The sequence below is a fragment of the Methyloferula stellata AR4 genome (assembly GCF_000385335.1).
In the GTDB taxonomy this organism is placed as follows: domain Bacteria; phylum Pseudomonadota; class Alphaproteobacteria; order Rhizobiales; family Beijerinckiaceae; genus Methyloferula; species Methyloferula stellata.
In genome coordinates this window covers 628024-684036 of record NZ_ARWA01000001.1, presented here as the reverse complement: position 1 = coordinate 684036, position 56013 = coordinate 628024, and the positions used below count along the sequence as shown (strand labels likewise).

57 protein-coding genes (2 of these 57 cut by a window edge) are annotated in these 56013 nt (G+C 59.8%); 27 read left to right on the top strand and 30 right to left on the bottom strand.

Annotated features, from left to right (window positions below; translation table 11 throughout):
* Both A3OQ_RS21230 and A3OQ_RS0103395 read left to right on the top strand, forming a co-directional pair.
* Nucleotides 1–472, top strand: the end of a protein-coding gene (locus A3OQ_RS21230; RefSeq protein WP_020173952.1) for a serine hydrolase. Its footprint begins 1061 nt before the window's first position; the window shows 472 of its 1533 coding nt (coding positions 1062–1533); its start codon lies beyond the left edge, outside the window; its stop codon occupies nucleotides 470–472.
* Nucleotides 473–573: 101 nt separating this feature from the next.
* The gene (locus tag A3OQ_RS0103395) at nucleotides 574–1746 is read left to right on the top strand and encodes a CobW family GTP-binding protein (RefSeq protein WP_020173951.1); all 1173 of its coding nucleotides are present in this window, start codon (nucleotides 574–576) and stop codon (nucleotides 1744–1746) included.
* 174 nt (nucleotides 1747–1920) lie between these two features.
* Here the strand turns inward: A3OQ_RS0103395 and A3OQ_RS0103390 are convergent, their stop codons facing one another.
* From A3OQ_RS0103390 to A3OQ_RS0103375, 4 genes are read right to left on the bottom strand one after another with little or no spacing between them, the layout of a single operon-like run.
* Complete coding sequence (locus tag A3OQ_RS0103390) at nucleotides 1921–2241, bottom strand: polyhydroxyalkanoic acid system family protein (RefSeq protein WP_020173950.1); 321 nt, start codon at nucleotides 2239–2241, stop codon at nucleotides 1921–1923.
* Nucleotides 2242–2293: 52 nt separating this feature from the next.
* Nucleotides 2294–2731: a DUF3574 domain-containing protein gene (locus A3OQ_RS0103385; protein WP_020173949.1), complete on the bottom strand. Its 438-nt coding sequence runs from the start codon at nucleotides 2729–2731 to the stop codon at nucleotides 2294–2296.
* A 26-nt stretch (nucleotides 2732–2757) separates the two neighbouring features.
* Nucleotides 2758–3096, bottom strand: a complete 339-nt coding sequence (locus tag A3OQ_RS0103380) for an addiction module antidote protein (protein ID WP_020173948.1) — start codon at nucleotides 3094–3096, stop codon at nucleotides 2758–2760.
* Nucleotides 3097–3099: 3 nt separating this feature from the next.
* Complete coding sequence (locus A3OQ_RS0103375; protein ID WP_341872091.1) at nucleotides 3100–3387, bottom strand: type II toxin-antitoxin system RelE/ParE family toxin; 288 nt, start codon at nucleotides 3385–3387, stop codon at nucleotides 3100–3102.
* 146 nt (nucleotides 3388–3533) lie between these two features.
* Here A3OQ_RS0103375 and A3OQ_RS0103370 point away from each other — a divergent pair, with 146 nt between their 5' ends.
* Nucleotides 3534–5600, top strand: coding sequence for a M3 family metallopeptidase (locus A3OQ_RS0103370; protein WP_040580518.1), 2067 nt, complete (start codon nucleotides 3534–3536; stop codon nucleotides 5598–5600).
* 25 nt (nucleotides 5601–5625) lie between these two features.
* Nucleotides 5626–5943, top strand: a complete 318-nt coding sequence (locus tag A3OQ_RS0103365) for a TfoX/Sxy family protein (protein ID WP_020173945.1) — start codon at nucleotides 5626–5628, stop codon at nucleotides 5941–5943.
* On the opposite strand, the gene A3OQ_RS23345 is transcribed toward A3OQ_RS0103365, so the two are convergent.
* Both A3OQ_RS23345 and hrpB read right to left on the bottom strand, forming a co-directional pair.
* Nucleotides 5916–6362: a flavodoxin family protein gene (locus A3OQ_RS23345; protein ID WP_020173944.1), complete on the bottom strand. Its 447-nt coding sequence runs from the start codon at nucleotides 6360–6362 to the stop codon at nucleotides 5916–5918. The genes A3OQ_RS0103365 and A3OQ_RS23345 overlap by 28 nt on opposite strands.
* Nucleotides 6363–6439: 77 nt before the next feature.
* A complete protein-coding gene (gene hrpB / locus A3OQ_RS0103355) occupies nucleotides 6440–8920 on the bottom strand; it encodes an ATP-dependent helicase HrpB (protein WP_020173943.1) in 2481 nt (826 codons plus the stop codon).
* Nucleotides 8921–9165: 245 nt separating this feature from the next.
* Here hrpB and A3OQ_RS0103350 point away from each other — a divergent pair, with 245 nt between their 5' ends.
* The gene (locus A3OQ_RS0103350; protein ID WP_152428575.1) at nucleotides 9166–11100 is read left to right on the top strand and encodes a potassium transporter Kup; all 1935 of its coding nucleotides are present in this window, start codon (nucleotides 9166–9168) and stop codon (nucleotides 11098–11100) included.
* A gap of 192 nt (nucleotides 11101–11292) precedes the next feature.
* Nucleotides 11293–14016 carry a DNA mismatch repair protein MutS gene (mutS, locus tag A3OQ_RS0103345; protein ID WP_020173941.1) on the top strand — a complete coding sequence of 908 codons (2724 nt, stop codon included), beginning with the start codon at nucleotides 11293–11295 and terminating at the stop codon, nucleotides 14014–14016.
* Between the two features lie 111 nt (nucleotides 14017–14127).
* On the opposite strand, the gene A3OQ_RS0103340 is transcribed toward mutS, so the two are convergent.
* The 5 genes from A3OQ_RS0103340 to A3OQ_RS0103320 form a co-directional block, all read right to left on the bottom strand.
* Nucleotides 14128–14409 carry a hypothetical protein gene (locus tag A3OQ_RS0103340; RefSeq protein ID WP_020173940.1) on the bottom strand — a complete coding sequence of 94 codons (282 nt, stop codon included), beginning with the start codon at nucleotides 14407–14409 and terminating at the stop codon, nucleotides 14128–14130.
* A 110-nt stretch (nucleotides 14410–14519) separates the two neighbouring features.
* Nucleotides 14520–14936: a DUF805 domain-containing protein gene (locus tag A3OQ_RS0103335; protein WP_020173939.1), complete on the bottom strand. Its 417-nt coding sequence runs from the start codon at nucleotides 14934–14936 to the stop codon at nucleotides 14520–14522.
* Between the two features lie 189 nt (nucleotides 14937–15125).
* Complete coding sequence (locus A3OQ_RS0103330) at nucleotides 15126–16187, bottom strand: SDR family oxidoreductase (protein ID WP_020173938.1); 1062 nt, start codon at nucleotides 16185–16187, stop codon at nucleotides 15126–15128.
* Nucleotides 16188–16218: 31 nt separating this feature from the next.
* Complete coding sequence (locus A3OQ_RS21220; protein ID WP_020173937.1) at nucleotides 16219–16626, bottom strand: hypothetical protein; 408 nt, start codon at nucleotides 16624–16626, stop codon at nucleotides 16219–16221.
* A gap of 7 nt (nucleotides 16627–16633) precedes the next feature.
* Nucleotides 16634–17296, bottom strand: coding sequence for a YggS family pyridoxal phosphate-dependent enzyme (locus A3OQ_RS0103320; RefSeq protein WP_020173936.1), 663 nt, complete (start codon nucleotides 17294–17296; stop codon nucleotides 16634–16636).
* A 186-nt stretch (nucleotides 17297–17482) separates the two neighbouring features.
* Between A3OQ_RS0103320 and leuS the strand changes: the two genes are divergently transcribed.
* From leuS to holA, 3 genes are all read left to right on the top strand, one after another.
* On the top strand, nucleotides 17483–20116 hold the full coding sequence (gene leuS / locus A3OQ_RS0103315; RefSeq protein WP_020173935.1) for a leucine--tRNA ligase: 2634 nt from the start codon (nucleotides 17483–17485) through the stop codon (nucleotides 20114–20116).
* Between the two features lie 76 nt (nucleotides 20117–20192).
* Nucleotides 20193–20747 (top strand): LPS assembly lipoprotein LptE, encoded by a 555-nt coding sequence (gene lptE / locus A3OQ_RS0103310; RefSeq protein WP_152428307.1) that lies wholly within the window; start codon nucleotides 20193–20195, stop codon nucleotides 20745–20747.
* A complete protein-coding gene (holA, locus tag A3OQ_RS0103305) occupies nucleotides 20747–21769 on the top strand; it encodes a DNA polymerase III subunit delta (RefSeq protein ID WP_020173933.1) in 1023 nt (340 codons plus the stop codon). The genes lptE and holA overlap by 1 nt, the downstream gene beginning before the upstream one ends.
* A 473-nt stretch (nucleotides 21770–22242) precedes the next feature.
* Here holA and A3OQ_RS0103295 read toward each other — a convergent pair whose 3' ends face one another.
* The 3 genes from A3OQ_RS0103295 to A3OQ_RS0103285 all read right to left on the bottom strand — a co-directional run bounded on the left by A3OQ_RS0103295 (nucleotide 22243) and on the right by A3OQ_RS0103285 (nucleotide 24564).
* Nucleotides 22243–22851 (bottom strand): hypothetical protein, encoded by a 609-nt coding sequence (locus A3OQ_RS0103295; protein ID WP_152428306.1) that lies wholly within the window; start codon nucleotides 22849–22851, stop codon nucleotides 22243–22245.
* A gap of 284 nt (nucleotides 22852–23135) precedes the next feature.
* Nucleotides 23136–23918, bottom strand: coding sequence for a HesA/MoeB/ThiF family protein (locus tag A3OQ_RS0103290; protein ID WP_020173930.1), 783 nt, complete (start codon nucleotides 23916–23918; stop codon nucleotides 23136–23138).
* A gap of 205 nt (nucleotides 23919–24123) precedes the next feature.
* Nucleotides 24124–24564 (bottom strand): SMI1/KNR4 family protein, encoded by a 441-nt coding sequence (locus A3OQ_RS0103285; RefSeq protein ID WP_161607294.1) that lies wholly within the window; start codon nucleotides 24562–24564, stop codon nucleotides 24124–24126.
* Between the two features lie 223 nt (nucleotides 24565–24787).
* On the opposite strand from A3OQ_RS0103285, the gene A3OQ_RS23340 reads away from it, so the two are divergent.
* From A3OQ_RS23340 to A3OQ_RS0103270, 3 genes are all read left to right on the top strand, one after another.
* Nucleotides 24788–25471: a phosphatase PAP2 family protein gene (locus tag A3OQ_RS23340; RefSeq protein ID WP_161607293.1), complete on the top strand. Its 684-nt coding sequence runs from the start codon at nucleotides 24788–24790 to the stop codon at nucleotides 25469–25471.
* Nucleotides 25472–25503: 32 nt separating this feature from the next.
* The gene (locus tag A3OQ_RS0103275; RefSeq protein ID WP_020173927.1) at nucleotides 25504–26742 is read left to right on the top strand and encodes an argininosuccinate synthase; all 1239 of its coding nucleotides are present in this window, start codon (nucleotides 25504–25506) and stop codon (nucleotides 26740–26742) included.
* A 441-nt stretch (nucleotides 26743–27183) separates the two neighbouring features.
* Nucleotides 27184–27555, top strand: coding sequence for an SWIB/MDM2 domain-containing protein (locus A3OQ_RS0103270; RefSeq protein WP_020173926.1), 372 nt, complete (start codon nucleotides 27184–27186; stop codon nucleotides 27553–27555).
* Nucleotides 27556–28119: 564 nt separating this feature from the next.
* Here the strand turns inward: A3OQ_RS0103270 and A3OQ_RS24270 are convergent.
* Entirely contained in the window at nucleotides 28120–28482 is a 363-nt protein-coding gene (locus A3OQ_RS24270) for a hypothetical protein (protein ID WP_020173924.1), read from the bottom strand.
* Nucleotides 28483–29072: 590 nt separating this feature from the next.
* On the opposite strand from A3OQ_RS24270, the gene A3OQ_RS0103255 reads away from it, so the two are divergent.
* Nucleotides 29073–29498 carry a Panacea domain-containing protein gene (locus A3OQ_RS0103255; protein WP_244427084.1) on the top strand — a complete coding sequence of 142 codons (426 nt, stop codon included), beginning with the start codon at nucleotides 29073–29075 and terminating at the stop codon, nucleotides 29496–29498.
* On the top strand, nucleotides 29498–30274 hold the full coding sequence (locus A3OQ_RS0103250) for a hypothetical protein (protein ID WP_020173922.1): 777 nt from the start codon (nucleotides 29498–29500) through the stop codon (nucleotides 30272–30274). Before A3OQ_RS0103255 ends, A3OQ_RS0103250 begins: the two co-directional genes overlap by 1 nt.
* Nucleotide 30275: 1 nt before the next feature.
* Here the strand turns inward: A3OQ_RS0103250 and lepA are convergent, their stop codons facing one another.
* The 5 genes from lepA to A3OQ_RS0103220 form a co-directional block, all read right to left on the bottom strand.
* Nucleotides 30276–32081: a translation elongation factor 4 gene (gene lepA, locus A3OQ_RS0103245; RefSeq protein ID WP_020173921.1), complete on the bottom strand. Its 1806-nt coding sequence runs from the start codon at nucleotides 32079–32081 to the stop codon at nucleotides 30276–30278.
* Between the two features lie 165 nt (nucleotides 32082–32246).
* Nucleotides 32247–32471 carry a hypothetical protein gene (locus A3OQ_RS0103240; protein ID WP_020173920.1) on the bottom strand — a complete coding sequence of 75 codons (225 nt, stop codon included), beginning with the start codon at nucleotides 32469–32471 and terminating at the stop codon, nucleotides 32247–32249.
* Between the two features lie 160 nt (nucleotides 32472–32631).
* Nucleotides 32632–33036: an 8-oxo-dGTP diphosphatase MutT gene (gene mutT, locus A3OQ_RS0103230; RefSeq protein ID WP_020173918.1), complete on the bottom strand. Its 405-nt coding sequence runs from the start codon at nucleotides 33034–33036 to the stop codon at nucleotides 32632–32634.
* Nucleotides 33033–34265, bottom strand: a complete 1233-nt coding sequence (argJ, locus tag A3OQ_RS0103225) for a bifunctional glutamate N-acetyltransferase/amino-acid acetyltransferase ArgJ (RefSeq protein ID WP_020173917.1) — start codon at nucleotides 34263–34265, stop codon at nucleotides 33033–33035. Before argJ ends, mutT begins: the two co-directional genes overlap by 4 nt.
* A 163-nt stretch (nucleotides 34266–34428) precedes the next feature.
* A complete protein-coding gene (locus tag A3OQ_RS0103220; protein WP_020173916.1) occupies nucleotides 34429–35355 on the bottom strand; it encodes a peptidylprolyl isomerase in 927 nt (308 codons plus the stop codon).
* A 657-nt stretch (nucleotides 35356–36012) separates the two neighbouring features.
* Here A3OQ_RS0103220 and secA point away from each other — a divergent pair.
* From secA to A3OQ_RS0103195, 5 genes are all read left to right on the top strand, one after another.
* Nucleotides 36013–38829 carry a preprotein translocase subunit SecA gene (gene secA, locus A3OQ_RS0103215; protein ID WP_026595449.1) on the top strand — a complete coding sequence of 939 codons (2817 nt, stop codon included), beginning with the start codon at nucleotides 36013–36015 and terminating at the stop codon, nucleotides 38827–38829.
* Between the two features lie 257 nt (nucleotides 38830–39086).
* Entirely contained in the window at nucleotides 39087–39359 is a 273-nt protein-coding gene (locus tag A3OQ_RS0103210; RefSeq protein ID WP_020173914.1) for a hypothetical protein, read from the top strand.
* Between the two features lie 266 nt (nucleotides 39360–39625).
* The gene (locus A3OQ_RS24610) at nucleotides 39626–39793 is read left to right on the top strand and encodes a hypothetical protein (protein ID WP_020173913.1); all 168 of its coding nucleotides are present in this window, start codon (nucleotides 39626–39628) and stop codon (nucleotides 39791–39793) included.
* A 174-nt stretch (nucleotides 39794–39967) separates the two neighbouring features.
* On the top strand, nucleotides 39968–40303 hold the full coding sequence (locus tag A3OQ_RS0103200) for a hypothetical protein (RefSeq protein WP_020173912.1): 336 nt from the start codon (nucleotides 39968–39970) through the stop codon (nucleotides 40301–40303).
* Between the two features lie 32 nt (nucleotides 40304–40335).
* Nucleotides 40336–42582, top strand: coding sequence for a primosomal protein N' (locus A3OQ_RS0103195; protein WP_020173911.1), 2247 nt, complete (start codon nucleotides 40336–40338; stop codon nucleotides 42580–42582).
* A 14-nt stretch (nucleotides 42583–42596) separates the two neighbouring features.
* Here A3OQ_RS0103195 and A3OQ_RS0103190 read toward each other — a convergent pair whose 3' ends face one another.
* The 4 genes from A3OQ_RS0103190 to dapF are packed head-to-tail and all read right to left on the bottom strand — an operon-like array spanning nucleotide 42597 to nucleotide 45375.
* Complete coding sequence (locus A3OQ_RS0103190) at nucleotides 42597–42959, bottom strand: HepT-like ribonuclease domain-containing protein (protein WP_020173910.1); 363 nt, start codon at nucleotides 42957–42959, stop codon at nucleotides 42597–42599.
* Entirely contained in the window at nucleotides 42956–43246 is a 291-nt protein-coding gene (locus A3OQ_RS0103185; RefSeq protein ID WP_020173909.1) for a nucleotidyltransferase family protein, read from the bottom strand. The genes A3OQ_RS0103190 and A3OQ_RS0103185 overlap by 4 nt, the downstream gene beginning before the upstream one ends.
* A gap of 3 nt (nucleotides 43247–43249) precedes the next feature.
* Nucleotides 43250–44512: a tRNA (N(6)-L-threonylcarbamoyladenosine(37)-C(2))-methylthiotransferase MtaB gene (mtaB, locus tag A3OQ_RS0103180; protein ID WP_020173908.1), complete on the bottom strand. Its 1263-nt coding sequence runs from the start codon at nucleotides 44510–44512 to the stop codon at nucleotides 43250–43252.
* Entirely contained in the window at nucleotides 44509–45375 is an 867-nt protein-coding gene (gene dapF / locus A3OQ_RS0103175; RefSeq protein ID WP_026595447.1) for a diaminopimelate epimerase, read from the bottom strand. Before dapF ends, mtaB begins: the two co-directional genes overlap by 4 nt.
* Nucleotides 45376–45582: 207 nt before the next feature.
* On the opposite strand from dapF, the gene A3OQ_RS0103170 reads away from it, so the two are divergent.
* The 4 genes from A3OQ_RS0103170 (at nucleotide 45583) to A3OQ_RS0103155 (ending at nucleotide 47657) form a co-directional block, all read left to right on the top strand.
* Entirely contained in the window at nucleotides 45583–46326 is a 744-nt protein-coding gene (locus A3OQ_RS0103170; RefSeq protein ID WP_020173906.1) for a GyrI-like domain-containing protein, read from the top strand.
* A 57-nt stretch (nucleotides 46327–46383) separates the two neighbouring features.
* Nucleotides 46384–46818: a tol-pal system-associated acyl-CoA thioesterase gene (ybgC, locus tag A3OQ_RS0103165; RefSeq protein ID WP_020173905.1), complete on the top strand. Its 435-nt coding sequence runs from the start codon at nucleotides 46384–46386 to the stop codon at nucleotides 46816–46818.
* A gap of 51 nt (nucleotides 46819–46869) precedes the next feature.
* A complete protein-coding gene (locus tag A3OQ_RS0103160) occupies nucleotides 46870–47157 on the top strand; it encodes a type II toxin-antitoxin system TacA family antitoxin (RefSeq protein ID WP_020173904.1) in 288 nt (95 codons plus the stop codon).
* 116 nt (nucleotides 47158–47273) lie between these two features.
* Nucleotides 47274–47657: a GNAT family N-acetyltransferase gene (locus A3OQ_RS0103155; RefSeq protein ID WP_244427083.1), complete on the top strand. Its 384-nt coding sequence runs from the start codon at nucleotides 47274–47276 to the stop codon at nucleotides 47655–47657.
* Nucleotides 47658–47676: 19 nt separating this feature from the next.
* On the opposite strand, the gene A3OQ_RS24790 is transcribed toward A3OQ_RS0103155, so the two are convergent.
* Entirely contained in the window at nucleotides 47677–47850 is a 174-nt protein-coding gene (locus A3OQ_RS24790) for a hypothetical protein (protein WP_020173902.1), read from the bottom strand.
* A gap of 270 nt (nucleotides 47851–48120) precedes the next feature.
* On the opposite strand from A3OQ_RS24790, the gene tolQ reads away from it, so the two are divergent.
* The 4 genes from tolQ to tolB all read left to right on the top strand — a co-directional run bounded on the left by tolQ (nucleotide 48121) and on the right by tolB (nucleotide 51894).
* A complete protein-coding gene (tolQ, locus tag A3OQ_RS0103145) occupies nucleotides 48121–48849 on the top strand; it encodes a protein TolQ (protein WP_020173901.1) in 729 nt (242 codons plus the stop codon).
* Nucleotides 48850–48873: 24 nt separating this feature from the next.
* Nucleotides 48874–49323: an ExbD/TolR family protein gene (locus A3OQ_RS0103140; protein WP_020173900.1), complete on the top strand. Its 450-nt coding sequence runs from the start codon at nucleotides 48874–48876 to the stop codon at nucleotides 49321–49323.
* Nucleotides 49324–49329: 6 nt separating this feature from the next.
* On the top strand, nucleotides 49330–50364 hold the full coding sequence (locus tag A3OQ_RS0103135) for a hypothetical protein (RefSeq protein ID WP_020173899.1): 1035 nt from the start codon (nucleotides 49330–49332) through the stop codon (nucleotides 50362–50364).
* Between the two features lie 213 nt (nucleotides 50365–50577).
* Nucleotides 50578–51894 (top strand): Tol-Pal system beta propeller repeat protein TolB, encoded by a 1317-nt coding sequence (gene tolB, locus A3OQ_RS0103125; RefSeq protein WP_026595444.1) that lies wholly within the window; start codon nucleotides 50578–50580, stop codon nucleotides 51892–51894.
* Nucleotides 51895–52002: 108 nt separating this feature from the next.
* On the opposite strand, the gene A3OQ_RS0103120 is transcribed toward tolB, so the two are convergent.
* From A3OQ_RS0103120 to A3OQ_RS0103100, 5 genes are all read right to left on the bottom strand, one after another.
* Nucleotides 52003–52689 (bottom strand): glutathione binding-like protein, encoded by a 687-nt coding sequence (locus A3OQ_RS0103120; RefSeq protein ID WP_020173897.1) that lies wholly within the window; start codon nucleotides 52687–52689, stop codon nucleotides 52003–52005.
* Nucleotides 52690–52813: 124 nt separating this feature from the next.
* On the bottom strand, nucleotides 52814–53383 hold the full coding sequence (locus A3OQ_RS0103115) for an HNH endonuclease (RefSeq protein WP_200860020.1): 570 nt from the start codon (nucleotides 53381–53383) through the stop codon (nucleotides 52814–52816).
* Between the two features lie 160 nt (nucleotides 53384–53543).
* Nucleotides 53544–54428 (bottom strand): 3-hydroxybutyryl-CoA dehydrogenase, encoded by an 885-nt coding sequence (locus tag A3OQ_RS0103110; protein ID WP_020173895.1) that lies wholly within the window; start codon nucleotides 54426–54428, stop codon nucleotides 53544–53546.
* Between the two features lie 257 nt (nucleotides 54429–54685).
* On the bottom strand, nucleotides 54686–55645 hold the full coding sequence (locus tag A3OQ_RS0103105) for an electron transfer flavoprotein subunit alpha/FixB family protein (protein WP_020173894.1): 960 nt from the start codon (nucleotides 55643–55645) through the stop codon (nucleotides 54686–54688).
* Nucleotides 55646–56013, bottom strand: partial view of an electron transfer flavoprotein subunit beta/FixA family protein gene (locus A3OQ_RS0103100; RefSeq protein ID WP_020173893.1) — the final stretch only. Its footprint extends 382 nt past the window's final position; only the last 368 of its 750 coding nucleotides appear in the window; the start codon falls outside the window, past its right edge — the gene reads right to left on this strand; it ends in the stop codon at nucleotides 55646–55648. It lies immediately after the preceding gene.

Here is a 56013-nt window from a genome sequence, read left to right as displayed (position 1 = left end):
GGTCTTTTCGCCGGTCCCGGTCTATATTGGCCCGATGGCGGGCTATATCGGACCCGTTGCGCAAGCGCGGCCGCCGCATTCGGCCGTCGGAACAGAGCCGACGCCTGAGCAGGCCAGCGCCTATGCGGCAACATTGCCCGCCGCTACCGCCAAAACGCCGCTCGCCCCCGACCCGACGGCTCTGCCGATCAAGGGGCGCCATGCGCCAAAGGCTGTCGCCGAAAAGCCCGTGAATAAGAAGATCGCTGCGAAAATGCTCGAAGGTGCTGGCGGCGAGGCGGACGATACCCATCCCAAAAAGGGCAAGGCTAAAAAGGCTTCGGTGAAACAGCACTCGGTCAAAGAGGCGCATGCGGATAAGCCGAAGCCCGCCAAAGCCAAAGAGACCGCGAAAACCCTCCACGCCAAGGATCATGCCGTAGCCCAAGCGAAGGTGAAAACCAATAAGGGCCAAGCCGCCGCCAAGCAATGAACAGGCGCACGTTTTGTTGCGCGGTTTTGCAGGTGAAATGGATCGCAATGCGGGCTTCTCGTGCATAGATGCCGGTCTGAACCCGCTCTGGAACCGCCATCATGTCCGAATTAGCCAGACGGCCGCCGCCGCCTTTTCCCCTGACCGTCATCACGGGCTTTCTCGGCGCCGGCAAGACGACACTCTTGAACCGCCTTCTGAAGGATCCGGTGCTTGCGGACACGCTCGTCATCATCAATGAATTCGGCGAGATCGGCCTCGATCACCTCCTGATCGAGAAGATCGATTCCGACATGATTCTTTTGTCGTCGGGCTGCCTCTGCTGCACGATCCGCGGCGACCTCATCGAGACGCTTGAAGATCTTTTGCGCCGCCGCGACAATGATCGCATCGCGCCGTTCAAACGTGTGATCATCGAGACGACGGGATTGGCCGATCCGGCGCCGATCCTGCAAACGATCATGTTTCATCCCTATCTCATGCTGCGTTTCCGGCTTGAGGGCGTCATCACGTTGATCGATGCGGTGAATGGGGCAGCCACACTCGATGCGCATGAGGAAGCGGTGAAACAGGCAGCGGTCGCCGACCGGCTGGTGCTCGCCAAATCGGATCTCGTTTCCGGGGCCGATCGCCCTCGCCTCGATGCGCTGCAGGCGCGCCTCGCCGAACTCAATCCGGGAGCGCTTCTGCTCGATGCGGCATCAGGTCAAGCGACAGCCTCGCGCCTTCTCGATGCAGGGCTCTACGATATTGACGGGAAGATACCCAATGTCCGCCATTGGCTGAACGCGGAGGCGTTCGAAGACGGTCACGACCATCACGGGCATGATCATCAAGGGCGCGAGCATGGCCACCACGATCACGCCCATGCGCACCAGGACGTCAACCGTCACGATGCGCGCATCGCGGCCTTCTGCCTGCGTTTCGCGCCGCTCGTCGAACCCGCAGGGCTCGATCTGTTTTTGGAACTCATGCGCAATGCCTATGGCGCCAATCTTTTGCGCGTCAAAGGCATTGTCGCTTTGGCCGATGATCCCGCGCGGCCACTGATCGTGCATGGCGTGCAGCATGTGTTTCATGCGCCGCAAAGGCTCGATGCCTGGCCGGACGACGATCATGCGACCCGCATGGTCTTCATTCTGAAAGACATCCAGCCGGGCTTCGTCGAAGGTCTGTGGAATGCGGCGATGGGCATTCCCGCACCGGATCGCGCCGATCGCCAGGCGCTGACGGAGAATCCGCTCGCGGCCAAGCAGGGCGGTCTCCTCTCTTGAACCCTGATTTTCGCCGCGAGAGGTGACACGGGGCGCATAAAGCTATATAATAATTTATATTAAGTCTGGAGCGCTCATCCTATGCGCGAAAGTCTTTCGGAAGCTTGGCCGCCGGATCGCGACCCGACTTTTACGTGCAGAGCCTGCGGCGGCTGATATGGAAAAGGTGAAGCTTTATTTCGTGTGGGTCAGACGCAAAGCGTCCGAGGCATGCGACGTCATAAAGCTTTGGACCCTGGTGGAGAGCGCCGCCAAAACCCATGGCAGCTCGACCTCGATGCGCAATGTGTCGGGCAGAACGTCGATAGTCGCGCTCGCTGCCTGACCGAGTGCCGAGACATCGACCTTGGCCTGATCGCCGGCCCAATTCACCTGCGATTGGCCGACCTTGTCGACATATTCCTTGCGCAGACGTTCGAGCTGATCCTGGACGCGGCGCTTGGCTTCCTCGGTGCCGAGATCATGCGGCAAACTGATCGAAATGGTTTTGGGCATAGGTCTCTCCGCGATCTATGTAGGTCTGCCAGCGCCGTCTTGCCACGCCATTTTAAAAGGAAACGCAGGAGATTTCATCCGCGCGCAGCACCGAGTCCTGGTGAAAGCGGCGCTTATAGGCGGCGCGGATCGCCTCGATCTTGGTCTCGGTCGTCGCGTCTTTTTCATACCATATGAGCAAAAGCCGCGAGGATTCCTTGCTGATTGTGCCGCGTTTATTGCGCCATTGCCCGTAGCCGTCGAAAACGGTGAGGCCGTCGGGAAAGCGCGGCGTCACTTCGCGCTCCATAAAGGCGTCCCAGGCGTGGGACGCGACGCGGCCCGGCTTGCCCGCCAGTCCGAACACCAATTCGAGCCGCTCCATGCGTTTGGCCGGCAGAACGCAGCCTTGTGTTGCGGGCGCAGGCGTATCCTCCGCATGAGCCAAAGGCGGTGCGCAAAAAAGCAAAATTTGAATAAGAGCCGCCTGGATCAGGCCTCGAAATTTCATGGCGCTTCTCCAGGGAGCCTCACCCCTTACGCTGTAGCGACCGGTCGGCCTTTTCGCCGCGATTTCGTAGCCGCTTTCGCCTCCACCGGTTTTGCTTCGAGGCGAACTCCAAATGTTTGAAGAATTTTGAGTACGGTGCCGAAGGACGGATTACCGTCTCCAGACAAGGTTCTATAGAGGCTCTCGCGCGAAAGGCCCGTTTCGCGAGCAAGCTCAGCCATTCCTCTTGCGCGGGCGACATCGCCAATCACGGCGGCAATTAAGGCCGGATCGCCATCGTCAAACGCTGCTTCGAGATAGGCTGCAATAGCTTCAGGCGTATCAAGATGCTCAGCCGCATCCCATACCGCCGTTTTGAGTGTCATGGTTCAAACCTCCAATTCCGACGCGAGCCTCTTTGCTTCCTTGATATCTGTCGCTTGAGTGCTTTTGTTGCCGCCGCAGAGAAGAAGGATGATCGTCGCGCTTCTCTCGATATAATAAACTCGGTAACCAGGGCCATAATCGATGCGCATCTCGTTGATCCCGCTCCCGACCGGTTTCACATCCCCTGGATTGCCGAGTGAGAGGCGCCGAATACGGATATCAATACGGGCTCTGGCGCCCGTGTCCTTCAATCGGCGAAACCATCTCGCATAAGTTTCGGTCTGCCTGATATCGGTCAGGGCTATTTGTAGCTTTTAAGCTACAAATGTCAACTGGAAACGCGCGGCAGGAAGTTTGGACCAAAGAGATTCTTCGGTCATTTGCCGGGCCGATACTATATATGACACGAGAAATCATTCACCCGGATCATCATGTCATGACGCAAGCCAGCCAGGAGCAAAACCCCCTTCTCGCCCCGTGGACGGGGCCTTTCGGCGCGCCGCCCTTCGATCTCGTGAAGGCGGAGCAATTCCGCCCGGCTTTCGATACGGCTTTGGCTGAACAAAGCGCCGAGATCGCCGCCATTGCCGATTCAACGGAGCCGCCGACCTTTGCAAATGTGATCGAGGCTTTGGAGCGCAGCGGCCGCGCGCTCGAGCGCGTATCGCTGGTCTTCTTCAATCTTACCAACACGGATACGGACGACACGCTGGATGCGATCGAGCGCGACATCGCGCCTTTGCTTTCGCGTCACCGCAGCGCGATCTATCAAAATGAAAAGCTCTTCCGCAAGGTCGAGGCGCTTCACACGCAGCGCGACGCGCTTGGCTTATCCGACGAACAGAAACGTGTCATCGAACGCTATTTCGTGACCTTCAAGCGGGCGGGTGCGGGCCTGCCGCAAGACGCGCGGACGCGGCTCGCCGCGATCGGCGAAAGGCTCGCGGCACTCGGCACGCAATTCAGCCAGAATGTTCTCGCCGACGAGAAATCCTTCACGCTCGTGCTCGAAAGCGAGGCCGATCTGATCGGTCTGCCCGAGTCGCTTGTGGCAGCGGCCGCCGCTGCGGCAGTCGAGCGCGATCTGCCGGGCAAATATGTGATCACTCTGTCGCGTTCGAGCGTCGAGCCCTTTTTGCAATTCTCGGCGCGGCGCGATCTGCGCGAAAAGGCGTTTCGTGCGTGGGCCGCGCGCGGCGAAGGCGGCGGCGCCACCGACAATCGCGCCATTGCCGCCGAGACGGTAAAACTGCGCGCCGAACGCGCCCGTCTCATGGGTTTTGAGACCTATGCCGATTTTCAATTGTCGGACACGATGGCAAAGACGCCGCAAGCTGCGCTCGACCTTTTGCACAAGGTCTGGGAGCCCGCACGCCTGCAGGCGCTCGCCGAGGAAGCTGCCTTGCAAAAAATGGTCGCAGACGAAGGCGGCAATTTCGAAATCGCACCATGGGATTGGCGCTATTACGCCGAGCGCCGCCGCAAGGCCGAATTCGATCTCGATGAGAGCGAGCTGAAGCCCTATATGCAGCTCGATAAGATGATCGAGGCCGTGTTCTATACGGCGAACCGGCTGTTTGGCCTCGACTTCATTGAGCGTCACGATATTCCACTCTATAACAAGGACACGCGCGCATGGACCGTCCGGCGCGAGGGCAAGGATATCGCGCTTTTCCTCGGCGATTATTATGCGCGGAGTTCAAAGCGCAGCGGCGCTTGGATGAGCAATTTCCGCGAGCAATATAAGATCGACGGCGGCAGCCTGCCGATCGTCGTCAATTGCTTGAATTTCGCGCCGCCTGCGCCGGGCGAGGCGTGTCTTCTTTCCTTCGACGATGCGCGGACCTTGTTTCACGAATTCGGCCACGGTCTGCACGGCATGTTGTCGGACGTCACCTATCCGATGATCTCGGGCACCAATGTCGCGCGCGATTTCGTGGAATTCCCGTCACAGCTTTACGAACATTGGCTGGACCGCCCGGAGATCCTGCGCAAATTCGCCGTGCATCATAAGACCGGCGAGCCCATGCCCGAACCGCTGCTGGAGCGACTCCTGTCGACGCGGCTCTTCAACCAGGGCTTCGCGACCGTCGAATTCACCGCCTCGGCGCTGGTCGATCTCGATCTGCATCTCGCAGCGGAGTCGAAGGATATCGATATCGCAGCCTTCGAGGCGGAAGAACTGGCAAGGCTCGGCATGCCGAAAGGCATCGTGATGCGCCATCGCATGCCACACTTCCAGCATATCTTCTCGGGCGATGGATATTCGGCCGGCTATTACAGCTATATGTGGTCGGAAATTCTCGATGCCGATGGTTTCGACGCCTTCGAGGAAAAGGGCGACATCTTCGATTCCGAAACCGCGAAGAAGCTGCATGATTTCGTCTATTCGGCGGGTTATAGCCGTGCGCCGGACGAAGCCTACGAAGCCTTCCGCGGCCGTGCGCCGACGCCGGAACCGCTGCTGCGCAAGCGCGGATTGCTGGCGCCGTCGAACTCTTAAAAGCTGATCGCATTACGGACGGGCCATGGACACGATCGAGATCGAGGAGATGTTTTCCGCGCTCGGGCCGGTGACCATCAAGCGTATGTTCGGCGGCAAGGGCGTCTATCACAAGGGGCTCATCGTTGCCGTCGAAGTGCGCGACGAGATGCTTTTGAAAGCCGATGCGATCAGCGCGCCCGAATTCGAAGCGGCCGGTGCGCGGCGCTGGTTCTATGAGGGCAAGAAGGGCAAGCCGATCAACATGCCTTATTGGTCCATCCCGGAAGATGCCTTCGACGATCCCGACATCATGGCGCGTTGGGTGCGGCTGGCTTACGAGGCGGCATTGCGATCTCGCTGATGCGATAGATCGCCAGCGTTGCGCGCACCCGCGAAATAAACCGCCCTCGCCCTTCGAGATGACCATAAGCTGACCGTCATGCCCGGCCTTGTGCCGGGCATCCACGCCGGGATATCGCTGCTTATTGAAGGTATCATCAAAGTTGCTACGTGGATGGCCGGGACAAACCAGACTTTCGACGACGCGTCCGCGAATTTTTTAAACTGCCAGGCGACCGATCCCATATAGGTCGGGCTTCCATAGATGATCGCGCTGGCGCCGCTCAATTCTTCCAAGGTGCCTTCGGGCAGATCGCCGGCGTCGCTGATGCGATAGACTCGCAGTTCAGCGCCCGCTGCTTTCACGCCTTCCGCGACGGCGTCTGCCTGTTTGGCCGTGTGGCCGTAGCCGCTGAAATAAACGATCGCGACAAAACTCATTATCAGTCTCCTTGATCAGGACTTGCTCATAGTGAGCATCTTGTGCGTCTATCGCATGACTTCGATCATCGAGGACTTCAAAAGGAAGTGTTTCGCGGCTTGGCCCGTGTCGTCGCCTGCGCGGCGGCGGGATCGTCGGGCCAAAGATGTTTGGGATAGCGTCCCTTCATTTCAGTTTTCACGGCGGCCCAGGAGCCGCGCCAAAAGCCGGGCAGATCGCGCGTAATCTGAATCGGCCGATGCGCCGGCGATAAAAGCTCGAGCGTCAACGGCACACGCCCGCCGGCCAGCGCCGGATGAGTCGAAAGCCCGTAGAGTTCCTGCACGCGCACGGAGAGCGTGGGTCCTTGTTCGGCTGCATAATCCACCGCGATATGCGACCCAGCGGGCGTTGTGAAATGCGTGGGCGCTTCGGCCTCAAGCCGTTTCTTCATGTCCCAAGGCAGAAGCGCTTCAAGCGTTGCGTGCAGATCGTCAGCTTTGATGTCGGCAAGACTGATCTTGCCGGTGAGATAGGGTGCGAGCCAGGTTTTGGCATTTTGCGCGAGTGCATCATCCGAGACATCCGGCCATGCCTCGCCTTCATGCCGGCGCAGAAATGAAATACGATCACGCCATTGGATCTGTTCTTTTGTCCAAGGCAGGCGCGCGACGCCGCGCCGGGCGATGCCATCTGCCAACAGCAGTGCTGTATCGGCATTGGGCACGACTTGAAGATTTTGCTCGGCGAGCACGATGGCGCCGACGCGCTTTTGCCTTCGTAAGGTGAGAGCCCCTCGCGCCTGATCGAACGAAAGCTCTTCCTTCATTTCGAGCCGCGCTCCCGCCGCCGCCTCAAAATCTTCGAGACTCAAAGGCGCGGCGAGCAGGATGCGCGCGGCGCCGGCTTTACCCGCTATCTCGCCCACGGCGAGAAAAGGCTCGCGCGCGAGCGGATCATGCGGCGCGACGGCGGCGGCGCGGCCATTGGCGAGCAGAAACTCGCCCGGCTTGCCGCGCGCCTTGGCAATGCGCTCAGGGAAGGCCAAAGCGAGCAGCGCTCCGGCGCGAAAAATGTCGCCTGCGATCTGTCGTCCCGCACCCGCTTGCCGGGCGAAATTTTGCGCAAGATGCCGTGCGTCCTCCGCGCGGTGCGAGCGGTCGCGACGAAATTCCGTGAGCCGGATTGTCAGGTCTGCCGCGTCGCCGCCAAGTCCGCGTTCGACGAGAATGGCGGCGATCTCGGAAGCCAGCCAACCTTCGCCACTCTCGGCCGCCTTGATCAGCATATGCGCGAGGCGCGGCGGCAGAGCCAAGCCGCTCATCGCCTTGCCGTGATCGGTAAGAGCGCCGTCGGGCTCGATCGCGCCAAGCGCCTGCAAGAGTGCGCGCGCTTCGATCAAGGCCGGTTGCGGCGGCGGATCGAGCCAGCGCAACTCTTCGGCCGGATTGCGCACGCCCCAGGAGGCGAGATCGAGCACGAGGCCCGACATGTCAGCTGCGAGAATTTCCGGCGTTGCGAAAGCCGCGAATGAGCCGGTCGCGGCTTCTTCCCAGAGCCGGTAGCAAGAGCCTGGCTCGGTGCGTCCGGCGCGCCCGCGCCTTTGATCGGCTGCCGCGCGCGAGACCCGTTGCGTTTCAAGCCGCGTCAGGCCCGTATCCGGCTCATAGCGCGGCACGCGCGCGAGCCCGGCATCGACGACGATGCGCACGCCTTCGATCGTGAGCGACGTCTCCGCGATCGAGGTCGCAAGCACGATTTTGCGTCGGGTTTTGTCGGTTGGCGCGATGGCCTGATCCTGCGCCCTTTTATCAAGCGCCGAATAGAGCGGCGCGATCTCGACATTGGTTCCTGCATATCGTGGCTCAAGCAGCGCGGCGACGCGGCGAATCTCGCTTTGCCCCGGCAGGAAGACCAGAGCCGAGCCCTCCGTTTCTCCCATGGCTCTTATGGTCGCCCTTCCGACAGCGTCTTCGATTCTTTCGCGCGGATCGCGGCCGAGATAGATGGTCTCGACCGGAAAGCTTCGCCCCAGGCTTTCGATGGTGGGACAGGAGCCGAGCAGCGTCGAAACCCGTGCGGCATCCAAGGTCGCCGACATGACAAGAACGCGCAGATCGTCGCGCAGGCCCGATTGCACGTCGATCGCTAGCGCCAGGCCGAGATCGGCGTCGAGCGAGCGTTCGTGAAATTCGTCGAAGAGAACCGCCGCGATCTTGTCGAGGCCCGGGTCGTTCAAAATCATGCGGGCGAAAACGCCCTCGGTGACCACTTCGATGCGGGTTTTGGCCGAAACCCGCGCTTCGAGACGCATGCGGAGCCCGATCGTCTCGCCCACCCTTTCGCCGAGTGTCGATGCCATGCGTTCGGCCGCCGCGCGAGCCGCGAGCCGCCGGGGTTCGAGCAGGATCAGCTTGCGGTCCGCCATCCAGGGAGCGGCGAGAAGGTGCAGCGGCACCCGCGTCGTCTTGCCCGCGCCAGGCGGCGCGACAAGGACGGCGTTCCGGCCTGCTGTGAGGCAGGCGCCGATCTCGTCCAAAACCGCGTCGATCGGAAGCGCGGGGCTAAAAAGAGTCATGGAGTCTGCATGACAGGTGGAATGCCGGTGGACAACGGGATTTCGAACCGAAGCGCATTTCGGGCGCGACCGGACATGGTGCTGCTAAGCTACCGTCATATGCGGCATTAAGGTCAATAGGGATCAATCGCCCCCGATAAAGGAGACCCCTTCTCTAACGTATATAAAAACGCTATATGCCTCCGCGCGGACGCTTCATGAGCCTTGCTCTCAAGTTGCCGCAAGAGTCCCTCGAAGGACAAAAGATGGCGTCGCAGATCGCGCAAGATCAACTCCCGCCGCCGGTCGCGGACGGGCTCACAGCCGTCCACCCAGCCGTTCCCCCGTTAAAGCCGACGTTTACCGCTTTGGCGGTCGGATCGATCGGCGTGGTCTATGGCGATATCGGCACCAGCCCGCTCTACGCGCTGCGAGAATCGCTGATCCATAGCAAAAATGCCGGTATTACCGATGAGGGCATCATCGGGACGGTGTCGCTCTTGCTTTGGGCGCTGTTTTTCACCGTGACGGCGAAATACGTGCTCTTCCTGATGCGCGCCGACAATAAGGGTGAAGGCGGCATCCTATCGCTGATGGCCCTGGCGCAAAGCGCGCTTGGGCGGCGGGCCGCGCCGGTGTTTTTCTTGGGGGTAGCCGGTGCCGCGCTGTTTTCCGGCGATGCGATCATCACGCCGGCGATTTCGGTGCTGTCGGCGATCGAGGGTCTCGATCTCGTGACCCCGGAATTCGAGCCCTATGTCATACCGCTCACCGTCTTGATCCTGGTCTCGGTGTTCTGGGTACAAACCCATGGCACGGCGCGGGTCGCATCTTTCTTCGGCCCGGTGATGGTGGTTTTCTTCGCGGTCATCGGCATTTTGGGGATAACCCATATCGGCGATGCGCCGCGTATTCTCTATGCCTTCAATCCGATTCATGGCCTGCGGTTTTTGTTCAGCCATGGATTTTTGGGTTTCGCGGTATTGGGCTCCGTCTTTCTGGCCGTGACCGGGGCGGAAGCGCTTTACGCCGACATGGGCCATTTTGGCCGGCGTCCGATTCAAATCGCCTGGGTCTTTTTCGTCCTGCCGGCGCTCACCTTGAATTATCTTGGCCAGGGCGCCTTGGTTCTGTCGAATGAGGCCGCCGTTGCCAATCCGTTTTATCTGCTGGCGCCGAGTTGGGCGCTGCTGCCGCTCGTGATCCTTTCAACCTTCGCGACCGTCATCGCCAGCCAAGCCGTGATTACGGGCGCCTATTCCCTGGTGCGTCAGGCGATCCAACTCGGCCTTCTGCCGCGCATGGAAATCCAGCACAAATCCGAAATGCTGGAAGGCCAGATCTTCCTTCCGCGCGTCAACCGGCTTTTGCTGATCGGCGTGTTGAGTCTCGTATTCATCTTCAAGAGTTCCAGTTCGCTCGCCTCGGCCTATGGCATCGCCGTGTCGGGCACCATGCTGGTGACGACGGCGCTTGCCTTCGTCGTCGTGTGGAAGCGCTGGCATTGGCCGCTCTGGGGCGCGGCTCTTATGGTCTCGGGCTTCCTCATCATCGATTGCGCCTTTCTCGCCGCCAACCTTACCAAGGTTCTGGAGGGCGGCTGGATGCCATTGGCGCTCGGTTGCTGTTCGATGATCATCATGTGGACCTGGGTGCGCGGCACGGGCTTGCTCGCCCGCAAGACGCGGCGCGATTCGATCCCGATCAATGAATTGATCCGCATGCTCGAAACATCGAAGCCGACCCGCGTACCGGGTACCGCGATCTTCCTGACGAGTACGCCGGATGCCGCGCCTTCGGCTCTGATGCATAATCTGAAACACAATAAGGTTTTGCACGAGCGCGTGGTGCTGATGTCGGTCGTGACCGAGGCAACGCCGCGCGTGCCGCCGTCAAAGCGCTGCGAAATCGTGCCGCTGTCGTCGGATTTCACCGCGATCACGCTGCATTATGGCTATATGGAGAGCCCGCGCCTGCCGACCGCCTTGGCCTCGCTGCGCAAAATGGGCATGAAGTTCGATATCATGACGACGTCCTTCTTTCTGGGGCGGCGCACGATCAAACCCTCGCCCAATTCGGGCATGCCGGCCTGGCAGGACAAGCTCTTCATCGGCCTGTCGAAACAGGCGACCAATGCGACGGACTTCTTCTCGATTCCCTCAGACCGCGTGGTCGAACTCGGCGCCCAGGTGACGGTGTAGAAACAATAGCCGTCATGCGCGGGCTTGACCCGCGCATCCAAGCATAACGCTTTGCTTTTTGTGGCTGAGCCTGATGCGCGGATCAAGTCCGCGCATGACGCGACGAAGGCAAATGAAACTTCCCATTGGATCGCGCTAGACAGCTTCGCGAACCGGGATGCGGAAGCACCCGCCCTTTGCTAGTCTGCGCTCATGCGAAAAAGCCGTGCCTCCGCGCCTTCCTCCGCGCCTGCTGATCCGCTTGAGCCCGAGGCGGCCAAGCCGTCGCCGATGATGGCGCAATATATCGAGATCAAGGCGGCGCATCCGGGCAGTCTGCTCTTCTATCGCATGGGCGATTTCTACGAGCTTTTCTTCGAGGATGCGGAGATCGCGAGCCGCGCGCTCGGCATCGTTTTGACGAAGCGCGGCAAGCACAAGGGCGAGGATATCCCCATGTGCGGTGTGCCGGTCGAGCGCGCCGACGATTATCTGCAGAGGTTGATTGGCAAGGGCCATCGCGTCGCGGTCTGCGAACAGATCGAAGACCCGGCCGAAGCCAAAAAACGCGGCGGCAAATCCGTCGTCAAGCGCGATGTCGTGCGGCTCGTGACGCCGGGCACGATCACCGAAGAAAGATTGCTCGATCCCGGCCGGCCCAATTGCCTTTTGGCTTTGGCCTGTGCCGAGGATGGCGAAGGCAATGTGATGTTCGGCCTCGCGGCGGTCGATATTTCGACTGGCGCCTTTCGCGTGACGGAAGTCATGGACGCCTCGCTCGGCGCCGAGATCAGCCGCATCGATCCGTCCGAGATCGTCGCGCCTGAGAGAATTTGTGCCATGCCCCGCGCGGCGCGTCTCTTCGCCGATCTACGTGTGCCTTTGACGCCGCTTGGCCGCGATGTCGGTGAGGCGCAAAATGCCGAACGCCGCCTGAAGGATTATTTCAAGCTCGCCACGCTCGATGGGCTTGGCGCATTTTCAGATGTCGAACGCGCCGCGGCGGCGGTTGCGATCTTCTATGTCGAGCGCACCCAGCTCGCGGCGCGGCCCGCGCTCGATCTACCGCAACGCCTTACGCGCGCCACGCATATGGAGATCGACGCGGCGACCAGAGCCAATCTCGAATTGACCCGCACGCTCGCCGGCGCACGCGAGGGCTCGCTGCTGGCTGCAATCGATCTCACATTGACCTCGGCGGGAAGCCGCTTGCTGGCCGAACGGCTGGCGGCGCCTCTGACCGGGACGCAGGCGATCGACGCAAGGCTCGATGCGGTCGCGTTTTTTGTGGGTGCGGATGATTTCCGCGCGGCGGTCCGCTTGAGGCTGAAATCCGTGCCGGATTTGGCCCGCGCACTGTCGCGCATCGCGCTTCAACGCGGCGGCCCGCGCGATCTGGCAGCGCTCCGCGACGGGCTCGAGGCTGCGCAGGTTTTAGCGCGAGAGATTTTGTCGAAGCCCGATTTGCCGGATGAACTGGCGTCAGCCGCAAAGGCATGCGGGGATGTCGATTTGAAAGTCGCTGCGGCTTTGACGGAGGCTTTGGCCGATGAGCTTCCCTTGCAGCGGCGCGACGGCAATTTTATCCGCGCGGGTTATGAGGCGACGCTGGATGAACAACGCGCGCTGCGCGATGAAAGCCGCCGCGTGATCGCAGCGCTGCAAGCGCGTTATTGCGAATTGGCGCAGACGAAGCAGCTCAAGCTCAAACATAATCATTTTCTCGGCTTCTTCATCGAAGTGCCGCGCACGCAAGGCGAGGCCTTGTTGCAGCCGCCCTTCAACGCGACTTTCGTGCATCGTCAGACCATGCCCGACGCCATGCGCTTTTCGACAAGCGAACTGGCCGCGCTTGAAGCCAAGATCGCGTCCGCTGCCGACGAGGCGCTCGCCGTCGAGCTCTCGATCTTCGACCGGCTCGTGGCGCTTGTACTGGCGGAAGAGGTTGCGATCAAACATCTCGCGGCGGCGCTGGCTGCGATCGATGTGTCCACCGCGCTGGCGGAGCTGGCGTCCGCGCGAAATTGGACGCGTCCTCTCATTGAGGCTTCGCAGGCTTTCGTGATCGAAGGTGGGCGTCATCCCGTCGTCGAGGCGGCACTTGCGGCTACGGGCCAAGCCTTCGTCGCCAATGATTGCGATCTCTCGGGGTCCGGCCAGGGCGGCTGCATCGCCGTCATCACCGGCCCGAACATGGCTGGCAAATCGACCTATCTCCGCCAAAACGCGTTGATCGCCGTGCTCGCGCAAATGGGCGCTTTTGTTCCTGCTTCGAAAGCGCAGATAGGCATCGTCGACCGGCTGTTTTCCCGTGTGGGCGCGGCCGACGATCTGGCGCGCGGCCGCTCGACCTTCATGGTCGAGATGGTCGAAACGGCGGCGATCCTCAATCAGGCGACCGCGAACTCGTTGGTGATCCTCGATGAGATCGGGCGCGGCACGGCAACCTTCGACGGTCTGTCGATCGCCTGGGCCGTGATCGAACATCTGCACGAGAAGAACCGCTCGCGGGCGATCTTCGCGACGCATTTTCACGAATTGACGCATCTGGCAAAGCGGCTGCCACGCCTCACCAATCTCACCATGCGCGTCGCCGATTGGAACGGCGAGGTGGTCTTCCTGCATGAAATTTTGCCGGGCGCGGCGGATCGCTCCTACGGCATTCAGGTGGCAAAGCTCGCAGGCTTGCCGGGCGCTGTCGTCGAACGCGCAAGAATTCTGCTGGCCGAACTTGAAGCGGGCGACCGGCATATGCCGGTCGAGCGGCTCGTGGCGGATCTGCCTTTGTTCGCCGTGCGCGAGGAACCGCCTGCGCCAGCGCCAAAGCCTGATCCTCTCAATCTCGCGCTCGATGCGCTCGACCCCGACGCGCTGAGCCCAAGAGAGGCGTTGGAAGCGCTTTATAAGCTTAAGGGGCTGCGCAAACCTTCATCCTGAGGAGGCGGCGAAGCCGCCGTCTCGAAGGATGAGCCAAGAGCGTATCGCCCTCGTCCTTCGAGACGCTTGCTCCGCAAGCTCCTCAGGATGAGGGCTCTATCTCTGGCGGCGTCATTGCACTTTGCGGGGATCGACGAGCTCGCCGGAATAGAGAAACTTGCCTGGCCGGTCGGGATCTTCGTCGAGAAGCTCTTCGTCAAGCGGCAAGGTCAGGCTCGGCCAAAGATCGCCTTCGGGACGGTTGATCCATTCGAGGACGAGAAGAAGTCTATCGTCCATCAGAATGAAATCGCTTTCGACCTTGCGCCGCTCGCCGCCGGTCACAAGCATATGCGTCACGCGATAAATGCCGTGCTCGATATTTTCTTCGTCTTCGTCATCATCTTCGATCATCTATCGCGCTTTCTTCGCATCGCTCGTTCGAACCAAGTTTACCTCATCCTGAGGAGGCCCCGAAAGGGGCGGTCTCGAAAGGTGAGGGGAAGGTGCAAGAATTATCCGATCTAGCTTGCGAGCGGGTCGGGCCCGAATCGATTGGGCCCCTCTGTCCCGCGCAGGCAGCCGAGCTCTATGAATCCCCAGATCGCAATCGCTGTGCTCGCGAGCGACAGAAGGAATTCGACGCCGATATCGGTCGTATCCGCGATGTACCCAAAAAGCAGCGGCAGTCCATAAAAGACGACGAGCCATCGGCCGCTTTTGTCGCGATCGTGCAGCCGCCTTATGCCGATGGGGGTGCTGACGAGCAGCGGCAGAATCCCGGCATTGAGAACGGCCCGCTGAGCGCCGAAGATAAAGGCAATGCCGGCCGCGACGAGGAAGATGAGGATCCAGGCGCAGATGGAGACGAGCACCGCGCGCCAAAACCGGCCGCGGTCCAGGCGGCCGGTGATGCTGAAGAGGATTGGGATGAGGTCCAAGACTGGCCCGATTCACATTGAAGCCATGGAGACTTTATGTGCGGCGCCGAATGGCGGCAACCAACCTCGGCGGAATGTAATATGGCAAGAAAGCCCTCATCCTGAGGAGGCGGCGAAGCCGCCGTCTCGAAGGACGAGGGCGGTCGCGCTCTTGGCCATTCTTCGAGAGGCTTGCATCCTCTACCCTGCTCAGGGAATCAGCCGTTCGCGCCGCAACTGGTCGAACAAGGCGAAGAAGGCCTCATCAGTCGGCTGGTAGAGAGCGAATCCCAATTTCCGGCTCTTCGTCATGTCGGTGACGACTTCGATCGGACGGCCGAGATCGGCGTCCGTATGCCACGCCGAGATGAGCCGGTCTATATCCGGTTCAACCAAATGATGACGTGTCGCGATATCGCGCCAAATGGGCGCATCATCGGCCATTTGCTGCTCGAGCGGACGAACCACGCCGTCGAACTCTTCCGCTTCTATGCCGAACCAATGGGCCAATCGGGGCCACATCCATTTCCAGCGAAAGACATCGCCATTGACGACATTGAAGGCCTCATTGGCGGCGGCCGGTGTCGTCATCGCCCAAAGCAAATGCCGAGCGAGCAAATGCGCATCGGTCATATCGGTGAGGCTGTTCCATTGCGTCGCGCTTCCTGGGAATCGGACGGCCCGGCCGGTCTCTCTGCAAATCGTCGCATAGACGGCGAGCGTCGTGCCCATATTCATCGCATTGCCGACGGCCTTGCCGATGATCGTATGCGGCCGGTGAACGCCCCAAGCGAAACCGTCGCGCGCCGCCGCGGCGAAGACTTCGTCTTCCTGCGCATAGTAGAAATTCTCGATGTCGAGCCGGGCTTGATCTTCCCGGAAAGGCGTTTGCGGCAACGTGCCTTTGCCATAGGCCTCGAACGGCCCGAGATAATGTTTGAGCCCGGTGACGAGGGCGACATGGCGCACCGATTGTGCCGGCCGAAGCGCGTCGAGGATATTGCGCACCATGGCTGAATTGACGCGGATATTCTCCGCCTCCGTCGCCTGCCGCAGCCAACTCGACAGGATGACTTGGGTGGGTTTCAATCCGGCGACTGCGGCCTGAAGCGATGCCGGATCGAGCAGATCGGCGGCGACCGGCGTCACGCCTTGTTGCGCGATGGGTTTGCGGGCAAGGCCTAGCACGCTCCAGCCTTCTTGACTGAAGACCTCAGCCGCGGCGCTGCCGACGATGCCGCTCGCGCCGGCGATCAAGACCGTATCGGTCATAATGATCTCCTATTTTTATTGCGCGGTGATCTTACCAGTCGGGTGACGCTCTCTGCGAACAGATGGCTTGCACAAGTTCGTGAAGGTAGCCCATCTCCACTTCCATGCCGAACCTCGTATCCGCCGGGCAAGACAGGCCTGCGTCGCATTGCTCCTGAGCCTTTTCGATGGCCGCGTTCTCGGCCGGTGTGAGGCTATCGGCCACACGATTCCATGGACCTTCCTCGGTGTGCGAAAGCAAATGCTCATTCCAGCCCTGTTGCGGACAGGCTTGGTGGACAGCTTCAAATAATCTGTTCGCTGATACGAGTGGCGGATAATCCTTGTCGGGCCAGACAGGCGTTTGCAGTTGTGGCGACGCTATTGCGACATCAAGCCCTGCCTTCAAAAGAGCCGCGCATAAAGTAGATATGCCAATGAATAAAACCGTGCAGCGCATGGGTGCTTTACCTCTTCCCGAAAATCGCGGTCCCGACCCGCACGTGAGTAGCACCCAGCTGGATCGCGAGCTCGAAATCCGAGCTCATGCCCATCGACATAATCTTGATCCCATTGCGCGCGGCGATCTTATTCAGCAAAGCGAAATGCGGCGAGGCCTGGTCGTCGACCGGCGGGATGCACATCAAACCTGAGATTTCGAGCCCATAGGTCTCGCGGCAGGTTTTGATGAAAGCGTCGGCGTCTTCCGGCAGGATTCCGGCCTTTTGCGGTTCGGCGCCGGTGTTCACCTGGACATAGAGCTTCGGATGCTTGCCCGTGCGCTTGATTTCCTTTGCCAGAGCTTCGGCGATCTTCTCCCGGTCGACCGTCTCGATCACGTCGAAGAGGGCGACCGCCTCCCGCGCTTTGTTCGATTGCAGGGGGCCGATCAGGTGAAGCTCGAGATCAGGATAGTCCGTCCGGAGCGCGGGCCATTTCTCCTCCGCCTCCTGGACGCGGTTTTCGCCGAAATGCCGCTCCCCCGAAGCGAGCACAGGCCTTATATCCTCCGGGCCGAAGGTTTTGGAGACGCAGACGAGGGTGATTTCGGCCGGATCACGGCCGGTGTCCCGGGCGGCGCGGGCAAGCCGCTCCCGCACCTCTGCCAATTGGGCGGCGCTATTGCTCAAGTCTCAGCTCCTTCAGGCTGCTACGCCCTCGCGCTTCGAGACAGCCGCTTCGCGGCTTCCTCAGCATGAGGGCGGCCGGAATTCCAGGTAATATTGCGCCGCCGCGAAACATTTGACCCCTCGGCCGAATGATGCTGTTTACCCGGTTCAATCTGGCATTTCCCATCTAAGAATCGACACTTAAACATGGAATCGGAGCGCTACAACGCCCGCGAAGCGGAACCCAAATGGCAAAAGTTTTGGGATGAGGCCGGCACCTTTCTGACCGGCACCGATGCAGCGCGGCCAAAATACTACGTCCTTGAAATGTTTCCCTATCCGTCCGGCCGCATCCATATGGGGCACGTGCGCAATTATGCCATGGGCGACGTCATCGCCCGTTATAAGCGCGCCAAGGGTTTCATGGTGCTGCATCCGATGGGCTGGGACGCCTTCGGCATGCCTGCCGAAAACGCGGCGATGCAGAACAAGAGCCATCCGGCCGATTGGACCTATGCGAATATTGCGACCATGCGGACGCAGTTGAAATCGATGGGGCTTTCCATCGATTGGACGCGGGAAATCGCGACCTGCGATCCGTCCTATTACAAGCATCAGCAGAAATTGTTTCTGGATTTTCTGGCCGCGGGGCTTGTCGATCGCAAACAGGCGAAGGTCAATTGGGACCCGGTCGATCATACCGTGCTTGCCAATGAGCAAGTGATCGACGGACGCGGCTGGCGTTCCGGCGCGCTCGTCGAACAGCGCGAGCTGACGCAATGGTTCTTGAAGATCGCGGCGCAAGCGGATGATTTGCTCGCCGGGCTCGATACGCTCGAGCATTGGCCGGAAAAAGTCCGGCTGATGCAGAAGAACTGGATTGGCCGCTCCGAAGGCTTGCTGGTGCGCTTCGAGCTCGTGCCGGGCCCGGCTGTCGATACGCGGGAACTCGAAGTCTACACCACACGGCCGGACACGCTTTTCGGTGCCAAGTTTCTGGCGATCGCGCCGGATCATCCGCTGGCGCAGAAGCTTGCCGAGAGTGATCCGGCGCTGAAGGATTTCATCATCGAGTGCAGCCATCGCGGCACGTCGGTGGCGGCGATCGAGACGGCCGAAAAGAAGGGCTATGACACGGGGCTGAAGGTCCGCCATCCTTTCGATGACAACTGGGGCCTGCCGGTCTATGTCGCGAATTTCGTGCTCATGGATTATGGCACGGGCGCCATTTTCGGCTGTCCCGCGCATGACCAGCGCGACCTCGATTTCGCCAATACTTACGGGCTCGGCAATCAGCCGGTGATCCTGCCGCCCGGCGCCGATCCCGCGAGTTTCGTCATCACGACGCAGGCCTATGACGGCGAAGGCACGCTCTTTCATTCCCGCTTTCTCGATGGGCTTTCGATTCCCGAGGCCAAGGAAGAAGTTGCGAAACGGCTCGAGGCGGCGGTGTTCGATGGCCGCCCCATTGCGAAGCGCCAGATCAACTTCCGCCTGCGCGATTGGGGCATTTCGCGGCAGCGCTATTGGGGCTGCCCGATCCCGATCATCCATTGCGAATCCTGCGGGGTTGTCCCGGTACCTGAAAAGGATCTGCCGGTCGAATTGCCGAAGGATGTCACTTTCGATCAGCCCGGCAATCCGCTCGACCGGCATCCGACTTGGAAACATGTCGCCTGCCCGATCTGCGGCGGTCCGGCCCGGCGCGAAACCGACACGATGGATACTTTCGTCGATTCGTCCTGGTATTTTCTGCGCTTCACCGACCCGAAGGACCAAGCCGAGCCGACGGATGCCGCGGCGGTTTCCCGCTGGATGCCGGTCGATCAATATATAGGCGGCATCGAACACGCGATTTTGCATCTGCTCTATGCGCGTTTCTTCACCCGCGCGATGCGGATGACCAATCATGCCGACGAGTTGAAGGAGCCTTTCACCGGCCTCTTCACGCAGGGCATGGTGGTTCACGAAACCTATAAGGGCCTGGACGGCGCCTGGGTCGCGCCCGCCGATGTGCGGATCGAGCAGACGCCGGAGGGGCGCAAGGCCTTCAGGCTCGACAATAATGGCGCCGAAGTCGAGATCGGCCCGATCGAGAAAATGTCGAAGTCGAAAAAGAACGTCGTCGACCCGGACGAGATCATCGAAAGTTTCGGGGCCGATACCGCGCGCTGGTTCATGCTCAGCGATTCGCCGCCCGAGCGCGATGTGATCTGGACCCAGGAAGGTGCTCAGAACGTTTCGAAATTCCTGCAGCGGCTATGGCGGCTCACCGGCGAACTGGCGGAGCTGGCCTCGGCCCCGGATATACCCAAGCCCACGGTGTTTTCTCCCCCCGCGATGGAGCTTCGCAAGGCGGTTCACGGGGCCTTAATCAAGGTCGGCGAGGATTTGGACCGGTTGCGGTTCAATCGCGCGATCGCTCAGGTCCACGATCTCGCCAATAAGGTCTCGGCCGCCGTCGGCGCGGTTGAAACACCTGAGATTTCAGACGATCTAAGATTTGCCTTCAGGGAGGCGGGCGACATCATGGTCCAGCTTTTTGCGCCGATGATGCCGCATCTCGCCGAGGAATGCTGGGCGCGGCTCGGTCATAAGGTGCTGGTTGCCGAGACGGCCTGGCCCATTGCCGAGCCTGCCCTTGTCGTCGAAGATGTGATAAGCCTGCCCGTGCAGGTGAATGGTAAGAAGCGCGGCGATCTCGTGATCGACCGCACCGCCGATCAGGCGGCGATCGAGTCCGCCGTCCTGGCGCTCGATTTTGTGCAAAAGGCCCTGGAGGGCCGTCCGGTGAAGAAAATCATCATCGTCCCGCAAAGGATCGTGAATGTCGTCGGCTAGAGCATCGGACCGAAAAGTACCTCGCGATCTCGCTGTCGCGATAGATCGCCAGCGATGCGGGTTTCGGATGAATCCGATGCGCTCCAAAAAAGCCCTATGGGCTTTCGGCCTGTTTCTGTTGGCTGCGCCGCTCGCCGGCTGCATCCAGCCGCTTTACGGGCCTTTGGCAGATGGCGGCGGCAGCGTCGCCACCGAAATGCAGGCCGTTTCCATCGAGCCGATCGGCGACCGGCTCGGCCATTATCTGGAAAATGAGCTGATCTTCGGCTTTAATGGAACTGGTTCGCGGGTTCCGCCGCGCTACCGTCTTTTCGTGAGCCTGTCGGAAAGCACGCAAACGCCTTTGGTCGACACGGTCACCGGCCAGGCGAGCGCCGCCAATGTGCTTGTTACGGCAAATTTCCGCCTGGAGCACGCGACCGGCGGGCCGCCGATCTACAAGGATTCGGCGACAGTCGTTGCGAGCTATGACCGCACGACCCAGCGCTTTGCCAGCGTGCGCGCCGCGCGCGATGCGGAAATCCGCGACGCGGAACGGCTCGCCGATCAGATCCGCACCCGGATCGCGGCCATTTTCGCAGCCGGGGCGCCACCGCAGGCACCTGCGCCGGTCGTCGTTCCAAAGTCCTGATGGTCGCGGTCAAGAGCTACGAGGCCGACCGTTTTCTGGCGCGCCCTCCGGCGCATATGTTCGTCTTTCTCGTCTTCGGAACCGACGCGGGCCTGATCTCCGAGCGCGTACACCGCATCGTGAGCCAGGCGGTCGATGATCCCAAGGATCCGTTTCAACTGGCGCGGCTGAGCGGCGACGAACTCGCAGGCGATCCGCTGCGGCTCGCCGATGAAGCCTATACGCTGCCGCTCTTCGGCGGCCGCAAAGCTGTCCTGATCGAAGCGGGCGGCAAGGCCTTCGACGCGGCGCTCGATCCGCTGCTGGCGACGCCGCCCGACGCCTGCACCATCGTGATCGAAGCGGGCGGTCTCAAGCGCGAGTCGCCGCTGCGCCGCCTGTGCGAGCGCGACAAGAATGCCGCCGCGATCGAATGCTATCCGGATTCGGCCAAGGACGTCGCGCATCTGATCGACAGCGAAGTCGCAAAGGCCGGGCTTGCGATCGACGCCGGCGCCAAAACCCTGCTCGTGTCGCTGCTCGGCCAGGACAGGCTGACGACGCGATCGGAACTCGATAAGCTTTTGCTCTATGCGCATGGCGAAGACCATGTCGGGCTCGCCCATATCGCGGCCGTGGTCTCCGACGCCTCGGCGCTCGTCTTCGATCACGCGATCGACGGCGCCTTCGACGGGCAATTCAAAGCGGTCGAGGAGACGGCGGCGCGCGTCTTCGGCGAAGGGGGCGATGCCAATATGTTGCTGGCTATGGCCTTGCGTCACGCGATCAGCCTGCATCGCGCGCGGCTCGAATATGAGAATGCGGATACGGCAGGCGGCGAGATGAAGGCGCGCAGCACCTATGGGCGCGCCGCCGCGATGGAACGCCAGATGCGGAACTGGACCTCGGCGCGGCTGGCGCGCGCGATCGCGGGCCTTGCGGAAGCGATCGGCAAGGTGCGGCGCGAACCGCGTCTGGCGGAAGTGGTGGCCGTGCGCGCGCTATGGGCGGTGGCATTGGCCGCATCGCGGCAGGCGGCGTGAGTAGAGCACAGCCGTCATGGCCGGGCTTGACCCGGCCATCCAAGCACCGCTGACAAAGGTAGTGGCACCTTGTGCCGAACCGCGTTCCTGGATGCGCGGATCATGCCCGGACTTGATCCGGGTACCGCGCATGACGGTTGAGAGGCATGTGCTTCATTGTTATTCACGATGGGCCATTCATCTCTTGGCGGCGAGCATGGCGAGCGGATCGCTTTGGTCAATGATCGCAACGCAGATAAGTTTACGCAGATTGCGTAAACTGATCTGCGTGGCTCGCCGCCTTGGGCGGTCGCGAAGCGATCATTGACAAAAGCGTATCCGCCTCGCCGAAAATGCCCGCCGTTGGATGAATGGCGAAATGTGATGAGCTCGGTATTTTGAGCCAAACGCCACAAGCTTGCCGCGAGGCAATCACGCCCTGATTCCGAAAGGAAATTAGTGACTAAGGGTGGCGGGCGTGATGCGCGTTATTGTTAGCTCATCTGGTAACCCAAGGGATGGGGTGTGAGATGCCACCCGATCATTCCATTACCAATATTAATGGGCTTGCCTGTCATCTTCATTCGGAAGAAAAAACTTTGCTGATGTCCGAACACATCAGTGTAATCGGCACCTCCCCAGAGGAAAATTGCTTTGGAGCCGTGGATCAGTTCTTGAAACTCAAAGTCATTAAGGATCATTGGCTCAGGAATAATATTTACTGTCGCTCCGGCCCCGATGATGGAGCTATTGACTCGCTCACTAAGTCGCTTGGATTCGGCCGGAAAAGGCACGGATTCCGATGGGTAAAAGCCTCCTCCAAACCATGTAGAGAAATTTTTGCCGGGGGTCTTCCCTGCATTTTCGAGCACCACTGAGACGCTTATGGTGTGTTTGTTGAGTTCGGATTGCAGAAAAAGGGCGCCCTTATCAGCGATCGAGACGTAAGCACGTAACTCTGTTTTGCTGCTCTCGCTAGCATCTCTCACCAATTTTCGGGTGGCAAGCCAGAGACACCTAGAGTAGCGAAAAAAAGCAATGCAGTGAAAATGGCGAGGGCGGTGTCCGTTATTTTCAGCCGTACCCCACGGATCGGAGGCCAAAACTCGGTTCCTTCGTCGTTTGCATCCTTTTCGTCATTGCCACGATTGCTCAAAACGGCTGGTGGAGCGGTCGATGCGTGCAGTATTATATTTTGTGCACTCTGCTGGTTTTCGGTTTGCTGACCGGCCCATAGCTGAGTCGAACTTACCAAAGCAAAAAAAGCCAACAAGAGGCTCAAACATCTCTTATTTGGATAGCTTCGCATCCAATTGCTGCCAATGTCATGAGAAGGAGCGGCAGTCACTTTATCTCTGGCAAGCTTGTTTACAATGCTTGCCTTGTGTCACCCGCCCTTCATCCCCGCCCCATTCAGCGGGTTGTCCTTGTCCCAGCCATAGGTGAGCGTCTCGAAGCGCATCGATAGCGCATCGACCAGCACGAGCCGCCCGACAAGCCCTTCGCCGAAGCCGACGATCTCGCGGATGACTTCCAGCGCCATCATCGTGCCAAGCAGCCCGGTCAGGGCGCCGAGCACGCCGGCCTCGGCGCAGGCGGGCACGGTGCCGGGCGGCGGCGGCGCAGGGAAGAGACAGCGATAGGTCGGGTTCGGTTCGCCATTGGCGGATTTTTCAAACGGCCGCAAGGTCGTGAGCGATCCATCAAACGCTCCGACGGCCGCCGTCACGAGCGGCTTCTTTTCATAAAAGCACGTGTCGGCTGTGAGATAGCGCGTCTCGAAATTATCCGATCCGTCGGCGACGAGATCGAAGCCGCGGATAATCTCCGCCGCGTTTGTCGCATCGAGCCGGGTCTTGAACGATGTGAACCGCACATTGGGGTTCAGCCGGGTGACGGCATCCGCCGCGCTCAGGACCTTGGCGCGGCCAATGTCGCCCGTGCCGTGCAGAACCTGGCGCTGCAGATTGGAGAGCGAGACCTCGTCGTCATCGACGACGCCGATCTCGCCGACACCGGCTGCGGCGAGATATTGGATCAGCGGCGAACCGAGCCCGCCCGCGCCCACGATGAGAACGCGGGCGTTTTTCAGCTTTTGCTGGCCGGGGCCGCCGACATCGCGGAGCACGATATGGCGCGCGTAGCGCTCGACTTCTTCCTTTGAGAACATGGAGGCTATTTAGGCACGCAGGTTCCTCTGCGCCATGATTTCTTGATCTTGAAGACGCCGCCGCCCGGAACGCCCCTCATCCTGAGGAGGCCCTGAAAGGGCCGTCTCGAAGGATGGGCCAAGAGCTCGATAGCCCTCGCCCTTCGAGACGCGCTCCTGCGGAGCGCTCCTCAGGGTGAGGGCGGTAGGTGCGGGGAGCTCTTGATCACGAAACCGCGTAAAGCGAGTCCAGGAATTTGGTGAAATTCCCCGCGACGAAATAGGCTTCATTATCGCCCGTGACATTATATTCGGCCCGTATCCAGTAATAGATCCGGCCTTCGTCCAATTTTCCGAGCGACAGGGTGACCATGTCGCCTTCCGTCGCGGCGGCGATCGGGAAATGATAATTCGGCAATTGCCCGATGAGATTCTTATAATTCCAATCGATATTGCTCTCTTTTACCGGGCGGGCGAGGCCAAAAACCTGCTCCACCCTGCCGGAGGATATGGTTTTATGGCCCTGAACCGGGAAAAAATCGGGACGCGGCTTGCCGCCATTGGTGCGGAGCAGAAAGCTCCGGTAGTCTTCCGGCAGTTTCACGTCGAGGTCGCGTTCGACGCGTTCGATCTGTTTTTCCGTCAGCAGGACGCCGACATCGCTCATTTCAAAACTCATAACCATCATCTCGTCTGAGGCGCGTTTGATGCCGTTCGTAGCTCAAGAAGAAAGACGGCGCCAAACCGGCCTGAAAACACTCATTGTCTCAGGCCTATTGCTAGCAAGTTCCGGGCTTGCCTTGCTCGCCATCCGGCCCGGGCTCGATCTGGCCTCGGCGGCCTTGTTTTTCACAGATCACGATGATTTTGGATCGAACCGATCCAAAATCATGAACGTGATCGATTCTAATAATTTAGAGCGGGATTTTAGCGAAAAACCGGCATCCACTTTTTCGCATCCCGCTCTAGCGCCCGGCCATTTCATCGGCGCGACGCCGGAAATGCGGGTTTTTCGCGCGTTCGCATCGCTTTTGCCCTTTCTGATCTATGGCGGCGTGATCCTGCTTTATCTCGCCGGCCTGGCGCGTGTGGTGCCAAAACACCTCACTTTAAGCCATCGCAGCGTGATTTTTCTCAGCCTGTCTCTGGCGCTTGGCCCCGGTCTCCTCGTCAACGAGGTCTTCAAGGCGCATTTTCACCGCCCGCGTCCGGTGCATGTGCAATCGTTCGGCGGCGCTTCGGCGTTCCGGCCGTTTTATCGGGCGGACGGCGACTGCGTGAAGAATTGCTCCTTCCCGTCGGGAGAAACGGCCGCTTCCTTTTGGACGATGGCGCCGGCGGCCCTGGCCCCGCCGCCGTTGCGCGGGGTTGCGCTGGCCGCCGCGATTCTGTTCGGCGCCGCGACTGGCGCTTCGCGCATGGCGGTCGGCGCGCATTTTTTATCCGACGTTCTTTTCAGCGGGCTTGCCATGGGGCTGACGACGATCGGGGTTTGGTATGCGACGCGGCGGCGCTCTTTACCTCATGTGACAGAAGCCAAGACAGGTTTGCAGGAGGACCCCGCGCCTTTATAGTCGAGACTCCGGGGGCGTAATTAGAGTTTGAAATGCCGCAGCAAAAACAAGATGTGAAACGGGTTGTTCTCGCTTATTCCGGGGGGCTCGATACTTCGATCATCCTGAAATGGCTGCAGACCAATTATGGCTGCGAGGTCGTGACCTTCACCGCCGATCTCGGCCAGGGGGAGGAATTGGGGCCCGCGCGGGATAAGGCGCTGCTCCTCGGCATCAAGCCGGAACATATTTTCATCGAGGATCTCCGCGAGGAGTTCGTCCGCGATTACGTCTTCCCGATGTTTCGCGCCAATGCGGAATATGAAGGGCTGTATCTGCTCGGCACCTCGATCGCGCGGCCCTTGATCGCCAAGAAACAGATCGAAATCGCACGGCAGGTGGGGGCCGACGCGGTGGCGCATGGCGCGACCGGCAAGGGCAATGATCAGGTCCGGTTCGAGCTCTCCTATTATGCGCTCGAGCCGGAGATCAAGGTCATCGCGCCCTGGCGCGAATGGGAATTCGCCTCGCGCACGGCGCTTCTGGCTTTCGCCGAGCAAAATCAGATCCCGATCGCCAAGGACAAGCAGGGCGAAGCGCCGTTTTCGGTCGATGCCAATCTTCTGCATGCCTCCTCGGAGGGCAAAGTCCTCGAGGATCCGGCGCTGGACGTGCCGGATTATGTCTATTCCAGGACGATCTCGCCGGAGGACGCGCCGGACAAGCCGACCTTCATCGAGATCGAGTTCATCAAGGGCGATCCGGTCGCGATTGACGGCCAGGTCATGTCGCCTGCGACCTTGCTGACCGCGCTCAATCAGCTCGGCCGCGACAACGGCATCGGCCGGCTCGACCTCGTCGAAAACCGATTCGTGGGGATGAAATCACGCGGCATGTATGAGACCCCGGGGGGCACGATTCTCCTCATGGCCCACCGCGGAATCGAATCAATCACGCTCGACAGGGGCGCCGCGCACCTCAAAGACGAGCTGATGCCGCGCTACGCCGAACTTATCTACAATGGATTTTGGTTCTCCCCCGAGCGGGAGATGCTGCAGGCTTTGATCGACAAGAGCCAGACCTACGTCTCCGGCCGGGTGCGCCTCAAGCTCTATAAAGGCGGCGTTTACGTTGTCGGTCGCAGCAGCCCACTTTCCCTTTATGATCAAGACCTTGTGACCTTCGAAGAGGGCGCGGTCGCATATGATCATAAAGACGCCGCGGGCTTCATCAAGCTCAACGCTTTGCGGCTTCGGACCCTCGCCAAGCGGGCCAAGCGCGCGCCTGGTTAACGTTCCGCAGGCGTGGCTTGGCGGATTCTATCTCCAGCTTTTCGTTCAAAGCGCCGATTTTCTCATGACATTTATCGAGAAATCTGTAGCGTTGAGTGATCGCAGCGTCATTGAGCGCAGAGCCCGGCCAGCACGCGCTGGTTTATCGGGCTCAGTCATCGGGTGGCGCGGCGAAGATCTCGTCGTCGCGTTCCTGGATTTTCGCAGTTTAAGGGCTTGGCGAAAATCTTGAGAGCGAACCATCGATCCCCTCCGCGTGAGCGATGGTTGAACGGCTTAGGGCATGCTGCGAAAAAGTGTCCGCGGTTTTTCGCGCCAGGCATGCCCTAAGTTTAAGATGCTCTAGGGGCCGGTTTCCGGACCCGACGATCAAGCCCGGACGCTGAATCTATTTTCCTACGTCTGCGCGGCATTGAGCGCGGGATGACTCGGAGGGAGACGATGGTAAGTGCACCCAAGAAAGCGCCGGCGAAAAAGGCCGCGCCCGCGAAGGCCGCCCCGAAAAAGGCTGCTGTGAAAGCTCCTGTCAAAAAGGCTGCGCCGAAAAAGGCCGCCGCCAAGAAGCCGGCAACCCAAAGCGCTTTCACAAAGCCTTTGACGCCGTCGAAGGAACTCGCCGCCGTTGTCGGCGCCGCTCCGCTGCCGCGCACGGAAGTCGTGAGCAAGGTGTGGGAATATATCAAGAAGCACAAGCTTCAGAACGAAGCTAACAAGCGCGAGATCTTGGCCGACGACAAGCTCCAGGCGGTGTTTGGCGTTCCCAAGGTGACCATGTTCGAAATGAACAAGCACCTCGCGAAACATTTGAAATAAGCCAGCACCCGCGCGTCTTGCCTCGATTTCCAACGTCTCGTCATGCCCGGCCTTGAGCCGGGCATCCACGCGAAGATGGTTGGGAATTGCGCCTCGCGACGGCCCACGTTCCTGGATGCGCGGGTCATCCCCGGACTTGATCCGGGGACCGCGCATGACGGTTGAGAGGCATGCGCCTCATTCTCTGAATCCGCTTAGCCTCAAGCCTCATTCAAAGACCGCCATACATCTCTTGGTGGCGAGCATGGCGAGCGGATCGCTTTCGTCAAGGACGCATCTTCGATGCGCCGCCGAAGGCGGTGGCCCGAAGGGCCATCCTTGACGAAAGCATATCCGCCTCGCCGAAAATTCCGCCGACAGATGAATGGTGAAATCTGATAGGCCCTGCCAGGGCACCGTTATAGCCGTACGCGGATAGCCGAGAGCTTCTCCCGGCCATGACGCGTTTGAGACTTTAAGCGCACCCTCAATCATCCATCTTCAGAGCGGCGATAAAGGCCTCCTGCGGGATTTCGACCTTGCCGGAACTCGGCTTCTCCCATGCCTCAGATCGAATCTTCGCAATTACACGAGCTCGAATTCATTTTGCCTCTGATACCAAACGCCATGCGGGGAGCCATCACCCGGACCATTGGTTTGTTCTTCGTGATCTTGCCACACGATCACTTCAATTTTTGAATGATCTGCACCTAGCGTGGTCTTTACTACGCGATAACCCACTGAACGATGTGGGATTTGCGTATCTATGCCAACGACGCTCACGACGTTCAGTCCGGGTTTAAAATCTGTAAGAAGATTATGAGTCTTTGCGGGTTCACCAACATTAAGAGAATCGACTAGATTGCCGTTGACAAGCACTTCCATTCGATCGTCCGCTGCATCAAGGTCGATCACTAGTTGGTCGGTATGATTCACCGGAATAGCCATCTTTGTTCTCCTTTAAAAATGAATTTCAAAAATCTCCGGCCCGAGGGCTGGGCGTAAATGATAAGTTTCTTTCTTGTCTTTGGCAATTTAACGCGATGGGTATTCAGTTGTGAGTGCATCGCAAGTATCAATCCGCCGGAGGCATCCATTCGCAAACGGCCTCAAAACATTTCCAGTTACAACGTTGGTAGAGGCAGTCGGCCATCTACTACGGATGGTATGAGCTCCTGTGTTGCGCTCACTTAGCTTTGGAGACAGTATGGAGTCGTTCTTAAAATGGGGGTAAAAATAGGCTACGAGTAACTTCTCTGACGAATGTACTTTATGCTCAATCATCCATCTTCATCGCCGCGATAAGGGCTTTCCGCGGGGATTTCGGCCTTACCCAACTGGCGCATCTCTCCTCGCTGTTGATTCGGCAACTTCCTTTTCGATGAATCGGATCAATTTTTTGCAACACGGTGGATTGTGAGGATATTGGGAGGATCCTGGCTATCAGCCGTGACAAGAAATCGGTATTTTTGTATATGGGCCATGATGTACGCGCCATAGCAAATTGGGTCCTTGACTGTGCTAAACAGGAAGGGCGTTTGCTTGATAATCTGTCGATCAACAAGATTATCTATTTCTTGCACGCATATTATTTAGTGCAATTCGGCCGCCCGCTCGTTAGCGCCAAGATAGAAGCGTGGAAGTTAGGGCCGGTTTTTCGTGAGGTTTATCACTCGTTCAAAGGATTCGGAGACAACCCGATTACTACACAGGCCACAAGGATCGACGCTGGAACGGGTCTATCCGAAGTCTGCATCGCCGTGCTGTCGCACGAAGAAGAGTCGTTTTTGCGTAAGGTTGCCGCTGAATACGTGCGCTTATCTGCGAGCCAATTGGTGACTTTATCGCACGAAAAGGGAGGGCCTTGGGACCGCGTGTGGAACCACCAAGGACGCGTCAACTCCTCTATGAGAATATCGGATGAAGTCGTCTTGAACTGGTACAGGCAGTCTCTGAGGCACTGATGGCTAACCAAAACCCCTTCTTAAAGATGATACTTAAGCTTGACCACCCGCCCGCAGGGCCTAACTGGGTCAGGTTTGTATGTGACGACCCCTTAAAAACCGCAAGGGCGATATCGAAGTGGGCCTTTGGTCGACCGCCGTTCACCTATCAAACAGGCTATGCCAGTATTAAGGATCGTATCGAATTAGGCATTGATCGCCTTACCGCGATTTCGACCGTATCAAAGCGGGGCGCTCCTGCTGGCCGTGAGTCTAACAAGACGCTTGTTGAGGCATTCTTCGATTACGACGACGCTAGGCAGTATAAAAGTGATAACCCGATCACCTTTGACAAAGGGCATTATAGGGTTTCGCGCGACATTCTGGTTCCTGTCGCCCCCTTATCGATCATCCGCGAAGGCGGACAGTTTTTGCCGGTTTTTGTTTGTGGTTGGAGTAGTTTGCCTTTCTCCTTATTTCAGCGCCGTCTTTTGATGACCGTGTACGAAGACGCTTTCCTATCATTGACCGACTTCCAAACCTCTCCGGCTGAAGTTTTGTTTTTTCCGAAAATTCAAGGTGACAAGGATTATGAGCGTCAAGTCGAAATTTGGCATCGAGCTGACTATGAACAGTTGGCGCAATCTGAAGTCGACGAGGCTATCGAAATTTTTCTCTTGGCTCGCGATATAGTTTTGCGAGACTTGCGCCAACGAGCGCAGGATTGGAAGGCGACCAAAGAGGATCCCGACGATCCTCCACCACCCGGCGGTGGAGGACAAGGCAACCTATTTTAAGCTAATCATCCATCTTCAGCGCCGCGATAAAAGCCTCCTGCGGGATTTCGACCTTGCCGAACTGCCGCATCTTCTTCTTGCCGGCCTTCTGCTTTTCCAACAGCTTGCGCTTGCGGGTCGCGTCGCCGCCATAGCATTTGGCGGTCACGTCCTTGCGCATGGCGCGGATCGTTTCGCGCGCGATGACCTTGCCGCCGATCGCCGCCTGAATCGGGATCTGGAACATGTGCTGCGGGATCAGGTCCTTCAGCTTCTCGACCATGGCGCGGCCGCGGGCCTCGGCGCGGTCTTTGTGGACGAGCATCGAAAGCGCATCGACCGGCTCGGCATTGACGAGGATCGACATTTTCACGAGATCGCCTTCGCGGTGATCGGTGAGATTATAGTCGAAGCTCGCATAGCCTTTGGAGATCGATTTCAGCCGGTCGTAGAAATCGAACACCACTTCGTTGAGCGGCAGGTCGTAGACGGCCATGGCGCGCTTGCCGACATAGTTCAGATCGACCTGAATGCCGCGCCTATCCTGACAGAGCTTCAAGACTGCACCGAGATAATCGTCCGGCGTCAGGATCGTCGCGCGGATCCAGGGCTCCTCGATCTTCTCGATGCGAGAAGGGTCGGGCATATCCGCCGGATTGTGCATTTCGAGCGTGGTGCCGTCGCGCAGGATGATCTTGTAGACGACCGATGGCGCCGTCGCGATGAGGTCGAGATTGAACTCACGCGCCAGCCGCTCCTGGATGATTTCGAGATGGAGGAGGCCGAGAAAGCCGCAGCGAAAGCCAAAGCCGAGCGCGGCCGAACTCTCCATCTCATAGGAAAAGCTCGCGTCGTTGAGGCGCAGCCGCCCGATGGCGGCGCGCAGATCCTCGAAATCGGCGGCATCGACCGGAAACAATCCGCAGAAGACGACCGGCTGCGCCGGCTTGAAGCCGGGCAATGCCTCAGTGCAGGGCTTTTTCTCGTCGGTGATCGTATCACCGACGCGCGTATCGGCGACCTGCTTGATCTGAGCCGTGATATAGCCGATCTCGCCCGGGCCGAGCTCGGCGGTCTCGATCATTTTCGGCCGGAAGATGCCGACGCGATCCACCTCATAATGGGCATCGGTGCCCATCATCTTGATCTTCTGATGCTTCTTGAGCGAGCCGTCGATGATCCGCACGAGCACGACGACGCCGAGATAGGCGTCGTACCAGGAATCGACGAGGAGCGCCTTCAAGGGCGCGGTCGCGTCGCCCTGCGGCGGCGGCAGGCGATGGACGATCGCCTCCAGCACCTGGTCGATATTGAGCCCGGTCTTGGCCGAGATCAGAACGGCCTCCGACGCATCGATGCCGATGACATCTTCGATCTGCTGCTTGATTCGCTCCGGCTCGGCGGCGGGCAGATCGATCTTGTTCAAGACCGGCACGATCTCATGGCCGGCGTCGAGCGCGTGATAGACATTGGCGAGCGTCTGAGCCTCGACGCCCTGGCTCGCGTCGACAACCAGCAGCGAACCCTCGCAGGCGGCAAGCGACCGCGAGACCTCATAAGCGAAGTCGACGTGGCCGGGCGTATCCATGAGGTTCAGGATATAGGTCTTGCCGTCCTGCGCCTTATAGTCGAGCCGCACAGTCTGGGCTTTGATGGTGATGCCGCGCTCGCGCTCGATATCCATGGAATCGAGCACCTGCTCGACCATGTCACGCTCGGCGACGGTGCCTGTCGCCTGGATCAGGCGGTCGGCCAAGGTCGATTTGCCATGGTCGATATGGGCGACGATGGAAAAGTTGCGGATCGCGTCGATTTTCTGGGTGGTCATGGGTTGCGCATAGCAGGCGGAGCACGGGAAGGAAAGGCGAGCCCGCCGAGTGTTTGAAAGCACAAAGGAAAACCGCGCGGATCGCTTTCCGAACCGTGCAGCTCACAAGAGATAATGATGACAAGAGGCTTTGGCGAGGCGCAAATAAGCGCCGCCCCGCCCGCTCTAGGGAAGAACGCTGGAAATCTGCTTCAACAGCGACTCAAACGCGTCGCCCTGCGTTTCGGGCGCGACGTAGACAGTCCGCAGGCGATGACCGAGCTGACTGGGCAGAGTCTGCCCTTGGCAGGAGCGGTTGAGATCAGCGCGTTCCAATTTGGGTGCGGAGCGTTCATCGTGGCGCATCGGACGGCGTACCTTGGTAATATCGATTTTCGAAAGATCGGTCATCACTTCAAACTTAGGTGCGTCGGGGCTTCCCTTTTCTTCGACTGGATCAGGTTTGCTGTGCCGGGGTGAAGGTCATGCTTGGTTTCTACAAGCGTAACGAAAACCAAAAAAAGCCTGATTTGTTCCATCGGTGCAGCGGATTTCTCCCGCGGTGTTTCACTTAGGGTAAAAGATCCATGAGCGCCGGGATCAGCGGTGCATCGGCGGGCGGCATGGGATAGGCGCGCAGGTCATGCGGGCGCACCCATTTCAAAGCTTGTCCTTCCCGCCCTGAGACTGTGCCGCTCCAGCGCCGGCACACATAAAGCGGCATCAGCAAATGAAAATCCGGATAGGCATGGCTCGCGAAAACGAGCGGCGCGAGGCATGCCTCCTCGACTTTAATGCCTAATTCTTCTTGCAATTCCCGGATGAGCGCATGTTCGGGCCGCTCGCCTTCCTCGACTTTGCCGCCCGGAAATTCCCAAAGCCCGGCCAGCGCCTTGCCTTCCGGCCTTTGGCTGAGAAGGATCCGCCCGTCGGCATCGATGAGCGCGACGGCGACGACGAGAAGGAGCTTGGTCAAGACCGGTAGTCGCCGTTGATGGCGACATATTCTTTGGTCAGGTCGCAGGTCCAGACCGTTGCCTTTCCGCGTCCGAGGCCGAGATCGACTTTGATCTCGATTTCCGGCAGGCGCATCTTGGCCGATACCTCGGCTTCGTCATATTTCGGGTCGCGCAAGCCTTTGTGGGCGACGCGGATATTGCCGAACCAGATGGCAAGCTTATCGCGTTCGGCTTTTTCACCGGCCTTGCCGATCGCCATGACGATACGGCCCCAATTTGCGTCTTCGCCGGCGATCGCCGTCTTCACCAGCGGCGAATTGGCGATCGACAGTGCGATCTTCTTGGCTGCGCCGGCGCTGGCCGCGCCTTCGACCGCGATCTCGACGAATTTCCGGGCGCCTTCGCCGTCCTTGACGATCTGATGCGCGAGATTGAGACAGACCTTCTGCAAGGCCGTCTTGAACGACGCGAGGCGGCGGTCTGAGGGCTCGGTGATCCGCGGTGCGCCGCGCTTTTTGGCCGCACCCGTCGCAAACAGCAAAAGCGTGTCGGAGGTCGAGGTATCGCTGTCGATGGTGATCGCGTTGAAGGAGCCAGGCACAGCCTTGGCGAGCAGCACTTGCAAAGCTTCGGCATCGATCGGCGCGTCGGTGAAAAGAAAGGCGAGCATGGTTGCCATGTCGGGCGCGATCATGCCGGCGCCTTTGGCCATGCCGGCGATCGTCACCTCGACGCCGCCGATCTCGGCCTTGGCGGTTGCGACCTTCGGATAGGTGTCGGTCGTCATGATGGCCTTGGCCGCTTCGAGCATGCCCTCCGGCGACGCCGCCTCCGCGAGCCTGTCGAGTACGCCGTCGAATTTGCCGGCATCGAGCGGCTCGCCGATGACGCCCGTCGAGGCGAGAAAAATCTCGGATGCCGGTGCGCCCGTGGCTTTGGCGGCGAGCGCGGCGGTGAATTTCACGGCCTCGGCGCCTGTCTTGCCGGTAAAGGCATTGGCATTGCCGGAATTCACGACAAGCGTGCGCGCCTTGCCGCCCTTGAGCTTGGCGCGGCACCAATCGACGGGAGCGGAGGGGCATTTCGACTTTGTGAAGACGCCCGCCACCTGCGTGCCCTTGTCGAAGAGCGCCAGCATCACGTCGGTTCGCTCCTTATAGCGGATTCCGGCAGCGCCCGTCGCAAAGCGCACGCCCTCGATGGGCGGGATCGGTGGAAATTCGGTCGGCGCGAAAGGAGAGGTCATAGGTTTCTTCCAGAGCGGAATGAGCGCTCTACGGCGTGAGAGGCAGGCGCGATTTGCCGGGCGCAGCGCATCTGCGTCAAGACAAGGGTTTCAAGTTTCGCCATAAAGCACAAAAAAGCCCCGGCGAGACGCCGAGGCTTCAATGCTGTTTGCAGGCAAGCGCCTATTTGCCGGTGGCGGGCTTGGGCGCATCGCCTGCGGGCTTCGCAGGATCGGTCGCCGACGATTTGCCGGCAGGCGGCGCCTCGCCCGGAGCGGGCTCGGCGTCGGCGCGCTCGATTTTGGCGGCGTCGCGCAATTTGACGATCATCTCGCTTTGCGCCTTCTGCACGACATAGCGCACGAGCTGATCCTTCACTTGGTCGAAGGGCGGGAAGCTCTTCTGGCGCTTATCCTCGACCTGGATGATGTGCCAGCCGAATTGGCTCTTCACCGGATCGGAAATCTGTCCCGGCTCCAGTTTGAAGGCGGCATCGGCGAATTCCGGCACCATGCGGTCCTTGGTGAACCAGCCGAGGTCGCCGCCTTCCGAGCCCGGATCTTTCGACACGTCCTTTGCAACTTTGGCGAAATCCTCGCCGGCCTTCACCCGTTTCAAGGCGGCCTGCGCGTCGGCTTCGGTGGCGACCAGAATGTGGCGGGCGTGAATCTCGGTCTCGGGCTTTTGCGCCGCGGCCGCCTCGTCATAGGTCTTGTGCAAAGCCTCATCGGTCGTCGCGGCCTTGGCGACATCGCTGAGAAGAACGTCCATCAAGGCCTTGTCGCGGAGATAGGAGAGCTTTTCGGTAAAATCCGGGGTCTTATCCAGTTTGTCGGCGAGCGCCTTCTGGACGACGAGCTGACCGTCGATGAGATAGTCAAGCACATAGGTCTCGCGCGCCTTCCCCTTAAGCTGCTGCGGCAGGCTCGCGCCGAGGTCTTCCATGGCGAGCTTCAGATCTTCCTCGGTGATCGTCTTGCCGTTGACCGTGGCGAGGACCTTGGGCGCGGGCGCGGCCGGATCGGCGGCCGTGGCGTGGATCATGCCGGTCGAAAGAAATGCCCAAGCAAGACCAAGCACAATCGCACGTTGGGGTTTCATCATAATCATACCTCATATACTCCGGGCTGAAGAAACCCCACGAAGGTCAGGTTCCGAGACTGTCATTGCCGGCCGGCAAAAACCGGCGGGAAAATACGAATATTATATGTCTTTCAGATGAGTGTCGGATCAGCGCTGTCACGGGGTCAAGGGGCGGTGCCGCAACGGGCTGCAGGGCTTTGACGTAACTTTCAATGAAAGGCTACATCATTTGCAGGGCTTGGGAGAAGAGTTGGGCTTAAATTTGCTCGAATGGGCAGGATAAGGATAAAACCCAGATTACACCGCAGGCTGGAGCAATGGAACCGGGGCAGATTCCTCCCGCAACGGTCTTGCTTCCTTAACCCTTGTCAGGACATGCAAATCCCCTTTTTACCGCTCTCTTTAGGCCCGTCTGCCGCCTTGCAGGAGTGGCCCTGCCTGCACATTTGTAGGGCGCCGGGCAAAGTTCGGCCAAGGGAAGAACGGTATCTGGTCAGCGCCTCCGGCAAGGCATGGTATAGGGCATTTCCCCGTGCCGGCGGCGGCGCTTGGCCAGACGGCGTCCTTCCGGCCATAATTCGCTCCGGCGCATCGGCCTAAAACTCGAGGCTTCTTCGGGTTCAGGCTCCCCACGTTAACCCAGTGCTGCGGCCCCTCAAGGGTCCGAAAAGGTCTTGCTTGATGTTGTTAGGCACGCTCGCCAAAAAGATTTTCGGTTCGGCCAATGACCGGCGCCTCAAGGGATACAGGCCGAAAGTCGCCGCCATCAACGCGCTCGAACCGGAGATGCTCAAACTCTCGGACGATGAGCTCGCCGGGCGCACCCAAATGTTTCGCGACGCGCTGGCGCAAGGCGCAGCCCTCGACGACCTGCTCGTTCCGGCTTTTGCCACTGTGCGCGAAGCGGCGCGCCGCGTGCTCGGCCAGCGCCATTTCGATGTCCAGCTCATCGGCGGCATGGTTTTGCACGAAGGTGCCATCGCCGAAATGCGGACGGGCGAAGGCAAGACGCTGGTCGCGACGCTCGCCTGTTATCTCAATGCCCTGCCGGGCAAGGGCGTGCATGTCGTCACCGTCAATGATTACCTCGCCCGCCGCGACGCCGAATGGATGGGTCAGGTCTATAAGTTCCTGGGACTTTCGTTCGGCATCATCGTTCACGGCATAGACGATAACGAGCGCCGTGCGGGGTACGCCGCCGATATCACCTATGGCACGAACAACGAGTTCGGCTTCGACTATCTGCGCGACAATATGAAATATGAGCTCGGGCAGATGGTGCAGCGCGGGCATAATTTCGCGATTGTAGATGAGGTCGATTCGATCCTCGTCGACGAAGCCCGCACGCCTTTGATCATTTCCGGCCCATCGGACGATAAGTCCGACCTCTACAATGCCGTCGACGTGATCATCCCGCGCCTGACGCGCGAGGATTACGATCTCGACGAAAAGCAGCGGTCGGTCAATCTGACCGAAGTCGGCAACGAGCATATGGAAGAATTGCTGCGCGACGTGGGCGTGTTGACGGAAGGCTCGCTCTATGAGGCCGCCAATGTGACGCTGGTTCATCACGTCAACCAGGCGTTGCGGGCGCATAAGCTGTTTCAGCTCGACAAGGATTACATCGTCCGCAACGGCGAATTGGTAATCATCGACGAATTCACCGGCCGCATGATGCCGGGCCGCCGCTATTCCGAAGGCCTGCATCAGGCCCTGGAAGCGAAGGAACATGTCCAGGTGCAGCCGGAGAATGTGACGCTCGCCTCGATCACCTTCCAGAATTATTTCCGTCTCTACAAAAAACTCGCGGGTATGACCGGCACGGCTTCGACCGAAGCCAATGAATTTGCCGAGATCTACAAGCTCGACGTCGTCGAAATCCCGACCAATCGGCCGGTGCAGCGCAAAGACGAAGACGACGAAGTCTATCGCACGCATGAAGAGAAGCTGCGCGCCATCGTGCGCGAGATCGAAGCGGCCGGCGAGAAGATGCAGCCTATGCTCGTTGGCACGACCTCGATCGAGAAATCCGAACAGCTTGGCGAGTTTCTTCTGAAGCAGGGCTATAGGCTCCTCGACGTGACCGAGCCGCAAGCCTTGCAGAAACTTTACGCGGCAGCCCGCGCCGGCAAACCGTCGAAATTCTTCACGGTGTTGAATGCGCGCTTCCACGAGCAGGAAGCCTATATCGTTGCCGAAGCGGGCGTGCCCGGCGCGATCACGGTGGCGACCAATATGGCCGGTCGCGGCACCGACATTCAGCTCGGCGGCAATGTCGAAATGCGTGTCTTGCAGGAATGCGCGAGCATTCCCGAAGGTCCGGAACGCGAGGCCAAGGAAGCCGAGATCCGCGCCGAGGTCGAAGCCTTCCGCGAGCAGGCCAAGGCCGCGGGCGGGCTTTATATCGTCGGTACCGAACGCCACGAAAGCCGCCGCATCGACAATCAGCTCCGCGGCCGCGCGGGCCGCCAGGGCGATCCGGGCCGCTCGAAATTCTTCCTGTCGCTCAAGGACGATCTGATGCGGATCTTCGGATCCGACCGGATGGAAGGCATGCTGGTCAAGCTCGGCCTCCAGGAAGACGAGGCGATCGTCCATCCGTGGATCAACAAGGCCTTGGAAAAGGCGCAGCAGAAAGTCGAAGCCCGCAACTTCGACATGCGCAAGAATATTTTGAAATACGACAACGTAATGAACGACCAGCGCAAGGTCGTCTTCGAGCAGCGCCGCGAAATGATGGCGCAGGACTCGCTCGAAGAAATGATCGACGACATGCGTCACGGCGTGGTCGAAGATCTCGTCACGAAATATGTTCCGCGCGATGCCTACCCGGAAGCTTGGGACATCGAAGGCCTGACCAAAGGCATCGATTCGGCTCTCAATCTCGTGTTGCCTTTGGCCGATTGGGCCAAGGAAGAGGGTATCACCGACGATGAGATGCATGAGCGCCTGACGAAGCTCGCGGATGAATCCTATGTGGCGAGGGTCGAGAAAAATACGCCCGACCTGATGCGCTATTTCGAAAAGCAGGTGGTCCTGCAAGTGCTCGACCATCTATGGCGCGAACATCTCGTCACGCTCGATCATCTGCGCCAGGTGATCGGCTGGCGCGGTCTCGCGCAGCGCGATCCCTTGAACGAATATAAGTCGGAAGCTTTCGAGCTTTTCGACGAATTGATCACGCATTTGCGCGAAGTAACGACGGCGCAATTGACTCATCTCGAAGTGGCCTTCGAGCCGTCTGCCAATGCCGGTCCGCCGATGCAGGTGGCAATGGATGGCTCACCCGAATCCGCTTTCGTCGGTCAAGGCGCATTGCCTGAGGCGCGGGATTACGGCTCGCAAAATTTTCCGCCTTTGACCGCGCAGGATAATGGCGGCGTCGCGACGCTATCGCGCGATGCTGACGATCCCTCGACCTGGGGCAAGGTTGGCCGCAACGAGCCATGTCCGTGCGGTTCGGGCAAGAAGTTCAAACATTGCCACGGTCAGATAGCATGATCCCGAAAAGTTGCAGACTTTTCGGATAAGATCATGCGATGGAAGAAAGCCTGATCCCAAAACATCGCAGACGTAATCGGACGTTGACGGACGTCCGACGCATGCGAAAGACCTAGGTCTTTCGCACTAGCATTATCGGTCGCTTTTCGATTCGAATTTCTTGTGTGCTCGCGCACAGCGACGGTTCTGGCCATCGATTAGGTTCTCTTCATCGCCGAACGACATCCCCCCGGCGAAACATTCTGAGGAGAGATACGATGATCAATTTCCGCAAAACCCTTGCCGTCACGCTCGCCGTCGCCGCTCTCGGCACGGGCATTGCCGCCACCTCCACCCCGGCTTCGGCTTGGGGCTATCACCCCTTCGGTTGGGGCCTTGCCGGCGCCGCCGCCGCGACCGGCCTCGCGATCGCTGCGACCTCCGCTGCCGCGAACCCCTATTATGGTTATGGCTACGGCTATGGCTGCTATCGCACGGCCGTCGTCGATGTCTACGGCAACATCATTGGCCACACGCGCGTCTGCCGTTAATTCGCCGATGGTTTGAGACGTTGCCGCCGGGGGCTCTCCCACCGGCAGCGCCAGTCGAGGCCTCTGGAACCCAAAGGTTCCGGAGGCCTTCGGCGTTTTAGACTCCGCTTTTACACAGCGGCACGTACGCTGAAACACGTATTCAAAAATTCGAGCAATCGTTAAATTGCCGCGTGCGGTCGCACACAGTCGGCTTACCAAGCGCAGGCTACATTCTCCTCATCGGGTTTCGCACAGGTCCGCGTGCGCAAGGTGAGGAGGGAGCCATGATCGAATTTCGCGAGTCTTTCATCGCGCTGCTCGTTGTCTTCACCTTGGGTGCAGGCTTTTGCGCCGTCGCGCCGTCAAGCTGGACGCAACCCTTGAACACGGTCACGGCCGCAGCCGCGGCCACCGCACAGAAAGGCGTCTGCCACCTCGGCATTTGCCGCTAAGTTTTAGAGCTTCATTTCGCTGGTTTTCCCCGACGGCGAAAGGAAAGGCGGCAGCCTCCGGAGCGACCCCCCTCCGGAGGCTGTTGGCTTTTTTGCTTCCATTCATAAATTGCGCATCGCTCTTTGCGTAAATCCCGCCGCGAGATAGAGTCCCGCGAAGCTTGGGAGACGCGAATGACGATGAATCCCTGGATCGGACTTGCTCTATTCCTCACATTATATCTTTTGATTCCGATCCTGTTCGGCCTGCGCGGAGCTTTGATCTCCTTCTTCCTGCCGCCTCTCGGTTTCTTCCTATTCGGTTTCTACCTGCTGTTGCAGGATCCGAATCTCGGCACGCGCATCTCTGGTTTTGACGCGGCCAGCATTCTATTTACGGGCGCATTCGGCGGCCCTTTTCTTTTCGTCTTCTGTCTTTGGGTTGTGGCCTTCCCCTTGGCTGCCTTGGGGCTTTGGCTCAATGGGCAAACCAGAAGGCTGCAGTGGGCCGATCAGCGGCAAAAAATTTGATCCGCTCTTTGAAAACATGATCTAACCTTGCCATGAACGGCAAGAGCAAGGCGATGCGGGCGGGGGTGGACGAGGCGGTCGCCGATGTCCTCGTGCCGGTCGCGATCGACATGCTTTACACCTATCGCATCCCGGCGCATCTCGATGTGGCGCCGGGCGATGTCGTCGATGTGCCGCTTGGCACGAAACAGACGGTCGGCGTCGTCTGGCAGATTCGCAAAGGCGCCGGCTCCAATCTCAAAAGCATCGAATCGCTTTTCGACATCGCGCCCCTGCGCGACACGCTGCGGCAGTTCGTCGATTGGGTGGCGCGCTGGACCTTGAGCCCGCGCGGCATGGTTTTGCGCATGGCGATCGGCGCGGCCTTTCAAGCAGGGCCTGAGAAAGTCCGCGTTGGCGTGCGGCTTGCCGGGCCGCCGCCGCAACGCCTGACACCTGCACGTACGCGCGTGATCGCGGCGGCCGAGGGCGGCCTCGCTTTTTTAAAATCCGCCTTGGCCGAGGCGGCGGCTTGCTCCACCGGCGTGATTGATTCGCTCATTGATGAAGGGACGCTGGAGGCGATCGCTTTGCCGCCCGATCCCGTGGCTTTGCCATGCGATCCGGACTACGCGCCGCCGCATCTTGAAGCCGCGCAGAAGGCGGCCGCGGACGAACTCGCAGCCGCGGTCAAAGACAAAAGCTTTTCCGTCACATTGCTCGAAGGCGTGACGGGCTCCGGCAAGACGGAAGTCTATTTCGAAGCCATAGCGGCGGCTTTGAGGGAAGGCCGGCAGGCCTTGATCCTGATGCCGGAAATCGCGTTGACCGCGCAATTCCTCAACCGGTTCGAGGCCCGCTTCGGCGCAAGGCCGGCCGAATGGCATTCGGGCGTGCCGTCGCGCAAACGCGCCCGCATCTGGGCAGGCGTCGCGGCAGGCGAGGTCAAGGTCGTGGCTGGCGCACGCTCGGCTTTGTTTCTGCCGTTCAACGATCTCGCCACTATCATCGTCGATGAAGAACATGAGGCGGCCTATAAGCAGGACGACGGCGTGACCTATCACGCACGCGACATGGCGGTGGTGCGCGGCCAGATCGAAAAAGCCGCCGTCGTGCTGGCTTCGGCGACGCCGTCGATCGAGACGCGCGTCAATGCCGAACAGGGCCGCTACCGGCACCTCACGCTGAAATCGCGTTACGCCCGCCGCGCCATGCCCGAGATCGCGGCCGTCGATCTGCGCAAGGAGGCGGCGCCGCGCGGCAAATGGATCTCGCCGCGTCTCGCTCATGCTGTCGAAGAGACCCTGGCGCAAGGCGAACAGGTGCTTTTGTTTCTGAACCGGCGCGGCTATGCACCTTTGACTCTGTGCCGGGCCTGCGGCCATCGCTTTCAATGCCCGAATTGCACGGCCTGGCTCGTCGATCACCGCTTCCGCAAGGCGCTGGTCTGCCATCATTGCGGCCATGTCGAACGCCGCCCCGATCAATGCCCCGAATGTGAAGCGGTCGATTCGCTTACCGCTTGCGGCCCTGGCATTGAGCGGCTGGCCGAGGAAGTGGCGGAGCTTTTCCCGGACGCGCGAGTGCTCGTGCTCTCGTCCGATTTTCCTGGCGGCACCGAACGGCTGCGGCGCGAGCTCGAAGATATCGCGGCGGGTTCCTGCGATATCATCATCGGTACGCAGCTCGTGGCCAAAGGCCATCATTTTCCGCAGCTCACTTTGGTCGGCGTGATCGATGCCGATATCGGCCTTTCGACGGGCGATCCCCGCGCCGCAGAACGCACCTTTCAATTGCTGCAACAGGTGACGGGCCGCGCCGGCCGCGCGGAGCGGCCCGGCCGCGCTTTGGTGCAAACCTGGCAGCCGGAGCATCCGGTGATCCGCGCGCTGATTTCCGGCGATGCGGAACGCTTTTATGCGGAAGAAACCGAGCAGCGGCGGCGCGGTGGCCTGCCGCCCTTCGGGCGGCTCGCGGCGCTGATCGTCTCGGGCAAGGATCGCGCGTCCGCTGAAACGCATGCAAGGGCTTTGGCTTTTGCCGCTTACGATCTCGCGCGCAAAGGCGAATGGCCGCTCGCACCTGCCGGCGGCCTGCCGGATGAAAAAGACATCGTGCTTTTGGGTCCGGCGGAGGCGCCGATTGCCGTCATTCGCGGCAAGCACCGCTTCCGGCTTTTGGTGCGGGCGCCGAAACCGGTCGATCTTCAGAGCTTTTTGCGTGCGCTTTTGAAGGCCGGGCCGCCGGAGCGCGGCGGCGTACGCGTCGCGGTCGATGTCGATCCGCAGAGTTTTCTGTGAGCGCGGCGGTCAGGTCAAAGCAACCTGTTTTGTAAATCCGTCATTTCCGTTTTCAAAACGGGCAAATCGTTTTGCACGGTATTCCAGACCGTAATCAGGTTCACCGTCGAATATCCATGCACCAAGCTGTTACGCATTTTATAGGCGGCATCGAGCCTCAAATTCGGATGGGTTTCCCAAAAAGTAACATCGACCGCGTTTATTTTATTCGCGGCCTCTCCGATAATTTCGATGTTACGAATAACTGCGTCCTGAACAAGAGTACTTTCCATGAATGACGCTTGATCGAAGCCGTTGACATAATTTTCAATACGCACGATCGCCTCTATAATGTGATCTATATAGTCGATGACGCGTGCGGCTTTTTCCCCCGTCATACCGGCCGCGCTTCGGCAAGAACCACGCTCCGAAATTTTATTGGCAAATCCTCAGGAGTTCTTACATCGACTTTCGCTTCGATCAGCTTTTCGATGGCCAAAGCAATCGTCGCCATATCGAACAAGCTTAATCCATCCGCCGCGTCGATCAGCAAATCGAGGTCGCTATTTTCATTATCTTCTTGATGTAAGACCGAACCAAATACGCGTGGATTCAGCCCGCGGTTGGCAGCGACAATCCTGCGAATGTCTTCGCGGTGTGCATTGAGGGCGATCGAAGGTTTCATAGGTCAGAAGTTAGCATAAAAGTCTTTAGCTGCGACGAGCATTTTTCCGTCACTTGCCACAATTTCTCTTTCGATCAAGAGCCCCGCAGGCACATCGCCCACCTGAACCAACGAAAAATCTTGCGCCCGGCCGGTACCGCCGCGTTCGGTGAGGATGCTCAAGCGCCGCCCGACATGTTGGACGAGATGCGCAGCCAAGGCTGCATCGCCTGCATCGCGTAAAAGCCTCGCGCGTTCTTTCACGACGGCGCCCGGAAGCGCCGGCATTTTCGCGGCGGGCGTGCCGGGCCGTGCCGAAAACGGAAAGACATGAAGATAAGTCAGATCGCACTCTTCGATCAGATCGAGAGTCGCTTGAAACATCTCGTCCGTCTCGCCGGGAAAGCCCGCGATGAGATCGGCACCGAAGGTCGTATCGGGCCGAAGGCGTTTGAGATTCGCGCAGAGTTCGATAGCCGCTCTACGCGAATGCCGCCGGCCCATGCGCTTCAAGGTAAGGTCGTGGCCGGCTTGCAGCGAAAGATGCAGATGCGGCATAAGCCGGGGTTCATGCGCGATGGCATCGAAGAGGTCACCGTCGATCTCGATACAATCGACCGATGAGAGCCGCAGGCGCGGCAGATCCGGCACGGCGGCGAGGATGGTTTTGACGAGTTGTCCGAGTCGCGGGCGGCCCGCGAGATCGTCGCCATAGGAGGTGAGATCGACGCCGGTCAAAACGATTTCGCGGAAGCCCTGCGCAGCGAGCCGCTGCGCCGCTGCGACGATCTCATCTTGCGGGACTGAGCGCGACGGTCCGCGTCCATAGGGAATGATGCAGAAAGTGCAGCGGTGATCGCATCCTGTCTGCACGCCGAGAAAGGCGCGCGTATGGTCTTCGACGCCTTCGACGAGCGGCAAGGGGTCTGGTGAGCGTGCCATGATGTCTTGAACCGCATGGCTCTTTGACTCGCTTCGCCAAGTCTCAGACGCGGCTTTGCCGGCATTGCCGAGCACTTGGGAAACTTCCGGCATGGCGGCGAAGCGCTGCGGATCGGTCTGCGCGGCGCAGCCTGTCACAATGATTTCCTTGCCCGGGTGTTCCCGCTTCAAGCGCCGGATCGTCTGCCCTGCCTGGCGGACGGCTTCGGCCGTCACCGCGCACGTATTGACGATGACGAGATTGCTGCGGCCCTGCGCGATGGCCTCGCGCCGCATGGCTTCGGATTCGACGAGATTGAGGCGGCAGCCGAATGTGACTGTCTCAATCGTTTGGGAGACACTCACGCGGCGAGACCCGCGAAGAGCAGGGGATCGAGACTCTTCTCATATTCGAAGGCGACGGGGCCCGTCATCTCGACCTCGCCATCGTTTTCGCGCCAGGCGATATGAAGATCGCCGCCGGGCAAGGTGATGCGCGCGGCCCGCGCACTAAGACCGCGCCGGACGGCCGCGACGAGCGTGGCGCAAGCGGCCGAACCGCAGGCTTGCGTCAATCCCGTGCCGCGTTCCCAAACATTCAGGATGATATGGTCCGGCGACACGACCCGCGCGAAAGAAATATTGGCGCGCTCCGGAAAGAGCGGATGATGTTCGAGCAGAGGTCCGAGGGTTGCGAGATCATGCGTCCCGGCACCGCTCAGGAAAAACACAGCATGTGGATTGCCCATGCTGACGAGCGTGGCTTCCGGCAAAGCAACGGGCGGCGAAAGCGCTAAGGTAACGTGGTCCGTGTCCGGCACCGGGCCGCGCAGCGGAATCTCGTCCCAGGCAAAGCGCGGCTGTCCCATCCCGACGGAAAAGCTCCACTCGCCCTTGCGGTGGCAGACAAGCCGCGCAGCCGCCGTCTCCAGCGTGAGGTGATCGCGGCTTGTGCCACGCAGCAGCCACCAGGCGACGCAGCGTGTGCCATTGCCGCATGTGGCGGATTCCGACCCGTCGATATTGTAGATTTTCATAAAAGCGTCGGTATCTTTCGCGCGGGAATCGAAAAGCACCATCAACTGATCGAATTTGAGACCTTCGCCGCGGCCGATGGCACGCACCTCTTCAGCCGTCACCGAAAGATCGGTGCCGCGCAGATCGAGAATGAGGATCTCGTTGCCGAGCCCGTTCATTTTCGTCACTGTCTTTTTCGCAAGCGGGCTCATGGGGCGGCCGTTCATCTCCGGTTCGGACATGATATAAGAAAAAACCGGCTGATAGTCATGGCTTATCGGCGCCTCCGGCCAAAACCGCGGGCAAGACCGGTGCCGTGACATTCCTTGGCAATCTTGGCAGGCGAAACTGACGAAAGTCGGGGCTTCTGGCGGGAAATCGCTAAAAACTGAGCCTTACGTGAGAGGGGAGCGCGCCGCATGAAATCCGCTAGCATCAGGCATATTTTCGGTGCTGCGCTCCTCTGCGGAGCGGTTCTTTTCGCCTGCGGCGTCAGCCCGCAACCGGCTTTTGCGCAAACGGCCGTGCCGGTGACGGAGCCGAAAGCCGAACCCCAGGCCGCTTCGCCCGCATCCCCAGCCCCGGCGACCCCGGCCCCCGCGACGCCCGCCTCGCCGCCTTCGGCTACCGCGCCCGCGACACCTGCGCCCGACACGGAAACCAAGGGCGCACCCGGCGTTCCTGGCATTCCCGACGATGCCACGACGCAGACGCTCGATATTCCGTCGCGCCCGGTCGCCTTGCTGCGTGCCAAATCCGATTGGGATTCGGGCTTCAAGTCGATCATGAAATCGATCGCCACGGTCGAGGCGGAAATCGCCAAGGCCGGATTGAAGCAAGGCGGCAAAGCGATCGCCGTCTTCACCGAGACGAACGACAATGGCTTCAGCTATGAGGCCATGGTCCCCCTAACCGGAAAGCCCGAGGGCAAGACCGAACTCTCAAACGACGTGAAGATCGGCGATTCTCCTGCGGGCAAGGCGATCAAATTCCAGCATCGCGGCGCCTATGACGATATCGATTCGACCTATGATCTCATCACCGCCTATCTCGATGAAAAAGGTCTCGAGGCGCAGAACCTCTTCATCGAGGAATATCTGACCGAAACGAAAAACTCCGACGATCAGGCGCTGGAAGTCGATATTTACGTCTTCATCAAGTGAGCAAGGCCGGATGCGCGAGGGTCTTGCGCATCAGGGGGCGATGCTCATAAAGGCGGGATGACTTCTTCCGTCTTGCCCGCCGCCAAACCCGGGTTGCTGCCGCTCCGCGTCTATTACGAGGACACGGATTTTTCCGGCAGCGTCTATCATGCGTCCTATCTGCGTTTTTTGGAGCGCGGCCGGACCGAGCTTTTGCGCGCGCGCGGCGTCGACCAAAGCGTATTGTTCGCAGGCGAGGCCGGTGTCGCCTCTTATTTCGTCGTCCGCGCGATGAGCCTCGATTTTCTAAAACCGGCGCGAATGGACGACGAATTGATCGTCGAGACGATTATCGCGGATTTGGGCGGCGCCTCGATCAAGATGGATCAGCGGATTTTGCGCAAGGAGGACATCCTTCTGGCTGCCAAGGTGAAAATCGCGCTGGTGGCCGAGGGCCGGGCGCGGCGCCTGCCCGCGGATCTGACAGCGAAACTGGCCGGCCACGCGGTTTGAGGCCCTTGTAATGTCAGGGTATTTACCGTACATTTTGGCCAGGAGAAGACCATGGCTCAAGAACAAAACCGCACGGCGCGTATCGAAGCCCGCATCACCCCCGAGGCGCTCGCAGTCGTCAAACGCGCTGCTGAAATCCAGGGCCGCAGCGTGAGCGACTTCGTTGTCACGGCCGCGCAGGAGGCCGCCAATCGTACGATCGAGGAGACCCAGATCATCCGTCTCTCGGTCGAGGATCAGCGGGCCTTTGCCGAAGCGATCCTCAATCCGCCGGAACCGACCCCCGCGCTCCGCCGCGCTTTTCGGCGCCACCGTGAATTGATCAAAGGGGCGCGGTGACGGGCAAGTTCGTCATCGATCCCCTTGGTGCTCATGATCGTTCGGCCTTCTCTTGCGGAGTCGAACCACTCGATCGGTACCTCCGCGAATTAGCCTCGCAGGATGTCAAACGCCTTATGGCGAGCTGTTTCGTTGCAGTCGAAACCGCGACACGCGCAGTTGCGGGCTATTACACGCTTGCCGCAACCAGCGTGCTAGCGGGTGATTTGCCGCTCGAAGTTCTAAAACGTTTGCCGCGATATCCGATTTTGCCGGCAGCTCTTGTCGGGCGTCTCGCAGTCGATCAGCGCTTTCATGGTAACGGACTCGGAAGCATTTTGCTTGCTGACGCTGCGCTGCGTGCTCTCAATCGCGACACGAAGGCCTTCGCGATCATTGTCAAAGCCAAGACAGAAAAGGCCGTTGCTTTCTATCGGCACGAAGGATTTAGGTCTTTGACGAGTTCTCCCGATACTTTGTATTTATCGCTTGGCACCGCCAAAAAGGGCTCAATGGATTAGGGCTTTGGCCATCGGCATTTCATTGCGCCCGCGGCCGCCACGACAGATCGTTGGTCAGAACATAGATCGAGATCGCGGCCAGAAATAAAACCACGCCGACCCAAAACAACGGCGAATGATGAATGCGCCGCCAATCGGGGGAGGATGCGGCGGGCTTTGACCTCTCGCGATGATGATGATGGTCGTGGCTCACCTTGGCTCCTTTTCGCGCCCGCTCCCGATCATCTTCTCTCAGATGGCTGAATAAACCGTCACTGTGACGCTCCAGCTAGGCAGGTGTTTGCAGCCAATCCATGCTATTCTAAACCTCTCCTTAACCTTGCTGGAGGCTTAACTTCATGGCGAGGGTTTGAGCGGTCGAACCGCTGCCTGAGCCCCACAAATGACGGATTTCCAGGTAAGGACAGTTGATCCTGAAATTTTTGCCTGAAAAACCGCGCCCATTTTCTGAAGGACGATCCTGATGAACCCCACAGATTTAGCCTCGCCTGATCTCGCGCCGGTCGCCGAGGTCACCCTGATTGGCATGTTCTGGTCGGCGCATTTCGTCGTCAAACTGGTGATGCTGGGCCTTCTCGGCGCCTCCGTCTGGTGCTGGGCGATCATCGTCAATAAGGCGATCCTCTTTTCCAAGACACAGCGCGAGATGGACCGGTTCGAACAGGTCTTCTGGTCGGGCACCTCGCTCGAGGAGCTCTACACCAGTCTCTCTTCGCAACCGACGAGCGGCATGGCGACCTTGTTCGTCGCGGCGATGCGCGAATGGAAACGTTCGTTCCAGACTGCCGCCTCGTCCTTCATGGGGCTTCAGGCGCGTATCGAAAAAGTCCTCGACGTTTCGATCGCGCGCGAGGTCGAAAAGCTTGAATCCAACCTCCTGGTTCTGGCGACGGTTGCTTCCGCCGGCCCCTTTGTCGGCCTGTTTGGAACGGTCTGGGGCATCATGACGGCCTTCCGCTCGATCGCCGCCTCGCGCAACACCTCGCTCGCCGTCGTGGCGCCGGGTATTGCAGAAGCTTTGTTTGCAACTGCCATCGGGCTTTTCGCGGCCATCCCGGCCTTGATCGCCTATAACAAGCTGCAAGGCGACGTCGCAAAGAAGCAGGCGCGGCTCGAAGGCTTCGCCGATGAATTCTCGTCGATCCTGTCACGTCAGATCGATCAGCACGCGGTCCGCGAAAGAGCGGCCTGATCTCATAGCTCGGGGGTAATACATATGGGCATGACGGCAGCTGCCGGAGGTCGCAAAGGGGGACGCAGACGCCGCGGCGTCCCGCGCTACGGCGCCATGGCCGATATCAATATGACGCCCTTCATCGACGTCATGCTCGTCCTGCTCATCATTTTCATGGTCGCGGCCCCTTTGCTCGCAACCGGCGTTCCGATCGATCTGCCGCACACCAAAGCGGCGGCACTCAATGTCGATCATCAGCCCCTGGCCGTCGCCGTTGACGACAAGGGCATGGTCTATCTCATGGACAAACCCGTCCCCGTCGAACAACTGGCCGATAGATTGAAGGATGCCGCCAAGAACGGATACGACGAACGCATCTATGTGCGCGGCGCCAGCAATGTGAATTACGGCCGTGTCGCCGAGGTCATGACGATCATCACGGGTGCCGGCTACAAGAAGGTCGCTTTGGTCACGGACCCGAGCAAGAACTGAACCGACATGTCGCTATCGAATCGTCCCGGCTATGTCTTATCCGGCTCCGCCCACGCGGCGCTGCTGGTTGCGACTTTGCTGAGTTTCGCTCAGACCCGGAAATTCGACGATGCGCAGGAGTCGGTCTCGATCGAAACGGTGAGCGACCAGCAATTCAATGAGGTCATGAAGGGCGACAAGACGGCGAAGGAGGTGAAACCGCTGCCACGGGCCGATAAGGTCGCAGAGATCACCGAGACCAAGCCGCTGCCGCCGGTTGCCGAAGCCAAGCGCGACATTCCAACCCCGCCGCCGCCCATGAAGCATGAGGCCGATCCCGGCGAGGGCGAGCCGCCGAAACCAGCCGAGGCCAAAGCCGAGCCGGTGAAGCCGGCGCCGGTTCCGCCGCCGCGGCCGGAGGAGAAGCCGCCGGAGGTGGATGCCGAAGCCGTGGTGCCAAAGCCGCCGCCGCGGCCCGAGCCGCCGAAGGAAGAGCCGAAAAAGCCGGAGTTCAAGCCGGATCAATTGGCCAAGCTTCTTGAACAGCAAAAGCAGAAGGAGCAGCCGAAGCAGCCGGACAAGGCGCAATCCAAGCCGAAATCGGGCGAGGAGGCGGAAGCGCACAAGTTCGACGTGGCCGACATCAACCGCTTGTTGAGCAAGGAGGCGGCGCAACGCAAGGCTTCGACGGGTGCGCAGCTTCAACAGGTGGCGTCGCTCGGCGCGGCCAATGCGAACGCCGCCAAAATGTCGCCGTCGCTCTGGGGTCAGCTGGATGCGCTTCTCCAGGATCAATATAAGCAATGCTGGAGTTATATCGGCCTTGCCGGCCAGCAGAAATATGTGCCGGAAGTGCGCGTGCAATATGCTCAGGACGGCACTTTGATCGGCCAGCCGGCTCTGTTGAACCCGCCATCCGATCCGGCGATGCGCAATCTTGCCGACAGCGCGTTGCGGGCGATAAGGCGCTGCAATCCGCTGCATATTCCAGCGATCTATCAGCCTTTCTACGACCAGTGGAAAGGCAGGATCGTGCGCTTCGACCCCGATGAAATGTCATGATGCAATTGCATAGTGCCGGCCGATTTCCTTGCAGGCTAGATCACGATGATTTCGGGTCGAATCGATGCGAAATCATCGTGATCGAGTCCGATAATTCAGAGCGGAATTTATGCGAAAAGCCAATATCCACTTTTTCGCATCCCGCCCTGCTGGCTGCCACCGCCCTCCCTTCGGCCTGATCTCAACTGCTCCCGAGCCAAGGACATGAACGAAATGGTCTTTACTCTTACGCGCCGTTCCGCTGCGGGATTGCTGCTTGGCACGGCGCTCGCGCCGGGCTTTCCGGCCTATGCGCAGGACCGCTATCTCGATGTGCGGCCAGGTAGCCAGTTCAAGCCGGTCTCGGTCGCCGTCACGGATTTCGGCGGCGAGTCGGGCAATGCGGCGCAACTCACATCGATCATCACCGATAATTTCAAGCGCTCGGTCTTTCTCGTACCGCTCGACCCCGGCAGTTTCCCGGAACGGATCAGCAATCCCGATCAGCCGCCGCATATGGATGGCTGGCGCGGGATCAATGCGCAATTCGTTGTAACGGGGCGGGCGGGGCGCAGCGGCGATGGACGCTCGCAAAGCGAATTCCGGCTTTGGGACGTCTCGACCGGCGCCCAGGTCGCGGGCCAGCAATATGTCACGGATCCGAATAATTCGCGCCGCGTGGCGCATATCATCGCCGATGCGATCTTCTCGCGCATCACCGGGGAGAAGGGCTTTTTCGATTCGCGCGTCGTCTTCATCGACGAGACCGGGCCGGCCGAACATCGCCGCAAGAGATTGGCCATTATGGATCAAGACGGCGCCAATGTGCGCTATCTGACGCGTGGCGACGATCTCGTGGTGACGCCGCGCTTCTCGCCGTCGTCGCAGGACGTAACCTATATGTCCTTCGGCACCTCTGACCCGAAAGTGCTGCTTCTCAATATAGAGACGGGCCAGCGCGAAGTGGTCGGCAATTTTCCGGGCATGACCTTTTCGCCGCGCTTCTCCCCCGATGGACAAAAGATCGTGATGTCGCTCGCGCAGGGCTCGTCGTCGAATCTTTATACGATGGATCTGCGTTCGCGCACGACGACGCGGATTTCGGATTCCTCGGCGATCGACACATCGCCGTCCTATTCGCCCGACGGGTCGCAGATCGTCTTCGAATCGGATCGCGGCGGCTCGCAGCAGGTCTATGTGATGTCGGCCGGCGGCGGTGGCGCGAAGCGCCTTTCCTTCGGCGACGGTCATTATTCGACGCCGGTGTGGTCGCCGAAAGGCGATTACATCGCCTTCACGCGGCAGAAGGCCGGTGCCTTTGCAATCGGCGTGATGAAGCCGGATGGCTCGGGCGAGCGCATCCTGACCGAAGGCTTTCACAATGAAGGGCCGACCTGGGCGCCGAACGGGCTTTTCTTAATGTTCTTCCGCGATCCCGGCGGCCAATCGGGGGCGAAGATTTTCATGTGCGATATTTTCGGACGCCAGGAATTTCAGGTGCCGACGCCGTCCTATGCGTCGGATCCGGCCTGGAGCCCGCTGCTGAATTAGCAATCAGGGGACCGTCATTGCGAGCAAAGCGAAGCAATCCAGATCGTCACTCGGATAATATGGATTGCTTCGTCGCTGTGCTCCTCGCAATGACGGTCAATCATTGCGTTACGCTTTCTGCCCGAACAGGACCTTCTTTGCCTCGTCGTCCATCGGCGGCTGCGCCGGATTGATCTCTTCAGCCTTGGCATAGGCGCGCTGCGTCGCGGGCCGCGCGGCAATTGCCTCGAACCAGCGCTTCAAATGCGGAAAATCCTCTAACTTCTGGCCCTGTTTCTCGTAAGGCACGATCCAGGGATAGGCCGCCATATCCGCGATCGAATAATCGCCGGCGAGAAAACTCTCTTTCGCGAGGCGCTTGTTCATCACGCCATAGAGCCTGTTCGTCTCGTTCACATAGCGATTGATCGCATAGGGAATCTTTTCCGGCGCATATTGCGAGAAATGATGGTTCTGGCCAGCCATGGGGCCAAGGCCGCCCATCTGCCAGAAGAGCCATTCGAGCGCCGCCACACGGCCGCGTATGTCCTGCGGAATGAAGGAGCGCGTCTTGTCGGCGAGATAAAGCAGGATGGCGCCCGATTCGAAGACCGGGATCGGTTCGCCGCCGTCGGCTGGATTGCGATCGATGATCGCGGGCATGCGATTGTTGGGGGCGATCGCGAGAAACTCCGGCGTAAACTGCTCGCCCCTGCCGATATTGACCGGATGAATCTCGTAATCGAGGCCTGCCTCTTCAAGAAACATCGTGATCTTGTGGCCGTTGGGGGTGGTCCAATAATAGAGTTCAATCATGCCGTTCTCCCGCAATCGCAGATGCTACGGTCTATTTAAGCCGCGGCGATGAAATCGGAAGATGAAGTCCAGCTAAGCAAATGCTTTCACGCAAAAGTGCGACGGGTGGTTGCTTCCATCCGTCTTACGGCTCCAGCACGGAATCCCAATAAAGGTAATCCATCCAGCTTTCGTGCAGATAATTCGGCGGGAAGTGGCGGCCGTTTTGATGCAGATCGCTAATCGTCGGCTGATAGGGCATTTTGGCCGGCCACATGCGCGCCACATCGGGAAGCCGGTCGCTTTTGCGCAGGTTGCAGCACGAACAGGCTGCGACGACATTTTCCCAGGTGGTGGTGCCGCCCTTCGAACGCGGCACGACATGATCGAATGTGAGTTCCTCGCGCGCCCCGCAATATTGGCAGGTGAAGCGATCCCGGAGGAAAACGTTGAACCGCGTGAAGGCGGGATGGCGGGACGGTTTTATGTAGGTCTTCAAGGATACGACTGACGGCAACCGCATTTCGAAGCTCGGACTTCGAACCGTCTTGTCGTATTGGGACACGATGTTCACACGGTCGAGGAAAACCGCTTTGATCGCATCCTGCCAGGACCATAGAGACAGAGGATAGTAGCTCAGAGGCCGGAAGTCGGCGTTGAGCACGAGTGCCGGACACGCTTCCGGCGACACCGTAGGCTGGAAGTGAACCGTCAAATCCGGCACCCCGTTCCTGCGGGCCCTAGCTATTGGGCCCGGTTACCTTGCTGGCGCCATTCTATAGAATCTCGTGACCCTCTTGTGAAGGCCAGATTGTCGCAGGGGAACAAGGACGTGGAAGGGGCTCGGGGCGGCTCGGGCCGCGCAAATGCCCGAATCAGCGGGTCGGAACCGGGGTCCCGCTGCGGTAATCATAAAATCCGCGCTGGGCTTTGCGGCCGAGCCAGCCCGCCTCGACATATTTTACGAGCAGCGGGCAAGGCCTGTATTTCGAATCAGCCAGGCCCTCGTGAAGGACCTGCATGACGGAGAGCACGGTGTCGAGGCCGATGAAATCGGCGAGCTGCAAGGGCCCCATCGGATGATTGGCGCCGAGCCGCATGGCCGTATCGATCGCGTCGACCGAGCCGACGCCCTCGTAAAGCGTATAGACCGCCTCGTTGATCATGGTGAGCAGGATGCGGTTGACGATGAAGGCCGGGAAATCCTCGGCGACCGTCACCACCTTGCCGAGCCGCGCGATGAGTGCCTTGGCGGATTCGAAGGTCGAATCCTCCGTCGCGATCCCGCGGATCAGCTCGACGAGCTGCATGCGCGGCACGGGGTTCATGAAGTGAATGCCGATGAACCGCTCGGCGCGGTCGGTCACCGAGGCGAGTCTGGTGATCGAGATCGACGAGGTGTTTGTCGCGAGGATCGCATCGGGCCGCAGCGATGCGCAGACGCCGGAAAAGATCTTGCGCTTAAGCTCTTCGTTTTCCGTCGCGGCCTCGATGACGAGATCGCAATCGGCAAAGCTCGCATAATCGGTCGCGGCTTTGATGTGCGACAGAGCGGCGGCGCGCGCCGCCTCGTCGATCTGCTGACGCTCGACCTGCTTCGCGAGACTGCTTGAAACCGCGGCGAGACCGGCGTCCGCCTTCTCCTGGCTGATGTCCTGGAGAACGACATCCATGCCCGCTTGAGCGCAGACCTGGGCGATTCCTGAGCCCATCTGCCCGGCGCCGATGACGCCGACTTTATGAATATCCAATGTGGCCATCGTCCGAACCTATCTCATAAACGCGTTGTCGGCGAAGCGGATTTCGAACTAGATCGACGCCTTTTGGCAGCCATTTCACCCGCAAAGTAAATAGGCCGAACGTCTTATTTCGCCGCCATGACTTAGATCACGACGGCTTTGGAGGAAAGCGATCTGAGAGCAGCGGACGTTCATATCGAATTGGTCCGGCGCCCTTAAGGCTTTTTAGTCGCATCGGATTCGTCCGAAAACCGCCTCGCACTTTTCGGTCCGATGCTTTACCGCCCAAGTTTGGCGAGTTCGTCGCGAAGCGCGGGCAAAACGGTGAAGAGATCGTCGACAAGCCCGTAATCGGCGACCTGGAAGATCGGAGCCTCGGCATCCTTGTTGATCGCGACGATGACTTTCGAATCCTTCATGCCGGCGAGATGCTGGATCGCGCCTGCGATACCGACGGCGATATAGAGATCCGGCGCGACGATCTTGCCGGTTTGCCCGACCTGCCAGTCGTTCGGCGCATAGCCGGCATCGACGGCGGCGCGCGAGGCGCCGATCGCGGCACCCAGTTTATCGGCGACGGGCTCGATTAAACTCTTGAAATTATCGGCACTTTCCATCGCGCGGCCGCCGGAAATGACGATTCTCGCCCCCGAAAGCGGCGGCCTGGCCGAGACCTCGAGTCTCTCCTCCTTGAAGGTGGAAAGCGCCGGATCGCCAAGGCCGGCGATCATCTCGGCTGCGATCTTTTCGATCGGCACTGGACTGCCTTCGCCGCTCGCCTGGAAGGCTGCCGTGCGCACGGTGATGACTTTTTTGGCATCGTGCGACTGCACGGTCTGGATCGCATTGCCGGCATAGATCGGCCGCTCGAACGTGTCTTGCGACAGAACCTTGACGATCTCGGAAACCTGCATGACATCGAGCAGCGCCGCGACGCGCGGCATGATGTTTTTCGCCGTCGCCGTCGAACCCGAGACCACGGCGCCATAGGCCTTGGCGAGATCGGCGATCAGCTTGGCCGCAGGTTCGGCGAGCGCATGGGCGTAGACCGGATCGTCCGCCACCAACACTTTCTCGATGCCGTCGAGCTTGGCCGCGGCCTCGGCGGCTTCCGTGACGTCTGTGCCTATGATCAGCACATGGACGGGTTCGCCCAGCGCCTTGGCCGCGGTCAGCGCCTTGGCGGCGGATTCGTCGAGCTTGCCGGCGCAGGTGTCAGCGAAGAGCAGCGTGGTCATCTAAAGCACTCCGGCTTCATTTTTGAGACGGTCGACAAGCTCGGCCACGGAGGCGAGCTTGACACCGGCCTTGCGGCCCGGCGGCTCTACGGTCTTCAAGATCGTCAGGCGCGGCGTGATATCGACGCCGAGATCGGCGGGCGTCTTTTCCTCGATCGTCGCTTTGCGCGCCTTCATGATGTTCGGCAGCGACGGATAGCGCGGCTCGTTGAGGCGCAAATCCGTCGTAACGATCGCCGGCAGCTTGAGGGAGAGGGTCTGCAAGCCGCCGTCGACCTCACGCGTGACATCGACGCTGCCGCCCTCGACCACGACTTTCGAGGCGAATGTCGCCTGCCCCCAGCCGAGCAAAGCGGCGAGCATCTGTC

Coding starts and splice junctions, on each gene's coding strand:
- hrpB (WP_020173943.1), bottom strand. CDS start 8,920: ATGACTCTTTTTAGCCCCGCGCTTCCGATCGACGCGGTTTTGGACGAG.
- holA (WP_020173933.1), top strand. CDS start 20,747: ATGGTCGCGGTCAAGAGCTACGAGGCCGACCGTTTTCTGGCGCGCCCT.
- A3OQ_RS24270 (WP_020173924.1), bottom strand. CDS start 28,482: ATGGCTATTCCGGTGAATCATACCGACCAACTAGTGATCGACCTTGAT.
- A3OQ_RS0103220 (WP_020173916.1), bottom strand. CDS start 35,355: ATGATTATGATGAAACCCCAACGTGCGATTGTGCTTGGTCTTGCTTGG.
- A3OQ_RS0103160 (WP_020173904.1), top strand. CDS start 46,870: ATGGCTCAAGAACAAAACCGCACGGCGCGTATCGAAGCCCGCATCACC.
- leuS (WP_020173935.1), top strand. CDS start 17,483: ATGGAATCGGAGCGCTACAACGCCCGCGAAGCGGAACCCAAATGGCAA.
- A3OQ_RS0103340 (WP_020173940.1), bottom strand. CDS start 14,409: ATGATCGAAGATGATGACGAAGACGAAGAAAATATCGAGCACGGCATT.
- argJ (WP_020173917.1), bottom strand. CDS start 34,265: ATGACCTCTCCTTTCGCGCCGACCGAATTTCCACCGATCCCGCCCATC.
- A3OQ_RS0103155 (WP_244427083.1), top strand. CDS start 47,274: ATGGCGAGCTGTTTCGTTGCAGTCGAAACCGCGACACGCGCAGTTGCG.
- dapF (WP_026595447.1), bottom strand. CDS start 45,375: ATGAGCCCGCTTGCGAAAAAGACAGTGACGAAAATGAACGGGCTCGGC.
- A3OQ_RS0103250 (WP_020173922.1), top strand. CDS start 29,498: ATGGCTAACCAAAACCCCTTCTTAAAGATGATACTTAAGCTTGACCAC.
- A3OQ_RS0103270 (WP_020173926.1), top strand. CDS start 27,184: ATGGTAAGTGCACCCAAGAAAGCGCCGGCGAAAAAGGCCGCGCCCGCG.
- A3OQ_RS0103195 (WP_020173911.1), top strand. CDS start 40,336: ATGAACGGCAAGAGCAAGGCGATGCGGGCGGGGGTGGACGAGGCGGTC.
- A3OQ_RS23340 (WP_161607293.1), top strand. CDS start 24,788: ATGAACGTGATCGATTCTAATAATTTAGAGCGGGATTTTAGCGAAAAA.
- A3OQ_RS0103350 (WP_152428575.1), top strand. CDS start 9,166: ATGGCGTCGCAGATCGCGCAAGATCAACTCCCGCCGCCGGTCGCGGAC.
- A3OQ_RS0103330 (WP_020173938.1), bottom strand. CDS start 16,187: ATGACCGATACGGTCTTGATCGCCGGCGCGAGCGGCATCGTCGGCAGC.
- A3OQ_RS0103395 (WP_020173951.1), top strand. CDS start 574: ATGTCCGAATTAGCCAGACGGCCGCCGCCGCCTTTTCCCCTGACCGTC.
- A3OQ_RS0103200 (WP_020173912.1), top strand. CDS start 39,968: ATGACGATGAATCCCTGGATCGGACTTGCTCTATTCCTCACATTATAT.
- A3OQ_RS0103275 (WP_020173927.1), top strand. CDS start 25,504: ATGCCGCAGCAAAAACAAGATGTGAAACGGGTTGTTCTCGCTTATTCC.
- A3OQ_RS0103120 (WP_020173897.1), bottom strand. CDS start 52,689: ATGATTGAACTCTATTATTGGACCACCCCCAACGGCCACAAGATCACG.
- A3OQ_RS0103170 (WP_020173906.1), top strand. CDS start 45,583: ATGAAATCCGCTAGCATCAGGCATATTTTCGGTGCTGCGCTCCTCTGC.
- A3OQ_RS0103385 (WP_020173949.1), bottom strand. CDS start 2,731: ATGAAATTTCGAGGCCTGATCCAGGCGGCTCTTATTCAAATTTTGCTT.
- A3OQ_RS0103105 (WP_020173894.1), bottom strand. CDS start 55,645: ATGACCACGCTGCTCTTCGCTGACACCTGCGCCGGCAAGCTCGACGAA.
- A3OQ_RS0103285 (WP_161607294.1), bottom strand. CDS start 24,564: ATGAGCGATGTCGGCGTCCTGCTGACGGAAAAACAGATCGAACGCGTC.
- A3OQ_RS0103210 (WP_020173914.1), top strand. CDS start 39,087: ATGATCAATTTCCGCAAAACCCTTGCCGTCACGCTCGCCGTCGCCGCT.
- mutS (WP_020173941.1), top strand. CDS start 11,293: ATGCGAAAAAGCCGTGCCTCCGCGCCTTCCTCCGCGCCTGCTGATCCG.
- A3OQ_RS0103370 (WP_040580518.1), top strand. CDS start 3,534: ATGACGCAAGCCAGCCAGGAGCAAAACCCCCTTCTCGCCCCGTGGACG.
- A3OQ_RS0103135 (WP_020173899.1), top strand. CDS start 49,330: ATGTCGCTATCGAATCGTCCCGGCTATGTCTTATCCGGCTCCGCCCAC.
- A3OQ_RS0103140 (WP_020173900.1), top strand. CDS start 48,874: ATGGGCATGACGGCAGCTGCCGGAGGTCGCAAAGGGGGACGCAGACGC.
- tolQ (WP_020173901.1), top strand. CDS start 48,121: ATGAACCCCACAGATTTAGCCTCGCCTGATCTCGCGCCGGTCGCCGAG.
- A3OQ_RS24610 (WP_020173913.1), top strand. CDS start 39,626: ATGATCGAATTTCGCGAGTCTTTCATCGCGCTGCTCGTTGTCTTCACC.
- A3OQ_RS23345 (WP_020173944.1), bottom strand. CDS start 6,362: ATGAGTTTTGTCGCGATCGTTTATTTCAGCGGCTACGGCCACACGGCC.
- A3OQ_RS0103290 (WP_020173930.1), bottom strand. CDS start 23,918: ATGTTCTCAAAGGAAGAAGTCGAGCGCTACGCGCGCCATATCGTGCTC.
- A3OQ_RS0103110 (WP_020173895.1), bottom strand. CDS start 54,428: ATGGCCACATTGGATATTCATAAAGTCGGCGTCATCGGCGCCGGGCAG.
- lptE (WP_152428307.1), top strand. CDS start 20,193: ATGCGCTCCAAAAAAGCCCTATGGGCTTTCGGCCTGTTTCTGTTGGCT.
- A3OQ_RS0103365 (WP_020173945.1), top strand. CDS start 5,626: ATGGACACGATCGAGATCGAGGAGATGTTTTCCGCGCTCGGGCCGGTG.
- A3OQ_RS21220 (WP_020173937.1), bottom strand. CDS start 16,626: ATGCGCTGCACGGTTTTATTCATTGGCATATCTACTTTATGCGCGGCT.
- A3OQ_RS0103380 (WP_020173948.1), bottom strand. CDS start 3,096: ATGACACTCAAAACGGCGGTATGGGATGCGGCTGAGCATCTTGATACG.
- tolB (WP_026595444.1), top strand. CDS start 50,578: ATGGTCTTTACTCTTACGCGCCGTTCCGCTGCGGGATTGCTGCTTGGC.
- ybgC (WP_020173905.1), top strand. CDS start 46,384: ATGACTTCTTCCGTCTTGCCCGCCGCCAAACCCGGGTTGCTGCCGCTC.
- A3OQ_RS0103390 (WP_020173950.1), bottom strand. CDS start 2,241: ATGCCCAAAACCATTTCGATCAGTTTGCCGCATGATCTCGGCACCGAG.
- lepA (WP_020173921.1), bottom strand. CDS start 32,081: ATGACCACCCAGAAAATCGACGCGATCCGCAACTTTTCCATCGTCGCC.
- A3OQ_RS0103185 (WP_020173909.1), bottom strand. CDS start 43,246: ATGAAACCTTCGATCGCCCTCAATGCACACCGCGAAGACATTCGCAGG.
- A3OQ_RS0103240 (WP_020173920.1), bottom strand. CDS start 32,471: ATGACCGATCTTTCGAAAATCGATATTACCAAGGTACGCCGTCCGATG.
- A3OQ_RS0103190 (WP_020173910.1), bottom strand. CDS start 42,959: ATGACGGGGGAAAAAGCCGCACGCGTCATCGACTATATAGATCACATT.